The organism is Geodermatophilus sp. SYSU D00696 (assembly GCF_054050235.1).
In genome coordinates this window covers 56,178-113,848 of sequence record NZ_JBJGYY010000007.1, presented here as the reverse complement: position 1 = coordinate 113,848, position 57,671 = coordinate 56,178, and the positions used below count along the sequence as shown (strand labels likewise).

Genomic DNA, 57,671 nt, shown 5'->3' with positions numbered 1-57,671 from the left:
CGCCTCCCGGGCGACATCCGGTCGGCCATCTCCAACTGCGCGGCCCCGCACTGATCCGGTGCGGGTCGCGGCCGTGGCAGGCCGCGACCCGCATCGCCGCGGCGGCCGGCAGGGGTTAGCGTCCCGACCGTGCGCGCCGTCTTCGTCTCCTCGCCCTCGCCCGACGACCCGCTGTCCGTGCTGGAGGTCGGCGAGCGCCCGGAGCCGGAGGTCCCCGACGGCTGGACGACGGTGCAGGTCCGGGCCGTCTCACTCAACCACCACGACCTGTTCAGCCTGCGCGGGGTCGGCCTGCCGCAGGAGCGGATGCCGATGGTCCTGGGCACCGACGCGGCCGGGCTCGACGAGGAGGGCAACGAGGTCGTCGTCCACGGCGTCGTGGCCAGCCCCGGCTGGACCGGCGACGAGACCCTCGACCCCAAGCGCTCGCTGTTCTCCGAGCTGCACCAGGGCACGATGGCCGAGCGGGTCGCGGTCCCCCGCCGCAACCTGCTGCCCAAGCCGGCCGAGCTGTCCTTCGCCGAGGCCGCCTGCCTCCCCACCGCCTGGCTGACCGCCTACCGGATGCTGTTCGTCCGCTCCGGCCTGCGGCCCGGGCAGACGGTGCTCGTGCAGGGGGCCAGCGGCGGCGTGGCCACCGCGCTCGTCGTCCTCGGGCGGGCCGCCGGCTACCGGATGTGGGTGACCGGCCGCAGCGAGGAGAAGCGGGCGGCGGCGCTCGCGCTCGGCGCCGAGCAGGCGTTCGAGACCGGCGCCCGGCTGCCCGAGCGGGTCGACGGCGTCATGGAGACCGTCGGCAAGGCGACCTGGTCGCACAGCATCCGGTCGCTCAAGCCGGGCGGCGTCGTCGTCATCTCCGGCGCCACCACCGGCTTCGACCCCGGCGCCGAGCTCAACCGGGTCTACTTCACCCAGCTGTCGGTGGTCGGCTCGACGATGGGCACCCGCGACGAGCTCGAGTCGCTGGTGCAGCTGTGCCGGGTCACCGGTGTGCGGCCGGTCGTCGACGTCGAGCTGCCCCTCGAGCAGGCGCGCGAGGGGTTCGCGCGCATGCTCGAGGGCCGCACCGCCGGGAAGATCGTCTTCACCGTCTGAGCGGGCGCTCCAGGTCCCGGAGCGCCCGGGAGTCGGTGCTAGCGCTCGTCCTGGGAGACGCGCTTGCCCGACTCCGGGGAGAACACGTGCGCCTCGCCGGGGCGGATGGCCACGTGCACCACCTCGCCCTTGGCCGGCGGCTTGCGCGCGTCCACCCGCAGGGTCAGCAGCTTGTCACTCGCGCCGGCGGTGTCGGCGGCGTGCAGCGTGCCGTAGGCGTAGGCATCACTGCCCAGCTCCTCGACCACCGCCACCTCCACCGGCACCCCCTCCCCGGCGCCGACCAGCTCCACCGATTCGGGCCGGAAGCCCAGCGTGGCCGTCGCCGCGCCCTCGGCGGCCAGCGCACCCACCGCGGTCCGCGGCAGCGGCACGGTGTGCCCGCCCAGCACCGCCCCGCCCTCGGCCAGCTGCACCGTCACCAGGTTCATCGCCGGCGAGCCGATGAACCCGGCGACGAACTCGTTGACCGGCTTGTCGTACAGGTTGCGCGGGGTGTCGACCTGCTGCAGCAGCCCGTCCTTGAGCACCGCCACCCGGTCGCCCATGGTCATCGCCTCGACCTGGTCGTGGGTGACGTAGACGGTGGTGATGCCCAGCCGCCGCTGCAACGCCGCGATCTCCGTCCGCGTCTGCACCCGCAGCTTGGCATCCAGGTTGGACAGCGGCTCGTCCATCAGGAACGCCTGCGGCTGGCGCACGATCGCCCGGCCCATCGCCACCCGCTGCCGCTGCCCACCCGAGAGCGCCTTGGGCTTGCGGTCCAGATACGGGGTCAGGTCGAGCACCTTGGCCGCCTCGGTGACCCGCTCGCGGATCTGGTCCTTCTTCATCCCGGCGATCTTGAGCGCGAAGCCCATGTTGTCGGCCACCGTCATGTGCGGATACAGCGCGTAGTTCTGGAACACCATCGCGATGTCGCGTTCCTTGGGCGGCAGATGGGTGACATCGCGGTCGCCGATCCGGATCGCCCCCTCGGTCACCTCCTCCAGCCCGGCCAGCATCCGCAGCGCGGTGGACTTGCCACTGCCCGAGGGGCCGACCAGGACCAGGAACTCCCCGTCGGCGACGTCCAGGTCCAGCCCGCTCACCGACGGTGCGGTGGCACCGGGATAGGTCAGCGTCGCGTGGTCGTAGGTGATGGCGGCCATGAGAGTTCCTTCCTGCGCCGGGGGATCCGGCGAACTGTGACACGCGTCGCTTCCCGGCACCACAGGCGGGTCCGACCTGCCGCCGATCCGTGACCGGCGGCCGGCACGGCGGGAGCCCGGAGGCCGTCGCCCCCCGGGCTCCCGGGCGGTCGGGGGTCAGGCTCCCGCCCGCGTGTAGTGGCCGGCCTGCAGGACGCCCTGCGGGTCGTAGGTGGCGACGACGTCGCGCAGCCGGGCCAGGGTCGCCGGGTCGTAGCACCGCCGGGCCGACGTCGCGTCGTGTGGGATGCCGAAGTTCGGCCACACCCCGCCGGTGTCCCAGTCGGCCAGCGCGGCGAAGACCTCCGCCGCGTGCGCCAGCGTGGTCGCCTCGGCCACCGGGTCGGGCGCCACGCCGACGGTCAGCACGCTGAAGCGCGCCGACCGGTGCGCGAAGGCGTCCGGGTACCGCGGCGGGCGGGCGTACGCGCCGCCCAGGTGCCGGACCTCCACCATGGCCTGCACCGAGCCCGAGCCGGGGCCGGCCACCGCGAGCAGCCGCTCGGCCGCCGCGGCCGGGAAGTCGTGCAGCAGGATCGCCGGGTCGGTGACCGGCATCGGGTCGACCGGGTCGGCGTGCACGTGGTCGATCTCGGGATAGGGCCGCAGCATGGCGTCGTCGAGGAGCACGGGCGCGACGGCGCGGATCTCGTCGAGCAGCCGCTCCCCCTCGGCCGGGTCGCCGGTCCAGGCCAGCCGGACGCCGAGCGTCATCCTCCCGGCCAGCGGCGGCGGGACCTCCGGCGCCTCGGGCAGCTGGAAGACCACGAACGACGTCGTCCCCTGCTCGGGCAGCGCGTCCGCCCAGTCCCGCCACCGGTCGACCACCGCCGGGATGTCCGGGCCGTCGAAGTACACCGCGCCGCCGTAGAAGGTCGGCAGGTGGACCAGGTCGAACTCGACGGCGGTGACGATGCCCGCGGCGCCCTTCCCGCCCCGCAGCGCGGCGAACAGGTCGGGGTGCTCGGTCGGGGTCACCCGGCGGGACACGCCGTCGCCGGTGACGACGTCGAAGGCGCGCACCCGGTCGGCGGCCAGGCCGAACGTCCGGGCCAGCGGGCCGACGCCGCCGCCGGTGGTGTAGCCGACGATGCCGACGTCGGTGGTCGAGCCGTTGAGCCCGGCCAGGCCGTGCGGCGCCGCGGCCTCGACCAGCCGCGCCCACTTCACGCCGGCGCCCACCCGGGCCCAGCCCTCGGGGTGGACGGTGCACTCGTCGAGGCCGCGGGTGACGACCAGCAGGTGGCCGGCCAGCGAGCTCTCGGCGCCGTGGCCGGTGGCCTGCACGCCCGCGGTCAGGCCGTGCTCGCCGGCGAAGCGGACCGCGGCCGCGACGTCCTCCGCGGTGCGGGCGTCGACCACGGCGGCCGGCCGCATCGGGACGGCGAGGTTCCACGGGGAGACGAGCGCGTCGTAGCCGGGCTCGCCGGCCGCGTGGACCGAGCCGGTCAGCCGGTCGCGCAGCGCGTCGAGGCAGACGTCCGGGTCGACGTCGACGATGGTGTCGACGGGGGCGTCGAGGATGCTGGTCACGGGGTCCTCCAGGTCGGGTGTCGCTGACGGGAGGAACCGTGGCGCCGGGCGCCTGAGGCGGAGTTGGGACGGCCCTGAGACCCGGTCTCAAGCGGCGGGGTGCGCCGCGACGAAGAGCGCGCCGGGGTCGACCGCCCGGCGGACGGCCGACAGCCGCGCGTGCACCCCGGGCGGGAACACCTTCCGGGTGTCGGTGCGCTCGTCGAGCATCGGCAGGTAGTGCCGGCCGGTCGCCCAGGGCTCGAGAGCGGACAGGAACCGCGCGGCGTCGGCCCGCTGCTGCGCCCAGTGCGCGGCGCCGTCGTCGGGCCCCTGTCCCAGGCCGAGGCCCAGGGCGAGGAACCGGCCCTCCAGCAGCGACAGCGCCCCGCCGTCGGACGCGGGCCGGCCGAGCGCGCCGCCGAGCTGGCGCAGCTCGGCGGCGGCCAGCCGGTTCCCCGACCGCGGCCCCGCGGCGTCGACGACGGCCGCGACCGCCGCGTCGGGCAGGTCGGAGACCAGCATGCTGCTCGCGTACGCCGGCGTGGGCCCCTCGGGGTCGAGGTGCAGCCGCACCAGAGAGGACGCCGGGACGCGGGTGACCGTGTCGATCTCCGGGCGGAGCGCGCGCAGCGGGGCGAGCACGTCCGCGGCGGTGGCGTCGTCACCGAGCACCGCGCCGTCGACCATGGCCAGCCGGCGCCCGCGCAGCTCGGCCGGGATCTCGGGGCCGGTCGGCACCTCGAGCAGCCGGAACGCCGTGGTGGCCTCCTCCGGCGCGGTCGCGCACCAGGCCACCCAGCCGGGCAGGACCTCCTCGACGGCGGCCGCGTCCCACGCGAGGAAGCCGGCCACGACGGTGTCGAGCGGGAACAGGTCGAACTCCAGGGCGGTGACCACCCCGAGCGGCGCGGCGCCGCCGCGCAGCGCCCAGAACAGGTCCGCCTCCCGGTCGGCGGTGGCCCGGACGGCGCTGCCGTCGGCCAGCACGAGCTCCGCCGCGGTCACCGCGTTGCACTGCAGGCCCAGCCGGCGGGCGTACCAGCCGATGCCACCGCCCAGGGAGTACCCGACGACGCCGACGTCCGGCGACGACGGGTGCCGCGCGGCCAGCCCGTACCGGCCGGCCACCTCGGTCAGGTCGCCCCACAGCACGCCCGCGCCGGCCCGGGCGGTCCGCCGGACGGGGTCGACGTCGAGCTCGCGCATGGCCGAGGTGCGCAGCAGCACGGCGTCGGCGAGCCGGCCCTCCAGCGGCGGCGCCCCGTGCCCGGTGCCCTGCGGGGCCACCGACAGGCCGGCGGCCGCCGCGGCGCGCAGCACGTCGGCGACCTCGTCGGGGAAGGCCGGGTAGACCACGGCGGCCGGCCGGTCGTCGACCTGCACGTTCCACGCGGCGCGGGCCAGGTCGTAGGAGGGGTCGCCCGGCAGGTGGACGGCGCCGCCGCACAGGCCGCGGAACAGGTCCGCGCGGGAGCGCGGGGTCGTCGTCACCTGGTGCTGGGTCACGGCGGTCCTCCCGTCGGTGTCCCCACACGCTGCCGGTCGGCACTTGAGGAGAACCTGAGACCGCCGTCGGTGGCCGCCGACTCGAGCACGGCGCGCACGGTGCCCGGGGTCAGGAACAGCCGCTGCGCCACCTCGCGGGTCCCGTACCCGTCCCCGGCCAGCTGCAGGATCCGGCGCTCGGTCGGCGAGGGCCGGCGGACGGCGTCCCGGGCCGGGTCGTCGGTGCAGCCGCGGGCCCGCAGCGCCGCGCACGCCTCCTCGGCCAGCGCCGCGGCGCCGTGCTCGCGCGCGGCCCGCAGCGCGTCGCGCAGCAACGGGACCGCCTCCCGGTCGGGCAGCCGCGCGACGCCGCCCAGGGCGCAGCGGGCGCGGGCCAGCTCCACGGCCGCGGTGGTGCCCTCCAGCAGCGCGACGCCCTCGCGGAGGAGGTCGACCCCGTTGTCCCCGCGGAGGCGGCCGAGCCGGACCAGCGCCGGGCCCAGGGCGCTCGGCGCGCCCCACCGGCGGAGGAGGTCGGCCTCGGTCTCGAGGAGGTCGGCCGCCTCGCCGGTGCGGCCGAGGCCGGCCAGCGCGGCGGCGGTGATCCCGCGCCACGGGTTCCACACCGGGTTGGGGATGGGGATCGGCGCGGGGATCGCGGCCAGTGCGTCCAGCGCGTCGGCGCAGCGGCCCTCGGCCACGAGCAGCCGGGCTCCGGCCAGCCGCAGCAGCCGGTCGCCGTCGCCGGCGGCCGGGACCGCCGCGGCCGCGTCCGCGGCGGCGCGGGCTCCGGCGACGTCGCCCCGGTCCAGCCGGACGCCGATGCGGAAGGCAGCGGCGAAGGGCGCGCCCACCGCCGCGCCGCCCCACATGGCGACCTGCTCGAGCGCCTCGGTGAGGCAGGACTCCGCCTCGTCGAACTCGCCCCGCCGGCCATGCCAGAACCCCTGCCAGATGTTGGTGGACATGGCGGCGAACAGCGATCCCCGGGCGTGCGCGTGGGCGCGGGCGCGGTCCCAGAAGTCGCCGACGTCGTCGTCGGCCAGCATCCGGATGATCGCGGCCACCACCCAGAACAGGCCGCTGTCGACCTCCCACAGCCGGTCACCGGCGAGGGCGGCGCGGGCCAGCCGCACCGCGCGGGCGCGGTCGGTGCCCTGGATGGTGACGTCGTAGGCCAGCGCCGCCGCGAGCATCTGCGCGCCGTGCCCCTCGCCGCTGGGGTCGGGCACGTCCCGCCGCCAGACCGCCGGGTCGAGGGCGTGCATGTAGCCGCTGGTCATCTCGATGGCCTGCAGCGCCTGGCGGTGGTCGGCGAGCTCGTCGGGGAGCACGCTCGCCGCCTCCCGGGCGAACGCGGTGGCCACCCCCCGCTCGCCGGCGAAGACGAGGGTGCGGGCCACCGCGGTGGCGATGTCGGCGCGCGCCCGGGGGTCCTCGTGCAGCGCGTGGGCCTCCAGCAGGTGCCCCACGCCGGCCGCGCCGTCGAGCAGCGCCTCGAGCAGGCCGAGGTCGGTGAGCACGTCGCGGCGCCGGGCGTCGGAGGGCGGCTCGTCCAGCGCCCGCCGCAGGTGGGTGACGGCGCTGTCGGAGGCGCCGCGCTCGGCGGCCGTCCGCGCGGCCCGCTGCAGCACCGCCACGGTGGCGTCGTCGTGGCGCCGCGGGGCGAGCAGCAGGTGGGCGGCGACCTGCTCGTCGCTGGCGCCGGCCGCCCGCAGCAGCGCGGCGGCCCGCTCGTGGTGCAGCGCCCGCTCGGCCGCCGGCAGGTCGCGGTGGATCGCCTCGCGGACCAGCGGGTGGACGAAGGCGACCGGCTGCTCGTCGCGCACCACCTCGGCGCGGGCCAGCGCGGCGAGCGCGGCCGCCGCCGTGGCCTCGCCACAGCCGGCCAGCGCGGCGACGGCCGGCAGCGAGGCGCCGTCGCCGAGCACCGCGGCGGCGCGGGCGACGTCGGCCACCTCCGGCGGCATCCGCCTCAGCCGCACCAGCACCATGCTCGACACCGCCCGCGAGCCGACGGCGACGACGGTGTCGGCGTGCGCGGCGTCCGGCCGGACCCGGTCGGCCTCCAGCCCGCGCAGCAGCTGGCGCAGCAGCAGGGGGATCCCCGAGGTCGTCCGGTGGCACGCCTGGGCGAACAGCGGGGAGACCGGCTCGCCGAGCCGGCGGCCGACCATGCGCTCGGTGGCCGGCAGCGACAGCGGCGCCGGCCGGAGGACGACGGCGGCCGGGTCGAGGGCCAGCTCGCCGACCAGCGCCTCGTCGTCGTCGGCCTCCCCCGTGCGGACCGTGGCCACCACCAGCACGGGCAGGGACTCGAGCCGGCGGACGAGGTAGGCGAGGAAGCGCAGCGAGGCGCCGTCGGACCACTGCAGGTCGTCGACGGCGAGGACGAGGGGTCCCTCGGCGGTCAGGTCGACCACCAGCCAGTACAGCCCGTGCAGGGCGGCGAAGGAGCCGTCGGCGGGTTCGGCGGGCGCCAGGTCGAAGACCCCGCGGGCGCTGGCCGCCGCGCCCGACAGCAACGCCTCGCCCCGCTCGCCGGCGAGCAGGGGCTCGAACAGCTGCCGGGCGATGCCGAACCCGAAGGACCGCTCCAGCTGGCTGCCGCGGGCGGCGAGGACCCGCACCGACCGCTCCGCCGCCAGCCGGCGGGTCTCGGCCAGCAGCCGCGACTTGCCGATGCCGGCCGGCCCCTCGACCAGCAGCACGCCGTGCTCCCCGGCGGTGAGGTCGTCCAGGGCGGCGTGCACGGCGGCGACCTCGCGGTCGCGGTCGAGCAGCTCGTCGCCGGCGCCGGCCCCGGAGCCGGGCACGGAGGCGTGCGCGGCGGGCGGGGCCGGCCGGCGGCCGGCCGGCCCCGGCGGGCCGTGCAGGGCGGGCGCCTGGGCAAGCACCTGCTGCTCGAGCTCGCGCAGGGCCGGGCCGGGGTCGACGCCGAGCTCCTCGGCGAGCGCGGTCCGGGCCCGGCGGAGGGCGGCCAGCGCGTCGGCCTGCCGGTGGGCGCGGTACAGCGCCAGCGCCAGCAGCCGCCAGCGCTCCTCGCGCAGCGGCTCCTCGGCGACCATCGCCTCGAGGTCGGGGACGAGCAGCGCGGCCTCGCCGCAGCGCAGCCGGGCGTCGGCCCGCCGCTCCCGGGCCACGGCGCGCAGCTCCGCCAGCCGGCCGGTCGCGGCCTCCGCCCACGGCTCGTCGGCGTACTCGGCCAGCGCCGGCCCGCGCCACAGCGCCAGCGCCTGGTCCAGCAGCGCGACCGCGGCCACCGGGTCCTCCGTGGCGCCGGCCTGCTGCACCAGCGCCTCGAAGCGCCACGCGTCGACCGCGTCGGGCGGCAGGCGGACGGCGTAGCCGCGGCCCTCGCGGACGATGACCGCCGAGCGGGTCCGGGCGGCGCTGCCGGGCTGCAGCCGGCGGCGCAGGTGCGAGACGTAGGCCTGCAGCGCGCCGACGTCGTCCTCCGGCGGGTCGTCGCCCCAGACCGCCTGCACCAGGCTGCCGACCGGCACCACCTCGCCGCGGGCCAGGACGAGGACCACCAGGACGGCGCGCTGGCGGGGACCGCCCAGGTCGAGGGGGACCCCGGCGGACGAGGCGGTCACCGGGCCCAGCAGGCCGATCCGCAGCTGCTGCGTGTCGTCCACCGGCGTCCCTCCCCCGCGCACGGTAGAGCAGACGCCGACCCGGGGGTATCGGTCAGCGCGCGGCGCGGTCCTCCCGCAGCAGCACCAGCGCCGCCACCGCGGCCAGCCCGGCCGCCACCGCGGCGCCGGCGAACACGGTGTGCAGCTGGGTGAGCACGGCGGCGTCGGTGGCCGCCTCGTACACCGGGCAGTCGGCCGGGGTCACCGGGCACAGTGTCAGCGGCGAGCCGATGGCCTCGACCTCGGCGGTGAACCGGCGCAGCGCGACGGCGGTCAGCAGCGAGAGCCCGACGAGCATGCCGACGGTGCGGGCGACGACGGCGAGCGCGCTGGCGCTGCCGTGCACCGCCGCGCCGGTCACCGCCAGGAGCACCGCGTTGACCGGCGCGATCGCCAGGCCGAAGCCCAGGCCCGCGGCGAGCAGCACGACGGTGGAGGGCCACTCGTCCAGCGAGGTCTCGCCCCAGCCGGTCATCGCCCACAGCGCCAGCCCGGCCAGCGCCGTGCCGGCGGCCGCGACCAGCCGGGGAGCCACCCGGCGGCACAGCCACCCGCCGGCCACCGCACCGACCGGGACGGCGACGAGCAGCCGCAGCAGCACCAGCGCCGCGCCGAGCTGGTCGCCGGGGGTCGTCGTCGCCCGGGCGAACAGCGGGACGTCGACCAGCGCGGCCACCAGCGCGACGCCGACGAGCAGGTTGACCAGCAGGGCGCCCCACGCCCCGGCCGGGCGCAGCTCGGCCAGCGGCAGCACCGGGTCGGGCGTGCGCCGCTCGTGCAGCCAGAACGCGACCGCGGCCGCCGCGGCGACCGGCAGCAGCACCGGGCCGTGCGCGACGACCTCGGTGGCCGGGTCGGCCGCGGCGAAGGCCCACACCAGCGCCCCGAGCGCGACCACCACGAGCAGCGAGCCGGTGACGTCGACCTCGCGCAGCAGCCGCGGCACCCCGCGCAGCGGCAGCACCGCGCCGCCGGGAGCGGTGAGGCTGCGGGCGACCAGCGCGGCCCCCGCGACGACGGCGGCGAGCACCAGCGGCGTCGCGGGCGGGACGCCGTCGAGCAGCGGCACCCAGGCCAGGCCGAGCGTGACGTCCTCGGCCAGCGCGGGCGGCTCGGCCAGCTGCAGGCCCGCCGCGACGCCGGTGACCGCGAGCAGCAGGAGCCCCAGCGGGTCCGGCCGCCGCCCGCCGGTGACGACCACCCCGGCGGCGAGGGCCAGCCCGAGCAGCAGGTTCAGCCAGAACACCGCGCGCCAGTCGGCGACGGCGAGCACCGCGGCGCCGGCCAGCGGCCCGAGCACCGCGCCGGCCTCCTGCACCGCGCCGACGACGCCCAGCGGCACCGCGCGGCGCTCGGGCGGCCAGCGGTCGGCCACCAGCGCCAGCGTGGCCGGCACCAGCCCGCCGGCGCCCACCCCCTGCAGGCCGCGGCCGGCGACGGCGGGGCCCAGTCCGGCCGCCGTCGCGGTCAGCAGCGAGCCGAGGGCGAACAGCAGCAGGCAGCCGGCCAGCACCGGCACCCGCCCGCGCAGGTCGGCCAGCCGGCCCAGCAGCGGCAGCGTGGCGGTGTAGCCGAGCAGGAAGCCGCCGATGATCGGCGTCGCCCGCTGCAGCTCGTCGATGCCGACGCCGACCCCGGTGAGGATGTCGGGCAGGGCCAGGACGACGACGTAGGTGTCGGCCGCGGTGACCAGCACCGCCATCGTCGCCAGGGCGACCAGCGGCAGCCCCGGCACGGTGCGGGTCGCCGGGTCAGCCGGCAGGTGGTGCGGTGATCTCGACATCGGCGCCGAAGTCGGAGAGCTCGATGGTGAAGGTGGCGTCCTGGTCGGCGGCGTAGAAGGGGCCGGTGAGCTCGGCGCGGCGCAGCTGGCCGCTGTCGGTGGCCACCGAGAAGCGGGCGTCCACCGGCTGGGCGGGGTCGGCGCTGGTGAGCACCTGCTCGACCAGGTCCCCGGGCAGCTGGGCGGTCACCTCGCGCACCACCTCGCCGTCGACCCGCCGCTCCTCCCCCAGCTCGGCGGCGTCGGCCTCGGCCAGCAGCTGCGAGATGCCGGTGTCGGGGTCGAGCAGCGCGCCGGGGTCGCCGAAGCCGAACTGCGCGGGGTCGACGACGCTGAACCCGCTGGTGAAGGGCAGCTGCGCGTAGACGGTGCCGTCGACCGAGACGACGGCGAGGTCGAGCGACGCCCCCGCCGCGAGGACCTGCAGGGTGCCCTCGAACGACGCCGGGCGCAGCACGTCGCCCTCCCCGCCGGTGAGCGCGGTGCCGGTGGTCGGGGCGCCCTCGCTGGTGAGCACGAAGTGCAGGCTGCTGGTCTCGTCGAGCGTCGTCTTCGCCCGGGTCAGCAGCTCGCCGGCGGACTCCTCGGGCTCCCCTCCCCCGCAGCCGGCCAGCGCGACCACCAGCCCGGCGGCCAGTGCGGCGGTGCGCAGCAGCGGCATCGACGTCCCTCCCCGTCCGTGCCGGCGGGCCCGGCGCGGGCACGGTAGCGCGCCGGGAGCCGCGCCAGCGGGAGCGTCCGGTCCTGTCGGCGGCCGGGGGCAGGGTGTGCGCATGGAGATCCTGTTCATCGCCAGCGTCAGCGTGATCGCCCCGGACCCGGTGGGGAGCCGCTCGCTCTACGTCGACGCCCTCGGCCTGCCCCTGGAGCGGCTGGACGGCGACTACTTCGCCAGCGAGCGCATCGAGGGCAGCAGGCACTTCGGCGTCTGGCCGCTGCGCGAGGCCGCGCAGGCCTGCTTCGGCACCCCGGACTGGCCGGCCGGGCGGCCGGTGCCGCAGGCGAGCGTCGAGTTCGAGCTCGCCGGCACCGACGCGGTGGCCGCCGGCGCGGCCGAGCTGGAGGGCCGGGGCGTCGAGCTGCTGCACGGGGCGCGCACGGAGCCGTGGGGGCAGACCGTGGCCCGGCTGCAGAGCGCCGAGGGACTCGTGGTGGGGCTGTCCTACGCGCCCTGGCTGCACTGAGCGCCGGGTGCGCTCTCCGCGCGGGCGCGGGCGCGGGCGATGCGTCCGGCGAGCTTGGCCTGCGCCTTCACCGGGAAGGCGGCCAACGCCGGCTCGAGCTGGGCGATCCGGTACGGCTGGGTGGTCAGCGCGCGGAACGCCAGGCCGGTGGTGACGCCGTGACCGGGGCGCTCGACGACGGTGACCTCGTCGCCCGCCCCGAGGTCGCCGGTCTCCAGCACCCGCAGGTAGGCACCGGTGGCGCCGCGCGCGGTGAACCGCTTGACCAGGTCTGGGACGTCCCAGAACCGGGCGAAGGTGGCGCACGGGGTCCGCGGCGCGGTCACCTCGACCAGCGCCGTCCCCACCCGCCAGCGCTCGCCGATCTCGGCGGCGGTGAGGTCGATCCCCGCCGTCCGCAGGTTCTCCCCGAACCGGCCCGGCGGCAGGTCGCGGTCGAGCTCGGCGGCCCAGCCGTCGGCGTCCTCCTGGGCGAAGGCGTAGACCGCCTGCCCCTCGCCGCCGTGGTGCTTGCGGTTGGCCTGGACGTCGCCGGCGAGGCCGAGCGCCCCGACCGCGACCCGCCCGCCGACCGGCCGCTTGTCGATGCCGCTGCGGTCGGGCCGGCGCCCGGGCAGGGGCAGCAGATCGGGGCCGGACACGCAGACGGCCAGCAGCCGCGCGGTCACTTCCTGGCGGAGGAGGGCTCGCTGGTGGACAGCGCGGCGACGAAGGCCTCCTGGGGGACCTCGACCCGGCCGACCATCTTCATCCGCTTCTTGCCCTCCTTCTGCTTCTCCAGCAGCTTGCGCTTGCGGGTGATGTCACCGCCGTAGCACTTGGCCAGGACGTCCTTGCGGATGGCGCGCACGGTCTCGCGGGCGATCACCCGCGAGCCGACGGCGGCCTGGATCGGCACCTCGAACTGCTGCCGCGGGATGAGCTCGCGCAGCTTGCCGGCCATCATCACGCCGTAGCTGTACGCCTTGTCCTTGTGCACGATCGCGCTGAACGCGTCGACGGCCTCGCCCTGCAGCAGGATGTCCACCTTGACCAGCGCCGACTCCTGCTCACCGGCCTCGGCGTAGTCCAGCGACGCGTAGCCGCGGGTGCGCGACTTCAGCGCGTCGAAGAAGTCGAAGATGATCTCGCCGAGGGGCAGCGTGTAGCGCAGTTCGACGCGGGACTCGCTGAGGTAGTCCATGCCGCCGAGCTGGCCGCGCCGGCTCTGGCAGAGCTCCATGATGGTGCCGGTGTAGTCGCTGGGCGCGATGATCGTGGCGTTGACGACCGGCTCGAAGACCGTGTCGATCTTGCCCTCGGGCCAGTCGCTGGGGTTGGTCACCGTGTGCTCGGTGCCGTCCTCCATGACCACGCGGTAGACGACGTTGGGCGCGGTGGAGATCAGGCTGATGCCGGCCTCGCGCTCGAGGCGCTCGCGGACGATCTCCAGGTGCAGCAGGCCGAGGAACCCGACGCGGAAGCCGAAGCCCAGCGCCGCGGAGGTCTCCGGCTCGTAGGTCAGCGCGGCGTCGTTGAGCAGCAGCTTGTCCAGCGCCTCGCGCAGCAGCGGGTACTCGCTGCCGTCGATCGGGTAGAGGCCGGAGTAGACCATCGGCCGGGGGTCGCTGTACCCGCCGATCGGCTCGGCGGCCGGGCGGTGCTGCAGCGTGACGGTGTCGCCGACGCGGGACTGGCGGACGTCCTTCACCCCGGTGATGAAGTAGCCGACCTCCCCGACGCCGAGACCGTCGACCGGCTTGGGTTCCGGTGAGATGACGCCGATCTCGAGCAGCTCGTGGGTGGCGCCGGTCGACATCATCTTGATCCGCTCGCGGCTGGCGATCCGCCCGTCGACCACCCGGACGTAGGTGATGACGCCGCGGTAGATGTCGTAGACGCTGTCGAAGATCATCGCCCGGGCCGGGGCGTCGGCGTCGCCCTCGGGCGGCGGGATCTGGGCGACGATCGCGTCGAGCAGCTCGGGCACGCCCTCGCCGGTCTTGCCGCTGACCCGCAGGACGTCGTCGGGGTCGCAGCCGATGATGTGCGCGATCTCGGCGGCGTACTTCTCCGGCTGGGCGGCCGGCAGGTCGATCTTGTTGAGGACCGGGATGATCGTGAGGTCGTTCTCCAGGGCCAGGTAGAGGTTGGCCAGGGTCTGCGCCTCGATGCCCTGCGCGGCGTCGACCAGCAGCACCGCGCCCTCGCAGGCGGCCAGCGACCGGGACACCTCGTAGGTGAAGTCGACGTGGCCCGGGGTGTCAATCATGTCGAGGACGTACTCGTCGCCGCCGACCGTCCAGGGCAGGCGCACGTTCTGCGCCTTGATGGTGATGCCCCGCTCGCGCTCGATGTCCATGCGGTCGAGGTACTGGGCGCGCATCTGCCGTGCCTCGATGATCCCGGTGACCTCGAGCATCCGGTCGGCCAGCGTCGACTTGCCGTGGTCGATGTGGGCGATGATGCAGAAGTTCCGGATCCGGGCGGGATCGGTGGCAGCGGGAGTCGTCACAGTGCCGCCATCGTCCCACGGCCGGGCGCGACGGTGCGGAGCACCGTGCCGGGGCACACCCGCGGCCGGGGTGGGACGGCCCCCGGGACGCTGGTAACCTGGCAGGCCGGTCCGCTGACGCCTGCCGTCCGGACGTACCGACAGACCTGCACCCTTCCTGCGAGACACCGAGGCTCACGCGTGGCGAACATCAAGTCCCAGATCAAGCGGAACAAGACGAACGAGAAGGCGCGGCAGCGCAACGTCGCCGTCAAGTCCGCCCTGAAGACGGCCGTCCGCCGCTTCCGCGAGGCCGCTGCCGCCGGCGACACCGACGCCGCGACCACCGCCCTGCAGCGGGCCAGCAAGGCCCTCGACAAGGCCGCCAGCAAGGGCATCATTCACAAGAACCAGGCCGCCAACCGCAAGTCGGGCATGGCCAAGCAGCTGACCAGCCTCTGAGCTGCGTCCCGCGCTCCCGGGCCCCCGTCCTCCTCGCCGGAGGACGGGGGCCCGTCGCTTCTCCGGCTCAGTACCGGGCGCGGGCGCGGGGGTCGCGGCCGGTGGTGGCGCGGATGTCCACGATGCGGCGGATCGCGCGCTCGAGCGCGTAGTCGGCGCTGGCCGCCACGCCCTTGACGTCGGCGTTGAGCTCGGCGGCCACGCCGATCGCCTGCTGGAGGCCCTCGATGCTCCAGCCCCGCGCCTGGGACTGCGCCTTCTTCACCTTCCACGGCGGCAGCTTGAGCGCCCGCGCGAGCTCGCCGGTGTTCGACGTGTTCAGCGAGGTGACCCGGGCCGCGGTGCGGATGCCGTCGGCGATCGCGTCGGCGACGAGCACGTGTGCGACGCCGCGCTCCAGCGCCCAGCGCAGCGTCTCGATGGACCCCTGCCGGTCCCCCACCAGCACCCGCTCCGCGACGGTGAAGCCGCTGACCTCGGCCTGACCGCGGTGGAAGCGGGCGACCGCGTCGGCGTCGATGGCGCCGCCGACGTCGGCGACCAGCTGCGTGGCCGCCGAGGAGAGGGCCCGCAGGTCGCCACCGACGGCGTCGACCAGCGCGGTGACCGCGTCCGGGGTGATCCGCCCGCCGGCTCCGCGCACCTCGTTGCGCACGAACGCCGCCCGGTCGCCGGGTGAGGAGATCTTGGCGCACTCGTCGACGGCCGCGCCGGCGGCGCTCAGGGCCTTGAGCAATGCCTCGTTGCGCTTGCCGCCGTGGTGCACGACCACGAGCGTGAGGTCGGGGTCGGGGTCCTTGCAGTAGCCGGTCAGCGCGTCGACCAGCGCGCTCGCCGCCTCGTGCACCCCGCTGACGACGACGAGGCGGTGCTCGCCGAACAGCGAGGGGGCCAGCACGTCGGCCAGCTGCCCGACCGGGAGGCCGAGGGCGGTCAGCTCGTGCAGCTCCGCCTGCGGGTGCCGCTCGAGGACGGCGGCCCGCACCGCGGCCACCGCGCGCGAGCGCAGCAGCTCCTCCTCGCCGACGACGGCCCGCAGGCGGGAGGTCGGCGGGGGCGGTGCGGCGGTCACCCCGGCATGGTGTCACGCGCCGCCGACAGCCCCGCGGTCCTCCGCCGGGTGGCGGGTCAGGCGTCCTCGCGGACCACGGCGGCTCCCCGCGCCGGCACGACCACCTCGCCGTCGACCTCCCGGCCGGTGAGCAGCTCGGTCCCGCGGGCCGGGACGCGCTGCTCCCGGCCGGTGTGGTCGAGGCAGAACAGGTAGGAGCGCGCGCCGTCGTCGGACACCCGGCGGACCACCTCCACGCCCGGCGGCACGGCCGCGACCGGCCCCACGTCGGCCTCCTCGAGCACCCGGCGCAGCAACGCGTCCCAGGAGGCGTCGTCGAGCTGGGTGGCGACGTACCAGGCGACGCCCCCGCCGGGCAGCGGGCGACGGGTGACCGCGGGCTGGCCGGGCACCGGCCCGGCGAGCACCCGGGCGACGACCTCGACGTCGTCGCCGACCGTGCCCTCCTCGGACCAGACCGTCCCCCGCCAGCCGTGCTCGAGCTCGAGCACCTCACCGGGCAGCAGGGGCAGCACCTCGGTCATCCGCACCCCGAGCAGGTCGCGGAAGGCGCCCGGGTAGCCGCCGAGGCGGACGTGCTCGTGCTCGTCGACGACGCCCGACGAGCACGTGACGACGACGTGGGCTCCCGCGGCGCCCGCGGCGGCGATCGCCTCGGCGGTGGCGTCGGTGCACAGGTGCAGGGTCGGGACGACGACGACGCGGTGGGCGGCCAGCCGCTCGGCCAGGTCGTCGGCTGCCACGGGGACGACATCGCTGGTGACCCCGGCCGCGCGCAGCACACGGTGCACCGCGCGGCCGGCGTCGAGGTAGCGCAGCAGCTCGGTGGGCCGGGAGGGGGCGTCGTTCGCCCACCAGGCCTGGTGGTCGAACACCTGTGCCACGTCGGCCTGCACCCGCGTGCCGCGGACCTCGTCGAGGCTGCGCAGCGCCCGGCCGAGCTCCGTGACCTCCCGCCAGGTGCGCGACTCGGTGCCGGCGTGCGGCAGCAGGCCCGAGTGGTGCTTCTCCGCGCCGGCCCGGCTGGCCCGCCACTGGAAGAAGCAGATGCCCTCGGCGCCGCGGGCGACGTGCACGAGGCTGTCGCGGACCGCCTCTCCGGGCCGCTTGGCGACGTTGACCGGCTGCCAGTTGACCGCGGAGGTCGAGTGCTCCATCAGCAGCCAGCGCCCGCCCCCGGCCAGGCCGCGGGTGAGGTCGGCGCAGAAGGACATCTCGGCGTGCGGGTCGGGCAGCCGGTGGTCGAGGTAGTGGTCGTTGGAGACCACGTCCTGGGTGGGCGCCCAGACGCCGTAGTCCATGGCCCACTGGTGGCTGGTGACCATGAAGTTGGTCGTGACAGGGACGTCCGGGGTGATCCGGCGCAGCACCTCGGCCTCGGCGAGGTACTGGTCGAGCAGCTCGTCGGAGGAGAAGCGCAGGTAGTCCAGCCGCTGCGTGGGGTTGCCGGTGGCCGTCGTCCGCCGCGGCACGCCGACCTCGGCCCAGTCGCCGTAGCGCTGGCTCCAGAACGCGGTGCCCCAGGCCTCGTTGAGCGCCGCCAGCCCGTCGGTGCCGGTGCCGTAGCGGCGCTGCAGCCACCTGCGGAACGCCTCGGCCGACACGTCGCAGTAGCAGTGCACGTTGTGGCAGCCGAGTTCGTTGTTGACGTGCCACATGGCCAGCGCGGGGTGCTCGGCGTAGTGCCGGGCCAGGTGCTCGACCAGCGCCAGGGAGCGCTGCCGGAACACCGGCGAGGACGGGCACCAGGTCTGTCGCCCGCCGATGGCGAAGCGGGTGCCGTCCTCGGCGACGGGCAACACCTCCGGGTGCAGCCGGGCCAGCCACGGCGGCGCGGACGCCGTCGCGGTGGCCAGGTCGACCCGGATGCCGCCCTCGTGCAGCAGGTCCACGACCTCGTCGAGCCAGCCGGTCTCGAAGCGCCCCGGCTCGGGCTCGAGGAGGGCCCAGCTGAACACCCCGACGGTGACCAGGTCGACGCCGGCCTCCCGCATGAGGGCGACGTCCTCGGCCCACACTTCGCGCGGCCACTGCTCGGGGTTGTAGTCCCCGCCGAAGGAGATGGAGTCGGTGGGCCAGCGGCTCACCTGTCCGACCCCGCCGACAGCCCGGCCCGCCAGTACCGCTGCAGGACCAGGAAGGTGATGATCAGCGGGATCACCGAGACCAGCGAGCCGACGACGGTGAGGATCTGCAGCTGCGGGTCGCGCGACACCTGGGACTGCCAGGAGTACAGGCCGAAGGTGATCGGCCAGAGGTCGTTGTTGCGCAGCATGATCAGGGGCAGCAGGAAGTTGTTCCAGATGACGACGAACTGGAAGAGGAAGATCGTCACCAGCGCCGGGCTCATCAGCCGGACGGCGATGGTGGAGAAGATCCGCCACTCGCTCGCACCGTCGAGCCGGGCGGCGTCGATCAGCTCGTCGGGGACCGAGGCGGCCGCGAAGATGCGCGACAGGTACACCCCGAACGGGCTGACGATGCTCGGCAGGAACACCGCCCAGAAGGTGTTGGTGAGCTCCACCCGCGCGAAGAGAAGGAACAGCGGCAGGGCCAGCGCGGTCGCCGGCACCAGGACCCCGCCGAGGACGATGGAGAACAGCAGCTCCCGGCCGCGGAACTCGTACTTGGCCATGGCGTAGCCGGCCATGGCTGCCAGCAGCGTGCCCACCGCGGCGCCGAGCCCCGCGTAGAGGAGGCTGTTGAGCGCCCAGCGCAGGAAGATGCCGTCCTCGCGGGCGAAGAGCGCCGCCAGGTTGGCCCCGAGGTTCCAGTCGGCGAACCAGAAGCCGTTGCTGTTGATCAGGTCCGGCTGGGACTTGGTCGAGTTGACGACCAGCCAGTAGACCGGCAGCAGGAAGTACACGGCCGCGGCGACCAGGACGAGCATCGCCGCGGTCACCGAGACCGGGGACTCCTGGGTGGCCCCCCTGCGCGCCAGCCGCGACCGCGGCGGGCTGGTGCTCTGCTTCCCGCCCTGGACGGGCGCCGCGGTGCTCACAGTCCCGACCGCCTCGAGGTCGCCCGCAGGAACGCGAAGGAGAGGATGAAGGTCGCAAGGGCCAGGACCACCGACATGGCGGCGGCCAGCGGGTAGTTGTTGGCACTCGCCGCCGTGTAGGCGAGCAGGTTCGGGGTGTAGCTCGACGTCACGTTGGTCGAGATCAGCCGGAACACGACCGGCTCGGTGAACAGCTGCAGCGTGCCGATGATCGAGAACACCCCGGTGAGGACGAGCGCGGGCAGCACGAGCGGGATCTTGATCGACCAGGCGGTGCGGATGCCGCCGGCGCCGTCGACCTTGGCGGCCTCGTAGACCGACTGCGGGATCGCCTGCATCGCCGCGAAGATGATCAGCATGTTGTACCCGGTGTAGGTCCAGGTCACGACGTTGGCGATCGACCACAGGATGCTGCCCGAGCCGAGGAAGTCGACCTCGACCCCGACGTCCTCCAGCAGACCCACGATCGGGCTCAGCTGCGGGCTGTAGAGGAACGCCCACATCAGCGCCGCGATGACCCCGGGGATGCCGTAGGGCAGGAAGAAGGCGATCCGGAAGGTGCGCTTGAGACGGGCCACCGCCGAGTCCAGCAGCAGGGCGAGCAACAGGGCGAACCCGAGCATGATCGGCACCTGCACGACGCCGAACAGCAGGACCCGCCCGACCCCCTCGAGGAAGGCCGGGTCGGTGACCACCCGGGAGTACTGCTCCAGCCCGGCGAAGGTGGTGGTCGTCTCGCCGAAGATCCCGCCGGTGCGCTCGGTCTTGGTCAGGCTCTGACCGATCGCGTAGCCGATGGGCAGCAGGTAGAAGAGGACGAACGGGACCAGGAACGGCAGGGTGAACCAGATCCAGGCCCGGGACCGGACCGCCGTCCTCCCCTGCCGCCGCGGTGCGGCGGCAGGGGAGGAGGGGCTGGTCGGCGGGGCGACGACGGTCATGACCGGTGCGAGGTCAGTCCGCGACCTGGACGCCCTGGCTCTCCAGCGACTCCACCGACGCGGCCTGGGCATCGGTCAGCGCGTCCGAGAGCGTGCCCTGGCCGTTGAGGGCGGCGGTGAAGCCGTCGCTCATGGCCGTGTAGGTGTCGGTCATGGTCGGGCCCCAGGTGAAGTCGGTGTCGACCTGACCCGACGCCTCGGTGAAGATCGAGAAGATCTCCTGGCCGCCGTAGAAGTCGACCCCCTCCTGCAGGGCGGGCAGCTCCGAGCCGGCGTTGGCCGCGGGGAAGAGGCCACCGAGCTCGTTGGCCATGGCCAGCGCCTCGGGGTCGGTGTTCAGCCACAGCGCGAAGCGCGCCGCCTCGGCAGGGTGCTCCGTACCGGAGAGGACGGCGGTGGTCGACCCACCCCAGTTGCCCGCGGCCTGGTCGCCCTCGCTCCACTGCGGCATGGGGGCGACCCGCCACAGCCCGGCGGTGTTGGCCGCGTTGTCCCGGATGGTCGAGTAGCCCCAGGCCGCGGACGGCCAGCTGGCCACCTGGCCGGAGTTCCACGCGGCGTAGAGATCGGGCGAGAAGCCCTGCAGGTTGGTGGCGACGAGGTCCTCGTCGATCATCCGCTGCCAGTAGTCCGCCACCTCCTGCGCCTCCGGGCTGTCGACGTTGACCTGGACCTGGTCGCCGTCGAGCTCGAACAGGCTCGCGCCGCGCTGCCACAGCAGGCCGGTGAACCAGTTCGCGTCGCCCTGCGGGAAGTGGGTGATGTAGGCGCCGGTGGCCTGCTTGAGCTGCTGCGCGGCCTGGTAGTACTCCTCCCAGGTGGCCGGCGGCTCGGTGATGCCGGCCTGCTGGAAGAGGTCCTCGCGGTAGAAGAGCGCCATCGGGCCGGTGTCCTGCGGGATCGCGTAGACGCCCTCGTCACCCAGCTGCACCTGCGACCACGTCCAGTCGACGAAGTCGCCGGAGGCGTCCTCGACGCCCTCGCAGGCGCTGATGTCCTGCAGCCCGTCCTGGAGCCGGAAACTCGACAGCGAGTCGTACTCGATCTGGCTGAGGTCCGGCGCCGTCCCGGCCTCCAGGCCGTTGAACAGGTTGCTGTAGGTGCCGGCGTTGCCGGCCGGGGTGGTCTCCACCTCGACCTGGACGTCGGGGTTCTCCTCGTTCCACATGGCCACGACCTCGTCCATGCCGGGCACCCACGTCACGAAGTTGAGCGTGACCTCGCCGTCGGACGCGGCACAGTCGGTGGAGCCACCGCCTCCGCCGCCGCCCGCGGCCGTGTCGTCGTCCCCGCCGCCGCAGGCTGCCAGGGCGAGCATGGGAAGGGTCATGGCGGCCACCATCAGGCGGCGCTGGTGCTTCACAGAGAACTCCTCGTCATTGGGGGGTCCGGCAGAGGGTGACTGTTGCGCCGAGGCGGAGTCAAGGAGCCGGGCCGTGGCTCGCGACACCCCACTCCTCGGCGCTGCCGACGACGGCGAGATCCCCCTCGAGGTCGGTCCGGTGCACCCTCGTTCCGGCCCTGGCCAGGGCCGATACGAGACGCGGCGCCGGGTGGCCGTAGGTGTTGTGCGCCCCCACCGAGACGATCGCGACCCGGGCGCCGACCGCTGCCAGGAACGCCGGGTCGGCGTCGGCGCTGCCGTGGTGGGGGACCTTGAGGACGTCGGCGGTGAGGTCCACCCCGCGGTCGAGCAGCCGCGCCTCGGCGGAGGCGCCGAGGTCCCCGGTGAGCAGCACCCGCAGGCCCCGGTGGGTGACCCGGACGACCAGGGACAGGTCGTTGGGCTCGGCGGCCGCCGTGGCGATCTCGGGAGGCGGCGCGAGGACCTCCAACCGTGCGCCGCCGACCGTCCGCACGTCGCCCGGCTCGAGCACCTCCCGGCGTGCCCCGGCGCGGGCGGCCTGCGCGTCCAGCGCTGCCCCGCGGTCGTCGGCCGGGGACAGCGTGCCGGTGGCGATCGTCCCGACCTCCCGCCCGGCCAGCGCGCCGGCCAGGCCCCCGGCGTGGTCGGCGTCGAGGTGGGAGAGCAACACGAGCGGGAGGGTGTCGACCCCCAGCCGGTGCAGGCACGCGTCGACCGGGCCGACCTCCGGTCCGGCGTCGACGAGCACGGCCTCCCCGGGGCCGGTGGGCACGACGAGGGCGTCCCCCTGGCCGACGTCGCAGGCGACCAGCACGGCGCCGGACGGCGGCCAGCCGCCGGCCACCTGGCGCAGCGGCCAGCCGAGCAGGACCAGCCCGAGGAGGACCGCGAGGGCCAGGGCGCGCAGCCGCCGCGAGCGCCACAGCACCAGCCCGGCGGCCACGAGCAGCGCGGTGAGCAGCAGCGCGCCTCGCGTGCCGGCCGGCCACCCGGTGGCCGCGTCGGGGAGGCCGGCGGCGGTCCGGGCGACGGCCACCAGCCACCGCACCGGCCAGCCGGCCACCCAGACGAGGGCGTCGCCGGCCGGCGGCGCGACCGGGCCGACGAGCGCGGCGAGCAACCCGAATACCGTCGCCGGCGCCACGGCCGGGGCCGCGAGCAGGTTGGCCGGCAACGACACGGGGCTGACCAGGCCCGACAGCCCGGCGACCAGCGGCGCGGTGGCCAGGCCGGCGGCCGCGGCCACCGCCACCGCGTCGGCGAGCACGAGGGGCCACCTGCGCCGCTGCAGCGCGCGGGACCACCCGGGCGAGAGCAGCACGATGGCCGCCGTCGCGGTCACCGACAGGGCGAAGCCGGCGTCCCACGCGAGCCGCGGGTCGAGCAGCAGCAGGACCGTCACCGCGGCCGCGAGTGCGGGCACCGCCACCCGGGAGCGGCCGGAGGCCAGGGCCAGGAGGCCGACGCCGCCCATGGCGGCCGCCCGGACGACACTGGCGGTCGGCCGGGCCAGCACCACGAACCCGGCGAGCGCGACGAGGGCGACCAGCGCCTGCACGCGGCGGTCGACGGCCCGGCGGCGCAGCGGTGCGAGCACCCCGGCGAGGACGATCGCCACGTTGGCGCCGGACACCGCGGTGAGGTGGGACAGCCCGGCGCGACGGAAGTCCTCGGTGAGCACCGGGTCCATGGCGCGGGTGTCCCCGACGACCAGGCCGGGCAGCAGGCCGGCCGCGGAGGGGTCCAGGACGCGGGCCGCCGAGCCGGCGAGCCCGTCGCGCACCCCGCCGGCCAGGCGCTGCACCCACGGCGGCTCGCCGACCGGGTGCGGGGGTCCACGCGCCGAGAGCCGGGCCACGATCCCCTCGGAGGCGGGCGCCGCGCGCACGGCGACCCGCGCCCGCACCCGCTGACCGGGCAGCAGGTCGGTCCAGCCGTCCACGGGCGCGAAGACCACGACGGGCGCGGTCAGGTCGACCGTCGAGCGGCCGTCGTCGAACGCGGTGACCGTGGCGTCGAGGGCCAGGCGCGGCGCGGCCGCGCTCCCGACCCGCCGGGGGTCCCCGTCCACCTCGAGGACCACGGCCACCGTGCCGTCCGCGCCGACCCCGGCCAGCGGGGAGGCGGCGTGGGCGGCCCCCCGCACGGCCGCGATCCCGGACGCGGTCGCCACCGCGCCGAGCACGGCGAGGACGACGAGCGCACCGGCCCGGTCCCGCCTGCGGGCCACGACGGCGGCGCCGACCACCGCCCCGGCCGCGACGGCGGCCGATGCGGCCGGGGGGACGTGGACCGCGCCGAGGGTGACGGTCCAGACGGCGACGGCGACGGGAACTAGCCGCAGGTCGAGCCAGGTCCGGCGGACCGGTGGCGGGACCGTCACACCCGCACCAGGTCGGCCAGCTCGGCGTAGATGGTCGGACCGATGCCGGGGACGTCGTCGAGCTGCTCGACGCTGGTGAAGCGGCCGTTCCGGTCGCGGTGGTCGACGATCCGCTCGGCCAGGACCGGGCCGATGCCGGGCAGGGCGTCGAGGTCGGCGGCCGTGGCGGTGTTGAGGTCCAACGGCCCGCCCGGGGGTCCGATCCCGGCCGGCGCGGCCGCCGGTGCGGCGCCGGGCACGCCGACGGCGATCTGCTGGCCGTCGGTCACGACCGCGGCCAGGTTGACCGACGCGGGGTCGGCCTCGGGCAGCAGCCCGCCGGCCGCGGCGACCGCGTCGGCCACCCGGGCGCCCTCGGGCAGGGTCACCAGGCCGGGCCGCACCACCAGGCCGACGACCGAGACGACGACGGTCGCCTGCGTCCCGGCGGGCTCCCCCACCGCGGGCGCATCCGGTGCCGCCGGGGCGGAGGTCACGGCCGGCGGCGCGGGCTGCACGCTGGGCCGGTCGAGCCAGGTCCAGCCGGCCACCGCCAGGGCGGCGAGGAGGCCGGCCGCCCACAGCGCCCAGGTGCCGCGCCGGCCCGGGTCGACGCGCACCGCCCGCGCCGCCGCCCGGTGCCGTCCCGGGTCGTGCGGTCCCTCGTCCGCGGCCTCGTCGGGCCCGCCGTCGGCGTGGTCGTCAGGCGTGTGGTCGTCGGCGTCGTCGCGGGGGTCGTCGGGCAGCCAGCCGGACCGGCGGCCCTCGTCGAGGAGTACCCGGAGCCGGGCGCGGATGACGTCGGCGTCGTCGCGGCGGGAGGTCAGGCGCACCCGGCGGACGCTAGAGACGACGTCGGCCGCCGCGGGCCCTCCGGCGGGCGCCTGTGGACGGCCTCCCCGCCTGTGGACGGGCCGGAGCCGGATCCGGGCACCCGGGTGCACCCTGCGCCGGTGACCCACCTCCTCCGGTCAGTCCCCGCGCCGCTCCGCGCCGGTGCCGGGCTCCTCGCCCTGATCGGGTTCCTGCTCCGCCGGTGCCACCACGACGCCGACCGCACCGGGTCCGACGTGCGCGCCGATGACCGCGCCCAGTTCGCTGACGTGCAGCTCCCGGATGCCGGGGATCGCCTCGCGCAACTGGGCGGCCAGCTTCTCCGCGCGCTCGGCGGCGGCCAGGTGGTGCACCGCCACGGAGGCGCCCGGCCCGCCCGCGGCCTCCGCCGCCCGCTGCACCAGACGGGTGATGGCGCGGGCGGTGGTCCGCACCCGCTCGAGGGGCACCACCCGCCCGTCGACCACGTGCAGCACCGGCTTGATCGACAACGCGGTGCCCAGCAGCGAGGCGGCGGAGCCGATGCGGCCACCGCGGCGCAGGTGCTCGAGTGTGTCGACGACGAACAGCGTGCGGGTGCGCGCCGCGGTGCCGTTGGCCGCGGCGGCGACCGTGGCGGCGTCCGCGCCCTCCGCGGCGGCGCGCGCGGCGGCCAGGACCGCGAAGCCGGTGCCCATCGCCGTCGACCGGGTGTCGACGACGGTGACCACGTGCTCCCCGACCTGGGCGGCGGCCAGCCGGGCGGCGTCCCAGGTGCCGGAGAGGTCGGCCGACAGGTGGACGGAGACGACCCGGTCGGCGCCGGCGGCCAGTCGCCGGCGGTAGGCCGCGACGAAGTCACCGGGCGTGGGCCGGGAGGTCGACACCCGCTGCCCGCGGACACTGAGCGCCCGGGCGACGTCCCCGGGGGTGATCTCCTCGCCCTCGCGTCCCGACCGGCCGGCGAGCACCACGTAGCAGGGCACCACCTCGATGCCGTACCGGGCGACGACCTCGGGAGGCAGGTAGGCCGTGGAGTCGGTGACCACGGCGACGGGCATCCGGCGAGGTTAGTCCGCGTCCGGCCGGACGACCGCTGGGGTGCCGACCGGCCGAGGCGCCGGCCTCAGGTCAGCGCGTCGGCGTCCTGGGCCGGCGGGGCGCCCTCCGGGGTGGCACCGGCGTCGAGCCCGGAGCGTCCGGCCCGCCCGTCCCCTTCCGCCCCGGGGACGACGGCGACGGAGCAGTTGTGCCGCAGCAGCCGCCACCGCTCCCCCTGCCGGGCGATCTCGCTCCAGCCGCAGTTGGCCAGCGGCCCGAACACCCGCCGGTGCTGCGGGCCGAGCCCGAGCAGGGCCTCGATCAGCCGTCCGGCGGTGCCGCCGTGGGTGACGACGACGGCGGTGTCCACCGCCGGCAGGTCGGCCAGCGCGGCCAGGGCGCGGGCCACGACGGCCGCGTTCTCCTCACCGCCGCGGCCCTGGACCGGCCTGCCGGCGAGCCAGTCGGCGTACTGGCCCGGGAACCGCTCGGCCACCTCCTCGCGGGTCAGCCCCTCCCAGCAGCCCAGCCCGTGCTCGCGCAGGCGCTCGTCGAGGTGCAGCGGGACGCCGAGCAGGGCGGTCAGCACCGCGGCCGTGTCGGCGGCACGGACGAGGTCGCTCGAGACGACGGCGGTCGACCCGCGACCCAGCCCGCCCGCGACCAGGTGGGGTGCGGTGCGCACCGCCTGCGCCCGGCCCTCGGCGTCCAGCGGCGGGTCCAGCTGGCCCTGGAACCGGCCGGTGGCGTTCCACTCGGTCCGCCCGTGCCGCCAGACGACCAGCCGCGGCACCGGGAGGTCGGGCAGGACGGCGGCCGTCACCGGCCCGTCGCGTCCCCGGGCTCCCCCGCCGTCCCGTCGAGCAGGGGGTCCCCCTCGAGCAGGTCGTCGTCGAGCAGGTCCTCGTCGGTGGTCCCGCCGGTCGCGTCCGCCGCCGGCTCGTCCGGGTCGGGCGCCAGCAGCGCCGGACCGGAGCCGGCCGGGTCCACGTCGTCCGCGGACAGGGTGCCGGCGGAGGCGCCGTCGCCGGCCGGGGCCGCGCGGTCGACGAACGGGATGGTCGGGCAGTCCTTCCACAGCCGCTCGAGGGCGTAGTAGGCGCGTTCCTCGGCGTGCTGGACGTGCACGACGACGTCGACGAAGTCGAGCAGCACCCAGCGGGCCTCGGCGACGCCCTCGCGCCGCACGGGCTTGATGCCCCGCCCGCGCAGCCGCTCCTCGACCTCGTCGACGATCGACTGCACCTGGCGCTCGTTGGGCGCGGAGGCCAGCACGAACGCGTCGGTGATCGCGAGCCGGTCGCTGACGTCGACGATCGACACGTCGGTCGCGAGCTTGTCGGCCGCGGCCTGGGCCGCGAGCAGTGCGGTCTCCCGCGCCTCGGCCGAGGCGGTCATCGGGGCACCTCCTGGAGGGGGGTCGAGGGTGGGTCGGACGGACCGGCGTCCGGCCGGTCGGCGCGTGGGGCGCCGGGCCGCCGCGGGCCCGCGTCTGATCGGTAGAGGCGGCGCTTCTCGATGTACTGGACCACCCCGTCGGGCACGAGGTACCAGACCGGCATGCCGCGGGCCACGCGGTCGCGGCAGTCGGTGGAGCTGATCGCCAGCGCCGGGACCTCCACCAGGCTGACCGCGCCCTCGGGCAGGTGCCCGTCGGCCAGGGTGAACCCGGGGCGGGTGACCCCGACGAAGTGCGCCAGCCGCAGGAACCGCTCGCTGTCGCGCCAGGTGAGGATCTGCGCGAGGGCGTCGGCGCCGGTGATGAAGAACAGCTCCGCGTCGGGCCGCTCCCGGTGCAGGTCGGTGAGCGTGTCGATGGTGTAGGTCGGGCCCTCGCGGTCGACGTCGACGCGGCTGACGGTGAAGCGCGGGTTGGAGGCGGTGGCGATGACGGTCATGAGGTAGCGGTCCTCGGCGGGACTCACCACCCGGTCGGTCTTCTGCCAGGGCTGACCGGTGGGCACGAAGACGACCTCGTCGAGCCCGAACAGGCCGGCCACCTCGCTCGCCGCCACCAGGTGGCCGTTGTGGACGGGGTCGAACGTCCCGCCCATCACGCCGATCCGGGTGCCGGTCACCGATCGAGCCTAGCCGGGCGGGACTGCCCGGGCCGGGCCGGACCGGTCACGCCGGGGCCCGCGGTCACGCCAGCGGTCGGGCCCGGCGGTCGCGGGACACCCGGTCCCGGCCGGCCACCGCACCCGGCCACCGGGACCGGGCGCGTCGGTCCCGGGCCGGGCGCTCCCCCGGGGTGGCTCAGAGGGTGGTGACGAAGTCGGCCAGCTGGGTGGCGTTGCGGCACTCGACCATGTCGACGACCTCGCCGTAGCGGTCGGCCGCCGAGTCGCCGCTGCCCCACAGCCGCCGCGGCTCGGGGTTGAGCCAGTGCGCCGAGCGGGCGCGGCGCACCAGGTCGGCCAGCACCGGCAGCCCCGGCTGGCGGTAGTTGGTCCGCCCGTCCCCGAGCACCAGCAGGGAGGTCTTCGGCCCGACGGCGGTCGGCCAGCGGTCGGCGAACACCTCGAGGGCGTTGCCGTAGTCGCTGTGCCCGTCGAAGGCCACGACGTCGGCCTCGCGCCCGATCCGCGCGATCGCGCCGGCGACGTCGGCGCCCGGGCGGAAGAACCGGGTCACCTCGTCGGTGGAGTCGACGAACGCGAACGCCCGCACGCCGGAGAAGTGCTCGCGCAGCGCCTGGGTGAGCATCAGCGTGAAGTGGCTGAACCCGGCCACCGAGCCGCTGACGTCGCAGAGCACCACCAGCTCGGGCTTGTGCACCACGCGCGGCCGGTGGTGGGTCACCACCGGCACCCCGCCGGTGCCCAGCGAGGCGCGCACCGTCCGGCGGAAGTCCAGCCGGCCCTCGCGGCCCATCCGCCGCCGCGCCGACAGCCGCGCCGCCAGCCGCCTCGCCAGCGGGGCCACCGCGCGGCGCAGCTCGGCGAGGTCGGACTGCTGCGCCCGCAGGAAGTCGACCTGCTCGGCCAGCGGCCGCACCGCGCTCCGCGCCACCCGCTCGCGGCCGCGCTCGGCGGCGCTGCGCCGGCGGACCTCGGCCTCCACCGCGGCCCGGAAGGCGGCCAGCCGCTCCCGCACGGTCTGCCGGGCCACCTGCTCGGCCAGCCCACCCCGGCCGCCCTCGCCGGGACCCCCGCCGAGCAGCCCGGCCAGCAGCTGGGCGACCAGCGTGTCCGGCGACAGCGCCCGCATCACCCGGTAGCCGAAGTAGGACTGCCCCGACGGCGAGGCCGGCGCCCGGCCGAGCTGCTCGACCGCCTGCCGGGCGAAGCGGCGCAGCGCCTCGTCGTCGCCCTCCAGCAGCAGCCGGGCCAGCTCCTCGCGCATCCGGTCGGCCAGGTCCCGCGGGTCGCCGTCGCCGTGCCCGTCGGGCAGGTCCAGCGTCAGGCCGTCGTCCCCGGACTCGTCGTCAGAGGAGGGGTCGCCGGGGTCGGCGGGACGGTCCGACAGCGGCCACCACAGGTCGAACAGCACGTCGTAGGCCGGCCGCTGCGACGCCCGCTGCAGCAGCACCGCCGCCAGCCCGTGACGCAGCTGCTCGCGCTCGAGCAGGTCGACCACCGTGAGGATCTCCGCGGCGTCGACGGCCTGGCTGATCCCCACCGGGATGCCGGCCTCGCGGACCGCGCGCACGAAGCCGTCCAGGTGACCGGCCAGGCCTCCCGGGGCCGCCGACGGCGCGGACATCAGTTGAGCCGCAACTCGGCGGCGGCGCGGTCCTGGTCGCTGGCGTGCTTGAGCACCACGCCCAGCGTCGAGCGGACCGCGGTCTCGTCGAGGGTGTCCAGGCCCAGCTCCAGCAGGGTCTGCGCCCAGTCGAGGGTCTCGGAGATCGACGGCGACTTCTTCAGCTCCATCGCCCGCAGCGCGCGGATGGTGCGCACCAGCTGCTCGGCCAGGCCCGGCGCCAGGTCGGGCACCCGCGAGAGCACGATCTCCCGCTCGCGCTCGGCCGACGGGTAGTCCAGCGAGAGGTACAGGCAGCGCCGCTTGAGCGCCTCGGACAGCTCGCGGGTGGCGTTGGAGGTCAGCACGACCGTGGGCCGGCGGGTGGCGGTCACCGTGCCGAGCTCGGGGATGGTCACCTGGAAGTCGCTGAGCACCTCCAGCAGCAGGCCCTCGACCTCGACGTCGGCCTTGTCGGTCTCGTCGATGAGCAGGACCGTCGGGTCGCTGCGCCGGATCGCGGTCAGCAGCGGCCGGGAGAGCAGGAACTCCTCGCCGAAGATGTCGTCGTGCACGGTGTCCCAGTCGGCGCCGTCCCCGCCCTGCGCGGCCTGGATGCGCAGCAGCTGCTTCTTGTAGTTCCACTCGTAGAGCGCCCGCGCCTCGTCGAGGCCCTCGTAGCACTGCAGCCGGATCAACTCCGCGCCCGTCGCCGTCGCCAGGGCCTTGGCCAGCTCGGTCTTGCCGGTGCCCGCGGGCCCCTCGACCAGCAGCGGCTTGCCGAGGCGGTCGGCGAGGAAGACCGTCGTCGCGATCCGCTCGTCGGGCAGGTAGCCGGCGGTCGACAGCCGCTTGCCGACGTCGGCGACGGAGGAGAACTGCGGCGACTGCGTCGGCGGGCGGGGCATGCGGCTCCTCGGGGGGCGGCCCGGGCGGCCCGGGCGCGGGCGGGTCAGCGGGTGTGGCCGTTCCCGGTGACGACGTAGGTGGTGCTGGTCAGCTCGGGCAGCCCCAGCGGCCCGCGCGCGTGCAGCTTCTGGGTGGAGATGCCGATCTCGGCGCCGAAGCCGAACTCGCCGCCGTCGGTGAACCGGGTGGAGGCGTTGACCAGGACGGCGGCCGCGTCGACCCCGGCGGTGAACGCCGCGATCGCGGTCGCGGAGTCGGCCACGATCGCCTCGCTGTGCCCGCTCCCCCACCGCGCGATGTGATCGAGCGCCGCGGGCAGGTCGTCGACGACGCGCACCGCCATGTCCATCGACAGGTACTCGGTGGCCCAGTCCTCGTCGGTGGCCGGGACGACGGCGTCGTGCGCGGCGCGGGCGCCGTCGTCGCCGTGCAGCGTCACGCCGGCGTCGGCCAGGGCGGTGAGCAGCCGCGGCAGGAACGGCACGTCGCGGTGCACGAGCAGGGTCTCCGCGGCGTTGCAGACGCTCACCCGGTGGGTCTTGGAGTTGAGCACGACCGCCTCGGCGACGGCGGCGTCGGCGGAGGCGTCGACGTAGACGTGGCAGTTGCCGACGCCGGTCTCGATCACCGGCACCTGCGCCTCGCGGACCACTCGCTGGATGAGCGAGGCCCCGCCGCGCGGGATGACCAGGTCGACGTGCCCGCGCGCGGACAGCAGCTCGCCCACCGAGGCGCGGTCGGCCGGGAGCAGCTCGACGGCGCCCTCCGGGAGACCGGCCTTCTGCCCCGCCTCGGCCAGCACCGCGACCAGCGCGGTGTTGGTGCGGTACGCCGACGCCGAGCCGCGCAACAGCGCCGCGTTGCCGCTCTTGAGGCACAGGCCCGCCGCGTCGACGGTCACGTTGGGCCGCGCCTCGTAGACGATGCCGACCACGCCGAAGGGCACCCGCACCTGCCGCAGCTCCAGCCCGTTGGGCAGCCGGGACCCGCGGACGACGTCACCGACGGGGTCGGGCAGGGCGACCAGCTCGCGCAGCGCCCCGGCGACCCCGGCCACCCGCCCGGCGTCCAGCCGCAGCCGGTCGAGCACCGACGCCGGGGTCCCGTCGGCCGCCGCGGCCTCGACGTCGAGCGCGTTGGCCGCCAGCACCTCGTCGGTGCGCTCGACCAGCGCGTCGGCCATGGCGGCGAGCGCGGCGTCCTTCACATCGGTGGGCAGCGTGCGCAGCACGCGGGCGGCGGCGCGGGCGCGCAGGACGGCGGCCCCGATCAGCGGCAGCTCGACGGCGTCGGACACGTCCCGGAGGGTACGCGCCGCCCCTCCTCCCCGGGCACGTCCCGACTCGTGTGAGAATGGTTCTCATGACCAGGACCGCGGTGCGAGTCGCCGCCGCTGCCGCGACCGCTCTCCTGCTCGCCGCCTGCGGCTCCTCCGACGGTGACGAGGCTGCCGCCGCCGAGGACGGCGTCCGGGTGCAGGCCGCCTTCTACCCCCTGCAGTGGGCGGCCGAGCGGGTCGGCGGCGACCGGGTGGACGTCGCCTCGCTCACCCCGCCCGGCGCCGAGCCGCACGACCTGGAGCTCACCCCGCAGGACGTCGCCGCGCTGACCGAGGCCGACCTGGTCGTCTACCTGGAGGGCTTCCAGCCCGCCCTCGACGACGCGGTCACCGAGGCCGGCGACGCCGCCTGGGACGCCGGACAGGCCGCCGACCTCTCGCTGACGACCGAGGCGCACGAGCACGAGGGCGAGAGCGAGGAGGAGCACGCCGAGCACGCCGACGAGGAGCACACCGGCGATGAGGTCACCGACCCGCACTTCTGGCTCGACCCCACCCGCCTGGCCGACGTCGGCGACGCACTGGCCGACCGGCTCGCCGAGGTCGACCCCGACGGCGCGGACACCTACAGGGCGAACGCCGAGGCGCTGCGCGGCGACCTCGAGGCCCTCGACGCCGAGATGCAGGAGGGGCTCGCCGACTGCGCGGTCACCACGCTGGTCACCGGCCACGACGCCTTCGGCTACCTCGCCGACCGCTACGGCCTGGAGGTGGTCGGCGTCAGCGGGCTGAGCCCCTCGGCCGAGCCCACCGCCGAGCAGCTGGCCGAGATCTCTACGCTGGTCCGGGAGCGCGGCGTGACGACCGTCTACACCGAGACCCTCGCCGACCCCGCCGTCGCCGAGACCGTCGCCGAGGAGGCCGGTGTGCAGACCGCCGTCCTCGACCCGATCGAGGGCCTGACCGACGAGTCGGCCGGCGACGACTACCTCGAGGTCATGCGGGCCGACCTGGCCACGCTGCAGGAGGGGCAGGGCTGCGCGTGACCGACCTCGCGCTCCGGCTGGCCGGCGCCACCATCGGCTACGGCGACGTCGCGATCGTCCGCGACGCCGACCTGACGGTGCGGCGCGGCGAGGCGGTCGCGGTGCTCGGCTCCAACGGCTCGGGCAAGACGACGCTCTCCCGCGGCCTGCTCGGCCTGGCCACCGTCCTCGGCGGCACCGTCGAGGTGCTCGGCGCCCCGGTCGGCCGCCAGCGCGAGCACGGCCGCATCGGCTACGTCCCCCAGCGGCACACCGTCAGCGGCGCGATGCCGGCCACCGTGCGCGAGGTGGTGGGCGTGGGCCGGCTGCCCCGGCTGGGCCTGTTCCGGCGGCCCGGCCCGCGCGACCGGGCCGCGGTCGCCGAGGCGGTCGACGCCGTGGGCCTCGCCGACCGGCTCGAGGACCCGGTGGCCGCCCTGTCGGGCGGCCAGCAGCGGCGGGTGCTCGTGGCCCGCGCGCTGGCCGCCGAGCCGGAGCTGCTGGTCATGGACGAGCCCACCGCCGGGGTCGACGCGGCCAGCCAGGCCGCGCTGGCCGCCGTGCTGGCGCGGGTGTCGGCGGCGGGCACGACCCTGCTCGTCGTGACCCACGAGACCGGGCCGCTGTCGGGCGTGCTCACCCGCGCGGTCGTCGTCGACTCCGGGCGCCTGACCCACGACGGCCCGCTCGCCGCCGTCGGCCCGGTGGCCGGCGCCGACTGCCACCACCCCGACGAGGCCGCGGCCCCGCCGGTGCGCGGGTACCGGCTCGACCAGCCGCGGCCTGCCCCCGACGCGGTCCGCGTGCGTGACGGGAGCCGCTGAGGTGGAGCTGCTCGAGTACGGGTTCATGCAGCGGGCGCTGCTGGCTTCGCTGATGGTCGGCCTGGCCGCGCCCGCCGTCGGGGTCTTCCTGGTGCAGCGGCGGCTGTCACTGCTCGGTGACGGGCTGGGCCACGTCGCGCTCACCGGCGTCGCCGTCGGCGTGCTCACCTCCACCGCGCCGGTGGGGACGGCGCTGGTCGCCGCCGTGCTCGGCGCGGTGCTCATCGAGCTCGTCCGCGCCCGCGGCCGCACCAGCGGCGACGTCGCGCTCGCCGTCCTGTTCTACGGCGGCATCGCCGGCGGCGTCGTGCTGCTCTCGCTGGCCCCGCGCGGGCAGGCGACCAACCTCGACGCCTACCTCTTCGGCGCCATCACCACGACGACCGGCGCCGACGTCGCCGTCTTCGCCGTCATCACCGTGGTGGTGCTGGCCGTCGTGTGGCTGCTCGGGCAGCGGCTGTACGCGGTGAGCGACGACGAGGAGTACGCCCGCGCCGTCGGCCTGCCGGTGCTGGCGCTCAACGTCGTCCTGGCCGTGCTGGTCGCCTCGACGGTCGTGCTCTCGATGCGGGTGGTCGGCCTGCTGCTGATCAGCGCGCTGATGATCCTGCCCAGCGCCATCGCCCAGCTCGTCGGGCGCAGCTTCCGCAGCACGCTGTACCTGGCCTGCGCGATCGGCGTCGTCGTCAGCGTCTCGGGCACCGCCGGCTCCTACTACACCGGCACCCCCTCGGGCGGCACGATAGTGCTGCTGGCCATCGCGCTGTTCCTCGTGGTCACCGCCGGGGCCGCGCTGCGCGAGGCGACGGCGCGGCGGCGGCACGTCCGCCGGGTCGAGGTGCACGCCGCCCACCCCCACGAGCACGGCGAGGGCTGCGGCCACCGGGCGGTACCGCACGGCGACCACCTCGACTACGACCACGACGGGCACCTGCACGCGCCGCACCGGACCGGCACCGGCACGCACTACGACGAGCACAGCGGCCACGACCACAGGGACCACGACCACGCGGCGACGCCCCCGGTGGGGACGGAGCGGCCGTGAGCGCCCCCGAGGTCCCGGTCCGCCGGCAGACACGGCAGCGGACGGCGGTGCTGACCCTGCTCGACGAGCTCGACGGCTTCCGCACCGCGCAGGACCTGCACGCCCTGCTCCGCGAGCGCGGCGACGCCGTCGGCCTGGCCACCGTGTACCGCGCGCTGCAGGCACTGGTCGACGACGGCCTGGTCGACGTGCTGCGCGGCGAGGACGGCGAGGCGGCCTACCGGCGGTGCTCGCCGGTGCACCACCACCACCTGGTGTGCCGGTCCTGCGGGCTCACCGTGGAGGTCGCCGACCCGCCGGTGGAGCGCTGGGCCGCCCGGGTGGCCGCCGAGCACGGCTTCGCCGACGTGCAGCACCAGCTGGAGGTGTTCGGCACCTGCGGCCGGTGCACTCCCGCTCAGCGGTAGGGGTCGGTCACCTCGCGCAGCCGGACGAGTGCCGCGCGCAGCTCGGCCGTGGTCTCCTCGCCGAGGTGGGCGGTCCACTCCGCCTCGACCTCGATCTCCACCCGGCGGGCGATCGCCACCAGTTCCCGGCCCCGCTCGGCGATCTGCACCAGCCGGGCGCGGGCGTCGGTCGGGTCGGGCACGCGACGCACGTAGCCGGCGCGCTGGAGCTGGTCGACGAGGTGGCCGGCGGTCTGCTTGGTGACCAGCGCCTGCGCGGCGAGGTCGGTCAGCCGGGTGCCGGCGGGGCCGATCCGGGCGGCGATGCGCGCCTGGGCCAGGGTGAGGTCGTCATGCCCCTCCGCCGCCAGGGCCGCGAGCACCCGGGCCTCCATCGCCCGGGTCGGGTAGAAGCACAGCAGGGCCAGGTTCTGGTGGTCGCTCTCCTGCCGGATCTCGTCGCGCAGGCTCACGGTCCCCCTTGACGGTAGTCAGATGTTCTGACTGAATGGTCAGACCATCTTACCAACACCGAGGGGGCCGTCGTGGACCTCGACGACGTGTGGCGCACCATCGACGCCCAGCGCTCGAGCCTGGCCGACCTGCTCGACGACCTGTCGCCGGCCGAGTGGGAGACACCGTCCCTGTGCGACGCCTGGCGGGTGCGCGACGTCGCCGCACACCTGACGCTGGCGCAGATGCGCCTGCGGGACGGGATCGTCCCCGCGATCCGCGCGGGCGGCAGCTTCAACCGGATCATCCGCGACACGGCGCTGCGCGTCGGCCCGCTACCCGCCGACGAGTACGGCCGGCGGATCCGGGCGATGGTCGGCTCGCGGAAGCGGGCGCCGTTCATCTCCCCCATCGAGCCGCTCACCGACGTGCTCGTGCACGGGCAGGACATCACGATCCCGTTGGGTCGCGAGCGGCCCGTCCCGCCGGTCCCCGCGGCCGTGTCGGCCAGGCGGGCCTGGGACATGAGCTTCCCCTTCGGCGTGCGGAGGCGGCTGGCCGGCCTGCAGCTGCGGGCCACCGACAGCGACCTCGTGCTGGGCGAGGGCGCACCGGTCGAGGGGACGACCGGTGACCTGCTGCTGGTGGTCACCGGACGCACCGCCACGCTGCACCGGCTCTCCGGCGAGGGCCTGCACCGGCTGCCGGCGGCAGAGGGCCGCCGGGAGGACTCGAGGAGGACGACATGACCCTGGGCGTGATGACGGACGTGTCCGCACCCGTGGAGGCCTACGACGCGGTGCACGCGGTGATGCTCCAGCGGAGCGGCCCGGCCGTCGACGGCCTGCTCGTGCACCTGGCCCGGCCCACCGCGGGCGGCTTCCAGGTGATCGACGTGTGGGAGTCCCGGGAGGCCTACGAGCGCGGGATCCGGGAGATCGTCGGCCCGGCGTCCGTGGAGGCGCTGGGCGGCCAGGCACCGCCGCCCAGGGTGGTCACCGAGTTCGAGGTCCGCGGCCTCGTGCTGCCGCGGGCCGGCGTCGCCGTCTGACGTCGCGCTCTCGTCGGAGAGGGGGACGAGGTGATGTGGGCGGTGATCGAGGACGCGTCCGCACCGGTGGAGCAGCCGTACGACGTGGTGGAGCTCTACGACACCGTGCACCGGCTGGTGCTGGAGCGCACCGGCGGGGTCGTCGACGGCCGGCTGGTCCAGCTGGCCTGGGCGACCGCGGACGGGTTGCGGGAGGTCGCGGTGTGGGAGTCCCGCGAGCAGTACGACCGCTACGGCCGCGAGGGCATCGGGCCGCTGGTCGCGGAGGTCCTCGCGGGGCGGCCGTGGCCGACCGTGGTGGTCACCCCGTTCGACGTCCGCGGCCTGGTGGTCCCGGCGGGCGTGGCGGCCCGCTGAGGCCCGGCGTCAGTTGAGGGCGCGGGTGCCGGGCGGCAGGACGCCGCCGCCGACCATGTCGACGACGGCGTCCTGCAGCGCGGTCAGCGCGACCCGCTGGGTGAACGGGCCGGTGGAGACGCGGGCGACGCCGAGCTCCTGCATCTCGCGGGCCGGGAGCGACGCGCCGGGGACGCTGATGAGCGACAGCCGGTTGCGCCCCAGGCCCTCGACCACCTCGGCGATCTCGTCGCGGTCGACCAGCCGCGGCACGAAGACCACCGGTGCGCCTGCCTCGAGGAACGCCTTCCCGCGGCGGATCGCCTCGGCGACCAGCTGGCCGCGGTCGGCCTCCTCCGGCGCGCGGACGAAGGCGTCGGTGCGCGCGTTGAGCACGAAGTCGATGCCGGCGTCGCGCCCGGCCCGCAGCACGGCCTCGACGGCGGCCACGGCCTCGTCCAGCGGCTTCATCTGGTCCTCGAGGTTGCCGCCGACGACGCCCTTCTCGATGGCCCGCCGCGCCGTCTCGCCGGCGTCGCCGTAGCCGGCCTCCATGTCCATGCTCACCGGCAGGTCCACGGCGGCAGCGATCCGGCCGACCATGTCCAGGTGCAGGTCGAGCGGGATGTTCTCGCCGTCCTCGTAGCCGAACGTGGCGGCGATGCCGTGGCTGGCGGTGGCCAGCGCCCGCACGCCGTCGGTGGCGGCCACCACCTGCGCCGAGACCACGTCCCACACGTTGGTGAGGACCAGGATCTCGGGGGCGGTGTGCAGGTCGAGCAGGGTCCGGGCGCGGGTCGCGAGGTCGGTCACGGCTCCCGACCGTACGGCTGGCGTCTAGCGGGACCGCAGTGAGCGCAGGGCGCTCTTGCGGGGCTCGCCGGTGAGCCGGTCGAGGAAGACCTTCCCGTCGAGGTGGTCGACCTCGTGCTGCAGACAGCGCGCCATCAGCCCCGAGCCCGACAGCTGCAGCGGCTCGCCGTGCACGTCGAAGCCCTCGACGACGGCGTGCATCGCCCGCACGGTCGGCGCCCAGATGCCGGGGATGGACAGGCACCCCTCGTCGCCGTCCTGGGTCTCCTCGGACAGCTCCACGATCCGCGGGTTGACCAGGTGGCCGATCTCGCCGTCGACGTTGTAGCTGAACACCCGGGCGCTCACCCCGATCTGCGGGGCGGCCAGCCCGGCGCGGCCGGGGTGGTCGACGGTCTCCACGAGGTCCCGCACCAGGGCGGCGAGCTCCTTGTCGAAGGCCCGCACCTCGTCGGCGGGCGTGCGGAGCACGGGGTCACCGAGCTCGCGGATGGGGCGGATCGTCACCCGGGCAGTCTCCCAGCCGCCCGCGGGCGCCCGACCAGCACCATCTCGTCGCGGTGCACGACCTCGCGCCGGTACTCCGGGTCCAGGTCGGGGGTGCGCCGGCCGAGCAGCCCGGGCAGCTCGCGGGCGTCGTAGGCGACCAGCCCGCGGGCGACGACGGCGCCGTCGGGCCCGACCAGCTCCACCGGGTCGTCGGCCAGGAAGTCGCCGTCCACGCCGGTGATGCCGGCGGCCAGCAGCGACGCCGACCGCTCGCGGACCGCGCGCACCGCGCCCTCGTCGAGCAGCAGCCGCCCGCGCGGCCGGCTGGCGTAGCGCAGCCAGAACTGCCGGCCCGAGGGACGGCGGCCGGTCGGCGCGAACAGCGTGCCCACCCGCTCCCCCGCCAGAGCCGCGGCCGCCTGCTGCGTCGAGGTGACGACGACGGGCACGCCGGCGCCCGAGGCGATGAACGCCGCCTCGACCTTGGTCGCCATGCCGCCGGTGCCCACCCCGTTGCGCCGGGCGGTGCCGAGCGTGACCGCCGCGAGGTCGCCCGGGCCGCCGACCCGGTCGACCAGCCGCGCCGGGCCGGTGCGCGGGTCGCCGTCGTAGACGCCGTCGACGTCGGAGAGCAGGACCAGCGCGTCGGCGGCGGCCACGTGCGCCACCAGCGCCGCGAGCCGGTCGTTGTCGCCGAAGCGGATCTCCTCGGTGGCGACGGTGTCGTTCTCGTTGACGATCGGCAGGACGCCGAGGGTGAGCAGCCGCTCCACGGTCTGGCGGGCGTTGCGGTAGTGGCCGCGGCGGGTGAGGTCGTCGGCGGTGAGCAGCACCTGCCCGACGACGATGCCGTGCCGGTCGAAGGCGTCGGCGTAGGTCTGTACCAGGCGCAGCTGCCCCACGCTGGCGGCCGCCTGCGCGGTGGCGAGGTCACGCGGGCGGCCCTCGACGCCGAGCGGCGCGAGGCCGGCGGCGATCGCGCCGGAGGACACCAGGACCACCTCGCGGCCCGCCGCCCGCACGGCGGCGAGGACGTCGACCAGCGCGCTCAGCCGCGCGGGGTCCAGCCCACCGGGCAGCGTGGTCAGCGACGAGGACCCGACCTTGACCACGACCCGGGCGGCGCCGGCGATCTCCGGGCGCACGGTCACGCGCCGTCCCCGGGCAGGTCGTCGTCGGGCAGGTCCTCGTCGGTCCAGGTCTCGGTGAGCTCGTAGGGCGTCCGGCGGGCCTTCTTGGCCGCCAGCCGCTCGGCGGCCCGCACGCGGTGCGGGGCGTCGATGCGGCTGTCGGTGCCCCGGCCGCCGAGGCCGGCGGTCTCCTCGGCGAGCGGGGTGCCGGCGGGCAGGCTGGGCTGGAAGTCGAAGGCGACGTCGCCGATGACGACCGTGTCGCCCTCCTGCGCGCCGAGCCGGGCGAGCTCGTCCTCCACGCCCAGGCGGTTGAGCCGGTCGGCGAGGAAGCCGACGGCCTCGTCGTTCGTGAAGTCGGTCTGCCGCACCCACCGCTCGGGCTTGACGCCGCGGACGACGAACGTGGTCGCGTCGTCGGGGTCGGGGGTGACGGTGAACCCGGAGTCGTCGACCGCGCGCGGCACGACGGTCACCCGGGCGGGCTCGGGCGCCGGCAGCGTGGCCCGGTACCGCTCGACGGCGGCGGCCAGCGCGTAGCCGAGCTCGGGCAGCCCCTCGCCGGTGGCGGCGCTGACGGGGAACACCTGCAGCCCGCGGGCCTCCAGCGCCGGGCGGACCAGGTCGACGAGCTCCCGCCCGTCGGGCACGTCGATCTTGTTGAGGACGGCGAACCGCAGCCGGCCGACGAGGTCCTCGCGGTACTGCGCCAGCTCGTGCTGCAGCGCGTCGATGTCGCTCTCCGGGTCACGGCCGGGCTCCAGGGTGGCCATGTCGACCACGTGCACCAGCACCGCGCAGCGCTCGACGTGCCGGAGGAACTCCAGGCCCAGCCCGCGGCCCTCGGACGCGCCGGGGATGAGCCCGGGGACGTCGGCCATCGTGAACACGGTGTCGCCGGCCCGGACCACGCCGAGGTTGGGCACCAGCGTGGTGAACGGGTAGTCGGCGATCTTCGGCCGGGCCGCGGACATCGCCGCGATCAGCGAGGACTTGCCCGCCGAGGGGAACCCGACCAGGCCGACGTCGGCGATGCTCTTGAGCTCGAGGACGGCGTCGAGGGCCTCCCCGGGCTCACCGAGCAGCGCGAAGCCCGGCGCCTTGCGGCGGGGGTTGGCCAGCGCGGCGTTGCCCAGGCCGCCCTTCCCGCCCTGGGCGAGCACGACCCGGGTGCCGGCACCGACGAGGTCGGCGATCACCTCGCCGTCGGGGGTGCTGACGACGGTGCCCTCGGGGACCCGCAGCACCCGGTCCTCGCCGTTGGCGCCGTTGCGGTGGCTGCCGGCGCCGGGGCGGCCGTTGCCGGCCTTCTGGTGCGGGCGGTGGTGGAAGTCCAGGAGGGTGTGGACGTTGGGGTCCACCTCGAGGACGACGTCCCCGCCGTTGCCGCCGTTGCCGCCGTCGGGGCCGCCGAGCGGCTTGTACTTCTCGCGGTGCACGGACGCGACGCCGTGACCGCCGTTGCCCGCGGCGACGTGCACGACGACGCGGTCGACGAACGCGGCCATGTCTGCTCTACCTGCTCACTGCCTCGGGAACGCCACGAGCGCACGGGCCGGCCGGCCCGTGCGCTCGTAGGTGACGTACTGGAACGGCCCCCTTGCAGGGGCCCGCGCCGAGCCTGCGAGGCGCGGGGGGGTCCTTAGACCGTCGTGATCGAGACGGTCTTGCGGCCGCGGCTGGTGCCGAAGGTGACCGCACCGGGCTGCAGCGCGAACAGCGTGTCGTCGCCGCCACGGCCGACGCCCAGGCCCGGGTGGAAGTGGGTGCCGCGCTGGCGCACGATGATCTCGCCGGCCTTGACGACCTGGCCGCCGAAGCGCTTCACGCCGAGGCGCTGGGCGTTCGAGTCGCGGCCGTTGCGGGAGGACGAGGCGCCCTTCTTGTGTGCCATGTCGTCGTCAGCCCTTCGTGATGTCGCGGATGACCACGTCGGTCAGCGGCTGACGGTGGCCCTGACGCTTGTGGTAGCCCGTCTTGTTCTTGAACTTGTGGATGCGGATCTTCGGGCCCTTGCCGTGGCCGACGATCTCGCCGGTCACGGTCACGCCGGCCAGCGCCTGCGCGTCACTGGTGACGGTCTCGCCGTCGACCAGGAGCAGGGCCGGGAGGGTGACGGTGTCGCCCGCCTCACCCGCGAGACGGTTGACCGTGAACCGGTCGCCCACGGCCACCTTGTGCTGCCGGCCACCGGCCTTCACGACTGCGTACACCACTGAACTCCTCGATCGCTGCTGTCAGTCCCGCGAATCGTCCCCGAGCGCACCCCGGCGCGGGCGCCGGGTGCTGGACGGGCCGCACCGCCTCCTCGACCCCGGGGCGGAGCCCGGTCGGGGCGGTGCAACCCGACCAGCGTACCCGAGCGGCCGGGACGGGGTCGAACGCGGCCCCGGCCGCTCCGGGTGCTGCTAGCTCGCCGGCGGGCCGGCCGGGCGGCTGGCGGCGCGGCGGCGCCGCGGGCGCACGGCGCCGGCGACCGCACCGGCACCGTTGCCGGCGGGCCCGCCGTCGGCGGGGTCCTCGTCGACCGGGCCGGGGTCGTCGACGCCGGCCCCCGGGGGCAGCGCCCCGTCGTCGTCCCCGGGGACGGGACCGGCGGCCGGCTCGTCGGCGGCCGGCTCGTCGGCGACCGGCTCGTCGGCGACCGGCTCGGTGACCTCTCCGCCGGGCACCTCGGCGCCGATCTGCACCGTCACCTCGACCTCGGGGGCCTCGGCGGCCGTCACGGCCGGCTCGGTGGCGGGCGCCTCGGCGGCATCGGCCCCGGCCGGTGCGTCGTCGGCGGGCTCCGCGGTGGTGTCCTCCGCGGCCGGGTCGGCACCGGAGGCGACGGCGAGCACGGCGGCGTCCTCGGCGGCCCGCTCCTCCCCCGACTGCCCGCGGTTGCGCCGGCCACGGTTGCGCCGGCCGCCGGAGCGCTGCCCGTCACCGGGGGTCGCGTCGGCGTCGGGGCCGGACGACTCGGTCGCGGCGGCCTCGACCGGCTCGCGCTCGGCCTCCTTGCGCTCGGCCTCCTTGCGTTCGGAGTCCGGCTTGCGCTCGTCCCGGCGGCCCGCGTCCCGGCGGCCGCCGTTGCCGCCGCCGGAGCCGTTCCCGCCGGAGCTCCCGCGGCGCTTCTCGTCCACCGGGTCGGTGTGCACGAGGACGCCCCGGCCGCGGCAGTGCTCGCACGGCTCGGAGAACACCTCGAGCAGGCCCTGCCCGACCCGCTTGCGGGTCATCTGCACCAGGCCCAGCGAGGTCACCTCGGCCACCTGGTGCTTCGTGCGGTCGCGGCCCAGGCACTCGGTGAGCCGGCGCAGCACCAGGTCGCGGTTGCTCTCGAGCACCATGTCGATGAAGTCGATGACGATGATGCCGCCGATGTCGCGCAGCCGGAGCTGGCGGACGATCTCCTCCGCCGCCTCCATGTTGTTGCGCGTGACGGTCTGCTCGAGGTTGCCGCCGGACCCGGTGAACTTGCCGGTGTTGACGTCGACGACGGTCATGGCCTCGGTGCGGTCGATGACCAGCGAGCCACCCGAGGGCAGCCACACCTTGCGGTCGAGCGCCTTGGCCAGCTGCTCGTCGATGCGCAGGTCGCGGAAGACGTCGCCCTCGCCGGTGTGCCGGGTCAGCCGGCCGGTGAGCTCCGGGGAGACGTGCGCGACGTAGGCCTCGACGGTGTCCCACGCGTCGTCGCCCTGGACGACGAGCTCGGTGAAGTCCTCGTTGAAGACGTCGCGGATGACCCGGATGGCGAGGTCGGGCTCGCCGTAGAGCAGCGAGGGGGCGTTGTTCGACGACGACGCCTTGGTCTGGATGACCTCCCACTGCGCCTTGAGCCGGGCGACGTCGCGGGTGAGCTCCTCCTCCGAGGCGCCCTCCGCGGCGGTCCGGATGATGACGCCGGCGTCCTCCGGGACGATCGTGCGGAGGATGTCCTTGAGCCGCTGCCGCTCGGTGTCGGGCAGCTTGCGGCTGATCCCGGTCATCGAGCCGCCGGGCACGTAGACCAGGAACCGGCCGGGCAGGTTGACCTGCTGGGTGAGCCGGGCGCCCTTGTGGCCGATCGGGTCCTTGGTGACCTGGACGAGGACCTTGTCGCCGGACTTGAGCGCCTGCTCGATCGAGCGCTGCTTGCCGGTGAGGCCGGCGGCCTCCCAGTTGACCTCGCCGGCGTAGAGGACGGCGTTGCGACCCTTGCCGATGTCGATGAACGCCGCCTCCATGCTGGGCAGCACGTTCTGCACCCGGCCGAGGTAGACGTTGCCGGCGAAGGACGTCGCCTGCGCCTGCGTGACGTAGTGCTCGACCAGGACGCCGTCCTCGAGGACCGCGATCTGGGTGCGCTCACCGCGCTGGCGGATGACCATCCGGCGCTCCACCGACTCGCGGCGGGCGAGGAACTCGGCCTCGGTGAGGATCGGCGCGCGGCGGCGCCCGGTGTCGCGGCCCTCCCGGCGGCGCTGGCGCTTGGCCTCCAGCCGGGTGGAGCCGGTGACGCCCCGGACGTCGTCATCGCTGGTCGCGCGGCCGTTGCGGCCGGCCCGCTCCGGGCGGTCGTCGTCGTCCTCGGCGCCGGACTCGGCGGTGGCCTCACCGCCACGGCGGCGGCGACGGCGCCGGCGGCGGGTGCCCGACCCGGCCTCGGCGTCGGCGCCCTCGTCCTCGGTGTCGGTGCCGTCCTCGCCCTCGGTGTCGGCGTCCTCGGTGGCGTCGGCGTCCTCGTCGTCGGTGTCCTCGTCGGAGGCCCGGTCGCCGGACTCCTCGTCGGCGTCGTCGCCGGTGCGGCCCCGGCCGCGGCCCCGGCGGCCGCGGCGGCGACGCCGGCTGCCGCCGCCGGCCTCGTCGCGGTCGGCGTCGTCGCGGTCGGTCTCGTCGGCGTCGGTCTCGGTGTCGTCGACGGCGTCCTCGGCGAGCCCGTCCTCGGGGGCGACGGTCTCGTCGGCCGGGCCGTCGGCGTCCGCGGACCCGCCGCGGCGGCGGGACCGGCCGCGGCGCGAGCGGGGCGCGGGCGCCTGCTCCTCGTCCTCCGCCGGCGGGCCGGCGTCCTCGACCTCGGGGGACTCGGGCAGCGGCCGGCGGCTGCGCCGGCGGGGTGCGGGCGCGACCTCGGCCTCGGGGGGCGCCACGAAGCTCACGAACGCCGGGGCCACCGGCGCGACCGGCAGCGGGGGCGGGGCGGCCACGGGGTCGGCCGACCCGGCGGGGCGGGTGGCCCGGCGGCGGGGCCGGGCGATCACGGCGGTGGGCTCGGGTGAGCTGAACTGCGCGCCGAACGGCGCCGGCAGCGTCTCCTCGGGCTCCTCCTCGGCCTCGGGTCCGGCGGGAGCCTCGGGCTCGGCGGGAGCCTCGGCCTGCTCGTCCACCTCGGGGAGCGGCTCGCCGGCGTTCTCGCCGTCCGCCGCCTCTCCGGTGAGCACTTCCGCGACGGCGGCGGAGTCGCCGGCGGAGGTGTCCGGGGCGGGGGTGCCGTCCGTGGTGGTCGGGTCGCTGGTCGTCTCGCTGGTGGTGTCGTTGTCCTGGTCGGCCACGAGGGCTCGCCTCCTGTGTGGTGCTCCCGGGCGCCGGTCCCCTCGGGGACAGGCGGCCGCGCAGGAGCACGGGTTGGGCGGGCCGGGCGGCCGCTCGGGGTGCGGCGGCGTGCTCGGCTCGCGAAGTCTGTGTGGTCGGTCCCGGTCGGCGGTGGCCGCGGTCGGGACCGGACTGCAGGTGGTGCGGTGGTGCGGTGGTCCGGGGTGGTGCCGGTGGTCTGGGCTCGTGCCGGGCGGGGCGCGTCACGTCTGGCAGCCGTGCCGCTCGACGGCGCGGTGGCGCCCGGGGTCGCCGGTCAGACCGCGGCGTGCTCCCCCTGGCAGCGGGTGCGCGCCGCTCGGTCGGGACCGAGCGGATCGGCCACGGTCCCGTTGTCGTCGAGCCGGCCCTGCGCCTCACGCACGGCCCGTGGGGGCGACGGCGGGCGCAGGTCGGCGACGGCAGCGAGAGCGGCCACCACGTCGTCGGGTCGAACGGCGGGCGTCACCTGCCGGACGACCATGTGCAGTATGGCACGTCCTGCCGCACCGCCCGCGGACGCCGAGGCCACGGGACCCCGCGCATCGACGTCCCGCAGGCCGTTCTTGGTGCGCTTGGCCACCGTGACCTCGTCCCGCGCGAGGAACGCGGCGAGCGCCGCGGACAGCTCGGCGGGCTCGATCCCGGGCAGCTCGACGCTCCACCGGGCGGCGTCGATCCGGTCGGCCAGCGACCCGCCGCCCTCGGCGGCCTCGACGCACTCGAGGACGTCGATGCCCGGCGGCAGCGAGTCGTCGAGGGCCGCCCGGACCTGCTCGGGGTCACGCCGCTCGGCCAGGCCGATCTCGAGGTACTCCGCCTCGCTGGCCGCCCCGGTCGGCGCCGCCCCGACGTAGCTGATCTTCGGGTGCGGGGTGAAGCCGGCGGAGTAGGCCATGGGCACCCGCGCCCGGCGCAGCGCCCGCTCCAGCGCGCGGGCGAGGTCGCGGTGGGAGGCGAAGCGCAGCGGGCCGCGCTTGGCGTAGCGCAGCCGCAGCCGCTGCACGGTCGGCGGCGGAGGCGGGCCCTCCGGGGAGCGGGCCACCGGTCAGCGCCCGACGACGGTGAGCGGCAGCAGGCTGCGCCCGGTGGGGCCGATCTGGATCTCGGTGCCCATGGTCGGGCACACGCCGCAGTCGTAGCAGGGGGTCCACCGGCAGTCGGCGACCTCCTCCTCTGCCAGCGCCTCCTGCCAGTCGTCCCAGAGCCACTCCTTGTCCAGCCCGGAGTCCAGGTGGTCCCAGGGCAGCACCTCGTGCTGCGTGCGCTCGCGGGTGGTGAACCAGTCGAGGTCGACGCCGAGGGCGCCGAGCTCCTCGGCGGCCGCGGCGGTCCAGCGCTCGTAGGAGAAGTGCTCGCTCCAGCCGTCGAACCGGCCGCCGTCGCGCCACACCCGCTCGATGACCCGGCCCACGCGGCGGTCACCACGGGACAGCAGCCCCTCGATGACGCCGGGCTTGCCGTCGTGGTAGCGCAGGCCGATCGAGCGGCCGATCCGGCGGTCGGCGTTGATGGCCTGCCGCAGCACCCTCAACCGGTGGTCGATGGTCTCCGCGCTGGCCTGGCCGGCCCACTGGAAGGGCGTGTGGGGCTTGGGCACGAAGCCGCCGATGGAGACGGTGCAGCGGATGTCCTTGCGGCCGCTGGCCTCCCGGCCGGCGCGGATGACCTCGACGGCGAGCTCGGCGATCTCGAGCACGTCCTCGTCGGTCTCCGTGGGGAGCCCGCACATGAAGTAGAGCTTCACCTGCTGCCAGCCGTTGGCGTAGGCGGTGGTGACCGTGCGGACCAGGTCCTCCTTGGACACGGTCTTGTTGATCACCCGGCGGATCCGCTCGCTGCCACCCTCGGGCGCGAAGGTCAGCCCGGAGCGCCGGCCGTTGCGGGACAGCTCGTTGGCCAGCGTGACGTTGAAGGCGTCGACGCGGGTGCTGGGCAGGGACAGCCCGGTGTTGGTGCCCTCGTAGCGGTCGGCGAGCTCCTTGGCCACCTGGGCGATCTCGGAGTGGTCGGCGCTGGACAGCGAGAGCAGCCCCACCTCCTCGTAGCCGGTGGCGCGCAGGCCCTGGTCGACCATCGAGCCGATGCCGGTGATGGTCCGCTCGCGCACTGGACGGGTGATCATCCCGGCCTGGCAGAACCGGCAGCCCCGCGTGCAGCCGCGGAAGATCTCCACGCTCATCCGCTCGTGCACGCTCTCGGCCAGCGGCACCAGCGGCGTCTTCGGGTAGGGCCACTCGTCGAGGTCCATCACGGTGCGCTTGCCGACCCGCGCCGGGACGTCGTCGCGGGTGCGGGACACCGCCGCGATCGCGCCGTCGGGACCGTAGGAGACGGCGTAGAAGCGCGGGACGTAGACGCCGTCCACGCGGGCCAGCCGGGCCAGCAGCTCCTCGCGGCCGCCGGGGCGGCCCTGCTCCTTCCACGCCCTGACGACGTCGGTGATGTCTCCGACGGCCTGCTCGCCGTCGCCGAGGACCGCGCAGTCGACGAAGTCGGCGATCGGCTCGGGGTTGAAGGCGGCGTGCCCGCCGGCGACGACGACCGGGTGGGTCTCGTCGCGGTCGGCCGCGTGCAGCGGGATCCCGGCGAGGTCGAGGGCCTCGAGCAGGTTGGTGTAGCCGAGCTCGGTCGCGAAGCTCACCCCGAGCACGTCGAAGTCGCGCACGGCGCGGTGGGCGTCGACGGTGAACTGGCCGACGCCGTGCTCGCGCATGAGAGCGGCGAGGTCGGGCCAGACGGCGTAGGTGCGCTCGGCGAGGGCGTCGGGGCGCTCGTTGAGCACCTCGTAGAGGATCATGAGGCCCTGGTTGGGCAGCCCCACCTCGTAGGCGTCGGGGTACATCAGCGCCCAGTGGACGGCGACGTCGTCCCACGCCTTGACCTGCGCGTTCAGCTCGCCGCCGACGTACTGGATCGGCTTCTGCACCTGGGCCAGCAGCGGCTCGAGTCGGGGGTAGAGGCTCTGTCCGGTCATGACCGGTCCAGGGTAGACGCGCCGTCCCCCGGTGCCGGACCCGTTCGCCGAGCTGCAGCACTCCGTCACTGCACCTAAACTCGCCGTGACCGACGGGGGCGTCTGCGAGGGGGACCATGACCCAGCCGGCCGGGGCCACCGGTGTGCTGCGGGACGCCGACGGCGTCCTCCCCACCCGACCCGGCGGCGGGTCCTGGCTGACCCTCCCCCCGGGGCGCGTGATGCCCGCCGAGCAGTGGGCCGCCCACCACGCGTTCGTCCTGCGCACGCTCACCGTCCTGCTGGCCGCGGTGCCGGTGTACGCGCTGGTCCGGGGCGCCGGTCCGGTGTCGGCGGCCCTGCACACCGCTCCCCTGGCGGTGCTGGTCCTGCTCGCGGGGGCGCCGGCCCTGCGCCGCAGCACCCGGGCGGCCGCCGCGGCCCTCGCGCTCATGACCGCCGCCGCACTCGCCGTGCAGCTGTCCTCCGGCGCCACCGAGGCGCACTTCCTCTTCTTCGCGCTGCTGCCGCTGGCCGCCCTCTACGCCGCCCGGGCGCCGTTCCTGCTCGCGATCGCCTTCGTCGGCGCGCACCACCTCGTGCTGGGCACCCTGGTGCCGCACGCGGTGTTCGAGCACGACGTCGCGCCGCTGCCCATGGCCCTGCTGCACGCCGCCTTCGTGCTGGTGGAGAGCTGGGCGTGTCTGGTGGCCTGGCGGCGGTTCGACGACCGGCGCGAGGTCGTCGAGGCGCTGGTCGCCGAGCGCACCGCGGAGCTCGCCGCCCAGCGCGACGAGCTGGCCCGGCTGGCCGCCGTCGTGCAGACCACCGACGACGCCGTGGTCACCACCACCACCGACGGCACGATCACCAGCTGGAACCCCGGCGCCGAGCGGCTCTACGGCTGGTCGGCCGCCGAGATCGTCGGCCGGCACGTCTCGCTGCTGTCGGCCGGCCCGCCGCTGCCGGCGGACCTCACGAGGCTGCCTCCCGGCAGCCACGAGCGGCGGCACCGCCGGCGGGACGGCTCGGCCTTCGACGCGCTGGTCACGTTCTCGCTCATCCGGGACGACGACGGGCGGCCGACCGGCGTCGCGGGCATCGCGCGGGACATCACCGGGCGCAAGCGCAGCGAGGCCCAGGCGCACGCGGCGGCCCGCCAGCTCGAGCAGCAGGCCGGCGAGCTGGCCCGGCTGGCCCTGCACGACCCGCTCACCGGGCTGGCCAACCGCGCGCTGATGCAGGACCGCCTCGAGCACGCCCTCGCCGACCGCCGCGCCCGCCGGCACGCGGTGCTGCTGCTCGACCTCGACGACTTCAAGGCGGTCAACGACGACTGCGGGCACGAGGCCGGTGACGCGGTCCTGACCGCGGTCGCGCGGCGGCTGGAGTCCAGCGTGCGCCCGGCCGACACCGTCGCCCGCCTCGGCGGCGACGAGTTCGTCGTGCTGATGGAGGACGTCGAGGGCCGCCGCGACGTCGTCACGGTGGCCGAACGGCTGCTGCGGACGCTGCGCGAGCCCGTGGCGTGGGGCGACGAGCGGTTCACCGTGGGCGGCAGCGTCGGCGTCACGCTCACCGACGCCAACGACCGCCGCGGCATGGACGACCTGCTGCGCGACGCCGACCTCGCGATGTACGTGGCCAAGTCCGGCGGCAAGAACCGGGTGCGTGTGTTCGAGCGCGGGATGCGCGAGGAGGTCGCCGCGCAGGACGAGCTGGTGCGCGACCTCCGCGCCGCCGTCGACGCCGGCGAGCTGCGGGTGCTCTACCAGCCGCAGGTCGACCTGCGCACCGGCGCGGTCACCGGCGTCGAGGCGCTGGCCCGCTGGCAGTCGGGCAGCCGGGGGCTGGTCGAGCCGGCCGGCTTCATCCCGGTCGCGGAGGCCGCCGGGGTCATCGACGCCATCGACGACTGGGTCATCCGCGAGGCGTGCGGCCAGCTGCGGTCGTGGGACGCGGCGGGCCTGCCGGAGCTGCGCATGGCGGTCAACGTGTCCCCGCGCCGGCTGGCCACCGGCGACCTCGCCGTCTCGCTGGCCGGTGCCGCGCGCGCCGCCGGGGTCGACCCCGGCCGGCTGGAGATCGAGGTCCCCGAGGCGGTGGCGTCCGGGCCCGACACCGCGGCCGGCATCCGCGACGTGCACGCGCTGGGCGTGCACGTGGTGATCGACGACTTCGGCACCGGCTCGTCGTCGCTGGCCCGGCTGCGGGACCTGCCGCTGCACCGGCTGAAGATCGACCCGTCCTCGGTGGCGCGGCTGGCCGCCGGGGCGGCGGGCGGGTCGCTCGCCGACGCCGTCATCGCGCTGGGCAACAGCCTGGGCCTGGAGGTCGTCGCCGAGGGCGTCGAGCAGCCCGGCCAGCTCGCCGCGCTGCGCGCGCTGGGCTGCGGCGTGGCCCAGGGGCACCTGTTCGGCGCCCCGGTGCCGGCCGCGGCCGTCGAGCGGATGGTGCGCGCCGGCCGCCCGCTCATCGGCGCCGCCTGCTGAAGGACCCCCTCGCCCCCCACCACTCGCAGGCTCGTGGCGGGCCCCTACGAGGGGGCCGAAGGGCCTCGCGCCGGCTAGCCCAGGTCGGGGAAGAAGAGCCCGATCTCGCGCGCGGCGGACTCGTCGGAGTCCGAGCCGTGCACGATGTTGGACTGCACCTCGAGGGCGAAGTCGCCGCGGATGGTGCCCGGTGCGGCCTTCACCGGGTCGGTGGCGCCGGCCAGGGCGCGGAAGGCCTCGACGGCGCGCGGCCCCTCGACGACGAGGGCCAGCAGCGGGCCGCCGGTGATGAACTCGACCAGCGAGCCGAAGAACGGCTTCTCGCGGTGCTCGGCGTAGTGCTGCTCGGCGACCTCGCGGGGCAGCGTGCGCAGCTCGGCGGCGACCAGGCGCAGGCCCTTGGCCTCCAGCCGCGAGACGACCTCGCCGACCAGGCCGCGGGCGACGCCGTCGGGCTTGACGAGGACCAGGGTGCGATCAGTCACGGGGCGGCAGCCTACGGGACGCCGGTCAGGCGCCCCGCGACTCGGCGACACGCCGCATCCAGTAGCGGAACCAGTCGGAGCCGTAGGGGACGTAGACGCGCGTCGGGATCCCGCGGCGGGCCAGGTCGTCGAGGACGTCGGGCCGCACGCCCAGCAGCTGCTCCACGGTCACCGGCCGCCCCGCCAGCAGGAGCAGCGCCTCGCGCAGCCGCCCGTCGTGGGTGGCCATCGACCAGTCCGCCCCGCGCTCGGCGAGGCGGGCGCCCAGCCGGAGGTAGGCGACGTCGGTGGGCTCCCCGTAGCGGTGGACCCCCGCCCGCTCGACGTAGGCCCCCTTGACCAGCCGGACGTGGACGCCGGCGGTGACGAGGGCGTCGGCGTCCTCGGGTGAGCGCCGCAGGTTGGCCTGGACGGTGGCGCCGAGCCGGTCGGCCAGGCCGCGGCCGGCGACGGCGAGCACGCAGGACAGCACCGCGTCGGTGCGGGCGGCCTCCTCCGCGCCCACCTGGATCCGCCGCCCCGGCGGCAGGGTGCCCGCGACGGCGGCGAGCCGGTCGGCGGTGCCGGCCGGGTCCGTGTCGAGCGCGAGGTGGCTCAGGTCGACCGCGAGCCACGCGTCGGCCGGCGGGCCGGGCAGGGCCGCGGCCAGGGACAGGTACTCCTCGACGACCCGCTGGGCGACCGCGACGTCGGCGACGTGCTCACCGAAGAGGTCGACGCTCACTCCCCGGCCGTCGGCGAGCAGCCGCCCGGTGACCGCCAGCGCCTCCTCGCGGGTGCGGCCGGCCACGTAGCGGGACGCCGCCCGCCAGCCGAGCCGCTCGCCGGCCGGCAGCGCGCGGACGGCGCTCTCGAAGCGCGCGCTGGTCGCCAGCCGGAACAGCACCGCGCGGTCGAGACCCACCCGGTCACCCTGCCAGAGCGCGGGCGGCTCAGACCGGCGGCGGGGCGTCCTGGTCAGGCGGCGCGGCCGGCTCGCGGAACGGCGAGCCGAGCAGCTCCTTGCGGATCTGCAGCAGGTAGAGCCAGATGAGCACGAAGACGCCCCCGACGAACCACATGGCGCCGTCGATGAGGCCGGTGAGCAGCAGCGGGACCTGCAGCGCGGTGCCGATCTCCAGCCCGCGCGGCCGCCGCTGGATCCCGCTGGCCAGCACCAGGAGCACGGCGAGCACCAGCAGGACCGTCAGCCGGGCCCCGCCGAGACCGGCCTCGGTCTGGGCGATCGCCCGGGGCACGAACAGCACCGCGATGCCCTCGAGGAGCAGCACGGCCGCGGCGGCGCCGCGCAGCGCGCGCCCCGCCCGGACCGGGTCGGGCGCGGTCACGGCTTCCCGCCCAGCACGGTGCGGGCCTCGCCGGCGGTGACCACGCTGCCGGTGACGAGCACGCCCGAGCCGCCGAGCGCGTCGTCGGGACCGGCCTCGGCCAGCTCGACCGCCTCGGTGATCGCCTCGGGCAGCCGCGGGGAGACGCTGACCCGGTCGGCGCCGAAGACGTCGACGGCCAGCGCGCCCAGCTCGTCGGCCGGCATCGCCCGGGGCGAGCCGTTCTGGGTGACCACCAGCTCGGCGCAGACGGTCTCCAGCTCGCGCAGCATCCCCTCGACGTCCTTGCCGCGCACGCAGCCGACGACGCCGACCAGCCGGGTGAAGTCGAACGACTCCCGGATCGCCTCCACGGTGGCGGCCATGCCGGCGGGGTTGTGCGCGGCGTCGACGAGCACGGTGGGGCTGGTGCGCACCCGCTCGAGCCGGCCCGGGGAGCGCACGGCGGCGAGCGCGGCGCGCACGGTGTCGACGTCGATGGGGCCGGTGGCCGCCCCCGCGCCGAGGAACGCCTCGACGGCGGCCAGCGCGGTGACGGCGTTCTGCGCCTGGTGCGCGCCGAACAGCGGCAGGAAGAGCTCGTCGTACTCGCCGCCGAGGCCCTGCAGCCGCAGCTGCTGCCCGCCGACGGCGACCTTGCGCTCCAGCACCCCGAACTCGGTGCCCTCGCGGGCGACGACGGCCTCCACCTCGACGGCGCGGCGCACCAGCGCGTCGAGGGCGGCCGGCTGCTGGTGCGCCAGGACGGCGATCGCGTCGGCCGTGATGATCCCGGCCTTCTCCCCGGCGATCGTGCCGACGTCGGGGCCGAGGTACTCCGCGTGGTCGAGCGCGACCGGGGTGACGACGGCGACCCGCGCGTCGACGACGTTGGTGGCGTCCCAGGTGCCGCCCATGCCGACCTCGATCACGGCGACGTCGACCGGGGCCTCGGCGAAGGTCGCGTAGGCCATGCCCACCATGACCTCGAAGAAGCTCATCGGGTGCTCGCCGGCGGCGTCGACCATCTGCACGTAGGGCGCGATGTCGGCGTACGTCTCGACGAACCGCTCGGCGCCCACCGGCTCGCCGTCGAGCACGATCCGCTCGCGTACCGACTGCAGGTGCGGGCTGGTGAAGCGGCCCACGCGCAGGCCGAAGCCGCGCAGCAGCTCGTCGACGATCCGCGCCGTCGTCGTCTTGCCGTTGGTGCCGGCCACCTGGACCACCGGGTAGGCCCGGTGCGGGTTGCCCAGCAGGTCGACCAGGGCCGCGATCCGGGTGAGCGAGGGCTCCAGCCGGGTCTCCGGCCAGCGGGCCAGCAGCTCCTCCTCGACGCGGGTCAGGTCGCTGCTCATCCTCCCCAGGATGCCAGCCGGGCGGTTCCTAGGATGGAGCCCATGGTCGCCGACACCCGCACCCCGGTCAGCACCGCTCCGGGAGCCGGCGCGGGCGTACCCGACAAGCCGAGCCTCGACGGTCTCGAGGAGAAGTGGGCCGCCCGCTGGGCGGAGGCCGACACCTACGCCTTCGACCGCGCGGCGGCCCTGTCGGCACCCCGGGAGCAGACGTACTCCATCGACACCCCGCCGCCGACCGCGAGCGGGTCGCTGCACGTCGGGCACGTGTTCAGCTACACCCACACCGACGTCGTCGCCCGCTACCAGCGGATGCGCGGCCGGCACGTCTACTACCCGATGGGCTGGGACGACAACGGCCTGCCCACCGAGCGCCGGGTGCAGAACTTCTACGGGGTCCGCTGCGACCCCTCGCTCCCCTACGACCCGTCGTTCGAGCCCCCCGCGAAGCCGGGCAAGGACCAGCAGCCGATCTCGCGGCGCAACTTCGTCGAGCTGTGCATGCGGCTCACCGAGGAGGACGAGGCCGCCTACGAGCAGCTGTGGCGCCGCGTCGGGCTGTCCGTGGACTGGACCAACGTCTACCGGACGATCTCCGAGGCCTCCCGCGCCACCGCACAGCGCGCCTTCCTGCACAACCTCGCCCGCGGCGAGGCCTACGCGCAGGAGGCGCCGACCCTCTGGGACGTCACCTTCCGCACCGCGGTGGCGCAGGCCGAGCTGGAGGACCGCGAGCGCCCCGGCGCCTACCACCGGATCTCCTTCCACTCGGCCGACGGGCCGGTGTTCATCGAGACCACCCGGCCCGAGCTGCTGCCGGCCTGCGTGGCACTGGTGGCCCACCCCGACGACGAGCGCTACCAGGGGCTGTTCGGGTCGACCGTGCGGACACCGCTGTTCGGCGTCGAGGTGCCGGTGGTCGCCCACCGCCTGGCCGAGCCGGACAAGGGCTCGGGCATCGCGATGATCTGCACCTTCGGCGACCTCAACGACGTCACCTGGTGGCGGGAGCTGCAGCTGCCCACCCGCGCGGTGATCGGCTGGGACGGCCGGCTGGTGCCCGACGCGCCGGCCGACGTGCCCGCCGAGGTCTACGCCGAGCTGGCCGGGAAGACGGCGTACAGCGCGCAGCAGCGGATCGTGGAGATGCTGCGCGAGTCCGGCGACCTGCACGGCGAGCCGACCGCGATCACCCACCCGGTGAAGTTCTACGAGAAGGGCGAGCGCCCGCTCGAGATCGTCACCACGCGGCAGTGGTACATCCGCAACGGTGGCCGCGACGCCGAGCTGCGCGACGCCCTCGTCGCCCGCGGCCGGGAGATCCAGTGGGTGCCCGAGCACATGCGGTACCGCTACGAGAACTGGGTCGAGGGCCTCAACGGCGACTGGCTGATTAGCCGGCAGCGGTTCTTCGGTGTCCCGTTCCCGGTCTGGTACCGGCTCGACGCCTCCGGCGACCCCGTGCACGACGACCCGATCCTCGCCCCCGAGGAGTCGCTGCCGGTCGACCCGTCGTCCGACGTGCCGCCCGGGTTCGACGAGTCGCAGCGCGGCGTCCCCGGCGGGTTCGTCGCCGACCCCGACGTCATGGACACCTGGGCGACGTCGTCGCTGTCGCCGCAGGTGGCCTCGGGCTGGGACACCGACCCGGAGCTGTTCGCGCACGTCTTCCCGATGGATCAGCGGCCGCAGGCGCACGACATCATCCGCACCTGGCTGTTCTCCACCGTCGTCCGCTCGCACTTCGAGCACGGCACGGTGCCGTGGACGCACGCCACGATCTCCGGGTTCGTCGTCGACCCCGACCGCAAGAAGATGTCGAAGTCGAAGGGCAACGTCGTCACCCCGATCGACGTGCTCGAGCGCTACGGCACCGACGCCGTCCGGTGGCGGGCCGCCGGTGCCCGGCCGGGCGCGGACTCGCCGTTCGACGAGGCGCAGATGAAGGTCGGCCGGCGGCTGGCCATGAAGATCCTCAACGTCGGCAAGTTCGTGCTCGGGCTCGGGGTCACCGCCGGCCTCTCCGCCGAGCAGGTCACCGAGCCGATCGACCGGGGGCTGCTGCGCCGGCTGGCCGACGTCGTCGACGAGGCCACCGCGGCGATGGAGGCCTACAACTACACCCGCGCGCTCGAGGTGACCGAGACGTTCTTCTGGTCGTTCTGCGACGACTACGTGGAGCTGGTGAAGTCCCGCGCCTACGGCAGCGGGGCGGCGGCGGAGTCGGCGCAGGCCGCGCTGGCGCTGGCGCTGTCGGTGCAGCTGCGGCTGTTCGCGCCGGTGCTGCCGTTCGTCACCGAGGAGGTCTGGTCCTGGTGGCAGGGCGGCTCGGTGCACCGCGCGTCGTGGCCGGCCGCCGCCGAGCTGCCCGCCGGGGGCGACCCGGAGGTGCTGCCCGCGGTGGCCGCCGCGCTGGCCGGGGTCCGCAAGGCCAAGTCCGACGCCAAGGTGTCGATGCGGGCCGACGTCGAGTCCGCGACCGTGACCACGCCGGACGTCGCGCGGGTGGAGGCCGGCCGCGGTGACCTGACCGACGCCGGGCGGATCGCGTCGCTGACCGTCGTCGCCGGCGAGGGCCCGCTGTCGGTCGACGTCGTCCTGGCGCCACCCGCGGAGGGCTGAGCCCGGCTCCCTGGCTAGGCGGCGTCCTCGACCGCCCAGTCCGGTGCCGGGCCCAGGCCCAGCCGCCAGCGGGCGGCCTCCTCCGAGGGGCTGCGGTCCCCGAGCGCGAGCCGCAGCGCGGTCAGCTGCGTCCGGGCGACGGCGACCTGCGCGGCCCCGCCGCGGCCGCGGCCCGGGACACCGGCGCACCCGGCCAGCGAGGGCGAGACCAGCTGCGCGGCGGCGCCGGACAGGCCGCGGTAGAAGACCCGCTCGGGTGGGCTGAGCCCCGGCGGGGCGGCGAGGAAGGCGCGCAGCGAGTCGGGCACGGGCGCGAGCTGCGGGCGGTACGCGGCGAGGGCGTCGGCGAGCTCGGCGGCGCTGTGCGGCAGGTCGGTGGCGCCGAGCTCCTCGGCGCTGCGCGCCCAGTCGGCGACGTAGACGTCGGGCCAGCGGGGGCCGAAGCGGGCGGTGAGGTCGCGGCCGACCGCCTGCTGCGCGGCGAGGAACGCGTCGGTGAAGGCCAGGTGCACCCAGCGCAGCAGCTGCGGGTCCGACGCCGAGTAGGCCCGGCCCCGGACCCGGCCGCGGACGCTCTCGTGCATGCCGCGCACCCGGGCGGCCTCGCGCTCGGCGAGCGCGGCGGAGCCGAACGTGCTCACCACCAGCCAGCGGGCGGTGCCGGCCAGGCGCTTCCACGGGTCCTCGCGGTAGGCCGAGTGCTGCTGCACGCCGGCCAGCGCCAGCGGGTGCGCCGCCTGGCCCAGCAGCGCGGCCACGCCGCCGACGAGTGTCGAGAGGTCGCCGTGCACCCGCCAGACGACGCCGTCGGGCTCGAACCAGCCCGGCCCCGTGCCGACCCGGGCGATGTCGCGGACCCACTCCGGCGCCCCGGTGGGGTCCCCGGAGACCCGGGAGCGGAACGCCGCGCGCGCCGCATCGGGGAGGGCGGTGAGAACGCGCACGTCGTCGAGGGTGCCAGCCCGGCGCGCCCTCCGCCGGGTGGACCGGAGCGTGTGCGCTCACGCCGGGTTCCCGGCCTGCGGGTGCGGCGTCAGCGCACACGCTCCGGGCTCAGCAGGCGGCGGCGCGCGGCGTGTACGGCGCGGATCTCCGTCCGGCACGCGTCCGGCTCACCGGTCAGCCGGCGGTAGCCGAACCGCAGCGTCTGCCAGCCCGCCGTCGCCACCCGTGCGTCGCGCCGGATGTCCCGCTCGCGCTGTGCCTGCGAGCCGTGCCAGGCGGCGCCGTCCATCTCGACGGCGAGCAGTGCGTCCTCGTAGGCGGCGTCGAGGACGTAGACCTCGCCCGCGACTGCCAGCCGGCGCTGCAGGGTGAACGCCGGCATGCCGGGTTCGCGGAGCACGGTCAGGCAGCCCCAGACCTCCAGCTCGCTTCGACAGCCCTCGGCCAGCAACCGGACCAGCTCGACCAGGGCCGCCCGTCCGGGCAGGCAGGGTCGGCGCCTGACCTCTCGGACCAGGTCGTCGGGTCGGCACAGCCGGCGCCGGACGGCGTCGATCGCGGCGGCGCGGACCTCCGCCCGGGTCAGCCCGCCGGGCCTCCCCCACGCGTCCACCACCGCCCGCGCCGCGCAGGACACCGGCAGGCCCTCGACCCGGCGGATGCTGTCGTCGAGCTGGCGGGTGCGGTGCAGGACGACGCCCGGAGTCCCCCGTCCGCTGCGGGTGTGCCGCACCGTCAGGTGGACCGGCCCACCGGAGGGCGCGAGCCCCCACAGCGCCAGCGCGGACCGGTGGCTGACCACGCCACCGCAGGACCGCGCCGCTGCCTCGACGCGCGCCCGCCAGTCCTCGACGGCGTGCGGCAGGGCGTAGACGCCGGGCTGCACCCGTCGCAGCCGGCCGGAGGCCACCCAGCGGGTGAGCGTGCTGCGGTCCACGCGGGCCGTGAGCGACTCCCACGTCGTCCACCCGTCCGGGCCGACGACGGTGTCGAGGTCGTGTGCCATACCCGCGAGGCTCGCCGGGACGCGGGGTCGGCCAGCCGGGGCGGGCCGGACTGTGGAGATCCGGCCCCCGGTGGACAACCGAGTGCGTGCGCCGGCGCCGCGTTCCGGGCCGCCGAA

At 75.9% G+C, this 57,671-nt stretch carries 51 protein-coding genes (1 of these 51 only partly in view); 13 read left to right on the top strand and 38 right to left on the bottom strand.

The window, feature by feature from the left end; all coding sequences use genetic code 11:
• Both ACI79O_RS06830 and ACI79O_RS06825 read left to right on the top strand, forming a co-directional pair.
• Positions 1 to 54, top strand: the final stretch of a protein-coding gene (locus ACI79O_RS06830) for a hypothetical protein (RefSeq protein ID WP_456913646.1). It extends 519 nt beyond the left edge of the window; the window shows 54 of its 573 coding nt (coding positions 520-573); its start codon lies beyond the left edge, outside the window; the stop codon is at positions 52 to 54.
• A gap of 75 nt (positions 55 to 129) precedes the next feature.
• Positions 130 to 1,095, top strand: coding sequence for a zinc-binding dehydrogenase (locus ACI79O_RS06825; protein WP_456913645.1), 966 nt, complete (start codon positions 130 to 132; stop codon positions 1,093 to 1,095).
• Between the two features lie 38 nt (positions 1,096 to 1,133).
• Here ACI79O_RS06825 and ACI79O_RS06820 read toward each other — a convergent pair whose 3' ends face one another.
• The 6 genes from ACI79O_RS06820 to ACI79O_RS06795 form a co-directional block, all read right to left on the bottom strand.
• The gene (locus ACI79O_RS06820) at positions 1,134 to 2,246 is read right to left on the bottom strand and encodes an ABC transporter ATP-binding protein (protein WP_456913644.1); all 1,113 of its coding nucleotides are present in this window, start codon (positions 2,244 to 2,246) and stop codon (positions 1,134 to 1,136) included.
• A 156-nt stretch (positions 2,247 to 2,402) separates the two neighbouring features.
• Positions 2,403 to 3,818, bottom strand: a complete 1,416-nt coding sequence (locus tag ACI79O_RS06815) for an FAD-binding oxidoreductase (RefSeq protein ID WP_456889008.1) — start codon at positions 3,816 to 3,818, stop codon at positions 2,403 to 2,405.
• 87 nt (positions 3,819 to 3,905) lie between these two features.
• Complete coding sequence (locus ACI79O_RS06810; RefSeq protein ID WP_456913643.1) at positions 3,906 to 5,306, bottom strand: FAD-binding oxidoreductase; 1,401 nt, start codon at positions 5,304 to 5,306, stop codon at positions 3,906 to 3,908.
• Positions 5,303 to 8,926 carry a BTAD domain-containing putative transcriptional regulator gene (locus ACI79O_RS06805; RefSeq protein ID WP_456913642.1) on the bottom strand — a complete coding sequence of 1,208 codons (3,624 nt, stop codon included), beginning with the start codon at positions 8,924 to 8,926 and terminating at the stop codon, positions 5,303 to 5,305. The genes ACI79O_RS06810 and ACI79O_RS06805 overlap by 4 nt, the downstream gene beginning before the upstream one ends.
• 52 nt (positions 8,927 to 8,978) lie before the next feature.
• Positions 8,979 to 10,661 carry an MFS transporter gene (locus tag ACI79O_RS06800; protein ID WP_456913641.1) on the bottom strand — a complete coding sequence of 561 codons (1,683 nt, stop codon included), beginning with the start codon at positions 10,659 to 10,661 and terminating at the stop codon, positions 8,979 to 8,981.
• Between the two features lie 16 nt (positions 10,662 to 10,677).
• Entirely contained in the window at positions 10,678 to 11,370 is a 693-nt protein-coding gene (locus tag ACI79O_RS06795; RefSeq protein WP_456889012.1) for an LppX_LprAFG lipoprotein, read from the bottom strand.
• A 112-nt stretch (positions 11,371 to 11,482) separates the two neighbouring features.
• On the opposite strand from ACI79O_RS06795, the gene ACI79O_RS06790 reads away from it, so the two are divergent.
• Positions 11,483 to 11,893: a hypothetical protein gene (locus ACI79O_RS06790; protein ID WP_456889013.1), complete on the top strand. Its 411-nt coding sequence runs from the start codon at positions 11,483 to 11,485 to the stop codon at positions 11,891 to 11,893.
• Here ACI79O_RS06790 and ACI79O_RS06785 read toward each other — a convergent pair.
• Positions 11,872 to 12,561, bottom strand: a complete 690-nt coding sequence (locus ACI79O_RS06785) for an MOSC domain-containing protein (protein ID WP_456889015.1) — start codon at positions 12,559 to 12,561, stop codon at positions 11,872 to 11,874. The two genes, ACI79O_RS06790 and ACI79O_RS06785, sit on opposite strands and share 22 nt — an antisense overlap.
• A complete protein-coding gene (gene lepA, locus ACI79O_RS06780) occupies positions 12,558 to 14,387 on the bottom strand; it encodes a translation elongation factor 4 (protein ID WP_456913640.1) in 1,830 nt (609 codons plus the stop codon). Before lepA ends, ACI79O_RS06785 begins: the two co-directional genes overlap by 4 nt.
• A gap of 180 nt (positions 14,388 to 14,567) precedes the next feature.
• Here lepA and rpsT point away from each other — a divergent pair, with 180 nt between their 5' ends.
• Positions 14,568 to 14,828, top strand: a complete 261-nt coding sequence (gene rpsT, locus ACI79O_RS06775) for a 30S ribosomal protein S20 (protein ID WP_456889019.1) — start codon at positions 14,568 to 14,570, stop codon at positions 14,826 to 14,828.
• A gap of 67 nt (positions 14,829 to 14,895) precedes the next feature.
• Here the strand turns inward: rpsT and holA are convergent, their stop codons facing one another.
• The 14 genes from holA to ACI79O_RS06705 form a co-directional block, all read right to left on the bottom strand.
• Positions 14,896 to 15,900, bottom strand: a complete 1,005-nt coding sequence (gene holA, locus ACI79O_RS06770) for a DNA polymerase III subunit delta (protein ID WP_456889020.1) — start codon at positions 15,898 to 15,900, stop codon at positions 14,896 to 14,898.
• Positions 15,901 to 15,956: 56 nt separating this feature from the next.
• Positions 15,957 to 17,987 (bottom strand): beta-galactosidase, encoded by a 2,031-nt coding sequence (locus ACI79O_RS06765; protein ID WP_456913639.1) that lies wholly within the window; start codon positions 17,985 to 17,987, stop codon positions 15,957 to 15,959.
• Positions 17,984 to 18,901, bottom strand: a complete 918-nt coding sequence (locus tag ACI79O_RS06760; protein ID WP_456913638.1) for a carbohydrate ABC transporter permease — start codon at positions 18,899 to 18,901, stop codon at positions 17,984 to 17,986. Before ACI79O_RS06760 ends, ACI79O_RS06765 begins: the two co-directional genes overlap by 4 nt.
• Positions 18,898 to 19,842, bottom strand: coding sequence for a carbohydrate ABC transporter permease (locus ACI79O_RS06755; RefSeq protein ID WP_456913637.1), 945 nt, complete (start codon positions 19,840 to 19,842; stop codon positions 18,898 to 18,900). Before ACI79O_RS06755 ends, ACI79O_RS06760 begins: the two co-directional genes overlap by 4 nt.
• 13 nt (positions 19,843 to 19,855) lie before the next feature.
• Positions 19,856 to 21,205 carry an ABC transporter substrate-binding protein gene (locus tag ACI79O_RS06750; RefSeq protein ID WP_456913636.1) on the bottom strand — a complete coding sequence of 450 codons (1,350 nt, stop codon included), beginning with the start codon at positions 21,203 to 21,205 and terminating at the stop codon, positions 19,856 to 19,858.
• 58 nt (positions 21,206 to 21,263) lie between these two features.
• Positions 21,264 to 23,591: a ComEC/Rec2 family competence protein gene (locus ACI79O_RS06745; protein ID WP_456913635.1), complete on the bottom strand. Its 2,328-nt coding sequence runs from the start codon at positions 23,589 to 23,591 to the stop codon at positions 21,264 to 21,266.
• On the bottom strand, positions 23,588 to 24,403 hold the full coding sequence (locus ACI79O_RS06740; RefSeq protein WP_456913634.1) for a ComEA family DNA-binding protein: 816 nt from the start codon (positions 24,401 to 24,403) through the stop codon (positions 23,588 to 23,590). The genes ACI79O_RS06745 and ACI79O_RS06740 overlap by 4 nt, the downstream gene beginning before the upstream one ends.
• 138 nt (positions 24,404 to 24,541) lie before the next feature.
• Complete coding sequence (locus ACI79O_RS06735) at positions 24,542 to 25,444, bottom strand: DegV family protein (RefSeq protein WP_456913633.1); 903 nt, start codon at positions 25,442 to 25,444, stop codon at positions 24,542 to 24,544.
• Between the two features lie 65 nt (positions 25,445 to 25,509).
• Positions 25,510 to 26,247, bottom strand: coding sequence for a histidine phosphatase family protein (locus ACI79O_RS06730; protein WP_456889036.1), 738 nt, complete (start codon positions 26,245 to 26,247; stop codon positions 25,510 to 25,512).
• Complete coding sequence (gene rsfS / locus ACI79O_RS06725) at positions 26,244 to 26,822, bottom strand: ribosome silencing factor (RefSeq protein WP_456889037.1); 579 nt, start codon at positions 26,820 to 26,822, stop codon at positions 26,244 to 26,246. Before rsfS ends, ACI79O_RS06730 begins: the two co-directional genes overlap by 4 nt.
• Positions 26,819 to 27,502, bottom strand: coding sequence for a nicotinate-nucleotide adenylyltransferase (gene nadD, locus ACI79O_RS06720; RefSeq protein WP_456889039.1), 684 nt, complete (start codon positions 27,500 to 27,502; stop codon positions 26,819 to 26,821). Before nadD ends, rsfS begins: the two co-directional genes overlap by 4 nt.
• 178 nt (positions 27,503 to 27,680) lie before the next feature.
• Complete coding sequence (locus ACI79O_RS06715) at positions 27,681 to 29,129, bottom strand: vWA domain-containing protein (RefSeq protein WP_456889040.1); 1,449 nt, start codon at positions 29,127 to 29,129, stop codon at positions 27,681 to 27,683.
• Positions 29,129 to 30,016, bottom strand: a complete 888-nt coding sequence (locus ACI79O_RS06710) for an AAA family ATPase (RefSeq protein WP_456875588.1) — start codon at positions 30,014 to 30,016, stop codon at positions 29,129 to 29,131. The genes ACI79O_RS06715 and ACI79O_RS06710 overlap by 1 nt, the downstream gene beginning before the upstream one ends.
• Before the next feature lie 44 nt (positions 30,017 to 30,060).
• On the bottom strand, positions 30,061 to 31,314 hold the full coding sequence (locus ACI79O_RS06705) for a glutamate-5-semialdehyde dehydrogenase (RefSeq protein WP_456889043.1): 1,254 nt from the start codon (positions 31,312 to 31,314) through the stop codon (positions 30,061 to 30,063).
• A gap of 65 nt (positions 31,315 to 31,379) precedes the next feature.
• Between ACI79O_RS06705 and ACI79O_RS06700 the strand changes: the two genes are divergently transcribed.
• From ACI79O_RS06700 to ACI79O_RS06685, 4 genes are read left to right on the top strand one after another with little or no spacing between them, the layout of a single operon-like run.
• Complete coding sequence (locus tag ACI79O_RS06700) at positions 31,380 to 32,342, top strand: metal ABC transporter substrate-binding protein (RefSeq protein WP_456889044.1); 963 nt, start codon at positions 31,380 to 31,382, stop codon at positions 32,340 to 32,342.
• Positions 32,339 to 33,145: a metal ABC transporter ATP-binding protein gene (locus ACI79O_RS06695; RefSeq protein WP_456889046.1), complete on the top strand. Its 807-nt coding sequence runs from the start codon at positions 32,339 to 32,341 to the stop codon at positions 33,143 to 33,145. The genes ACI79O_RS06700 and ACI79O_RS06695 overlap by 4 nt, the downstream gene beginning before the upstream one ends.
• On the top strand, positions 33,129 to 34,190 hold the full coding sequence (locus tag ACI79O_RS06690) for a metal ABC transporter permease (RefSeq protein WP_456913632.1): 1,062 nt from the start codon (positions 33,129 to 33,131) through the stop codon (positions 34,188 to 34,190). The genes ACI79O_RS06695 and ACI79O_RS06690 overlap by 17 nt, the downstream gene beginning before the upstream one ends.
• Entirely contained in the window at positions 34,187 to 34,597 is a 411-nt protein-coding gene (locus ACI79O_RS06685) for a Fur family transcriptional regulator (RefSeq protein WP_456889048.1), read from the top strand. Before ACI79O_RS06690 ends, ACI79O_RS06685 begins: the two co-directional genes overlap by 4 nt.
• On the opposite strand, the gene ACI79O_RS06680 is transcribed toward ACI79O_RS06685, so the two are convergent.
• Positions 34,588 to 35,049 (bottom strand): MarR family winged helix-turn-helix transcriptional regulator, encoded by a 462-nt coding sequence (locus ACI79O_RS06680; protein WP_456913631.1) that lies wholly within the window; start codon positions 35,047 to 35,049, stop codon positions 34,588 to 34,590. The two genes, ACI79O_RS06685 and ACI79O_RS06680, sit on opposite strands and share 10 nt — an antisense overlap.
• A gap of 72 nt (positions 35,050 to 35,121) precedes the next feature.
• Here ACI79O_RS06680 and ACI79O_RS06675 point away from each other — a divergent pair, with 72 nt between their 5' ends.
• From ACI79O_RS06675 to ACI79O_RS06665, 3 genes are read left to right on the top strand one after another with little or no spacing between them, the layout of a single operon-like run.
• A complete protein-coding gene (locus tag ACI79O_RS06675; protein ID WP_456913630.1) occupies positions 35,122 to 35,778 on the top strand; it encodes a maleylpyruvate isomerase family mycothiol-dependent enzyme in 657 nt (218 codons plus the stop codon).
• Positions 35,775 to 36,080 carry a hypothetical protein gene (locus ACI79O_RS06670; protein ID WP_456913629.1) on the top strand — a complete coding sequence of 102 codons (306 nt, stop codon included), beginning with the start codon at positions 35,775 to 35,777 and terminating at the stop codon, positions 36,078 to 36,080. The genes ACI79O_RS06675 and ACI79O_RS06670 overlap by 4 nt, the downstream gene beginning before the upstream one ends.
• Positions 36,081 to 36,122: 42 nt before the next feature.
• The gene (locus tag ACI79O_RS06665) at positions 36,123 to 36,437 is read left to right on the top strand and encodes a hypothetical protein (protein WP_456913628.1); all 315 of its coding nucleotides are present in this window, start codon (positions 36,123 to 36,125) and stop codon (positions 36,435 to 36,437) included.
• A gap of 9 nt (positions 36,438 to 36,446) precedes the next feature.
• Here the strand turns inward: ACI79O_RS06665 and ACI79O_RS06660 are convergent, their stop codons facing one another.
• From ACI79O_RS06660 to ACI79O_RS06620, 9 genes are all read right to left on the bottom strand, one after another.
• Entirely contained in the window at positions 36,447 to 37,229 is a 783-nt protein-coding gene (locus tag ACI79O_RS06660) for an isocitrate lyase/PEP mutase family protein (protein WP_456913627.1), read from the bottom strand.
• A 24-nt stretch (positions 37,230 to 37,253) separates the two neighbouring features.
• On the bottom strand, positions 37,254 to 37,736 hold the full coding sequence (gene def / locus ACI79O_RS06655; protein WP_456913626.1) for a peptide deformylase: 483 nt from the start codon (positions 37,734 to 37,736) through the stop codon (positions 37,254 to 37,256).
• The gene (gene proB / locus ACI79O_RS06650; protein WP_456889061.1) at positions 37,733 to 38,869 is read right to left on the bottom strand and encodes a glutamate 5-kinase; all 1,137 of its coding nucleotides are present in this window, start codon (positions 38,867 to 38,869) and stop codon (positions 37,733 to 37,735) included. Before proB ends, def begins: the two co-directional genes overlap by 4 nt.
• Complete coding sequence (gene obgE / locus ACI79O_RS06645; protein ID WP_456913625.1) at positions 38,866 to 40,356, bottom strand: GTPase ObgE; 1,491 nt, start codon at positions 40,354 to 40,356, stop codon at positions 38,866 to 38,868. Before obgE ends, proB begins: the two co-directional genes overlap by 4 nt.
• Positions 40,357 to 40,490: 134 nt before the next feature.
• Positions 40,491 to 40,742 carry a 50S ribosomal protein L27 gene (gene rpmA, locus ACI79O_RS06640; RefSeq protein ID WP_456875602.1) on the bottom strand — a complete coding sequence of 84 codons (252 nt, stop codon included), beginning with the start codon at positions 40,740 to 40,742 and terminating at the stop codon, positions 40,491 to 40,493.
• Between the two features lie 7 nt (positions 40,743 to 40,749).
• Positions 40,750 to 41,061 (bottom strand): 50S ribosomal protein L21, encoded by a 312-nt coding sequence (gene rplU / locus ACI79O_RS06635; RefSeq protein WP_456875603.1) that lies wholly within the window; start codon positions 41,059 to 41,061, stop codon positions 40,750 to 40,752.
• Positions 41,062 to 41,256: 195 nt separating this feature from the next.
• Positions 41,257 to 44,364 carry an Rne/Rng family ribonuclease gene (locus ACI79O_RS06630; RefSeq protein ID WP_456913624.1) on the bottom strand — a complete coding sequence of 1,036 codons (3,108 nt, stop codon included), beginning with the start codon at positions 44,362 to 44,364 and terminating at the stop codon, positions 41,257 to 41,259.
• 296 nt (positions 44,365 to 44,660) lie between these two features.
• Positions 44,661 to 45,428 carry a TIGR03936 family radical SAM-associated protein gene (locus tag ACI79O_RS06625; protein WP_456889067.1) on the bottom strand — a complete coding sequence of 256 codons (768 nt, stop codon included), beginning with the start codon at positions 45,426 to 45,428 and terminating at the stop codon, positions 44,661 to 44,663.
• A 3-nt stretch (positions 45,429 to 45,431) separates the two neighbouring features.
• Positions 45,432 to 47,360, bottom strand: coding sequence for a TIGR03960 family B12-binding radical SAM protein (locus tag ACI79O_RS06620; protein ID WP_456889068.1), 1,929 nt, complete (start codon positions 47,358 to 47,360; stop codon positions 45,432 to 45,434).
• A gap of 116 nt (positions 47,361 to 47,476) precedes the next feature.
• Between ACI79O_RS06620 and ACI79O_RS06615 the strand changes: the two genes are divergently transcribed.
• Entirely contained in the window at positions 47,477 to 49,831 is a 2,355-nt protein-coding gene (locus tag ACI79O_RS06615) for a putative bifunctional diguanylate cyclase/phosphodiesterase (RefSeq protein WP_456913623.1), read from the top strand.
• A 74-nt stretch (positions 49,832 to 49,905) separates the two neighbouring features.
• Here the strand turns inward: ACI79O_RS06615 and ndk are convergent, their stop codons facing one another.
• From ndk to ACI79O_RS06595, 4 genes are read right to left on the bottom strand one after another with little or no spacing between them, the layout of a single operon-like run.
• Positions 49,906 to 50,316 carry a nucleoside-diphosphate kinase gene (gene ndk, locus ACI79O_RS06610; RefSeq protein WP_456875608.1) on the bottom strand — a complete coding sequence of 137 codons (411 nt, stop codon included), beginning with the start codon at positions 50,314 to 50,316 and terminating at the stop codon, positions 49,906 to 49,908.
• A 25-nt stretch (positions 50,317 to 50,341) separates the two neighbouring features.
• Entirely contained in the window at positions 50,342 to 51,220 is an 879-nt protein-coding gene (locus ACI79O_RS06605; protein ID WP_456913622.1) for a proline dehydrogenase family protein, read from the bottom strand.
• 28 nt (positions 51,221 to 51,248) lie between these two features.
• A complete protein-coding gene (locus ACI79O_RS06600; RefSeq protein WP_456889072.1) occupies positions 51,249 to 51,644 on the bottom strand; it encodes a DUF4233 domain-containing protein in 396 nt (131 codons plus the stop codon).
• A complete protein-coding gene (locus ACI79O_RS06595) occupies positions 51,641 to 52,981 on the bottom strand; it encodes a bifunctional folylpolyglutamate synthase/dihydrofolate synthase (RefSeq protein ID WP_456889075.1) in 1,341 nt (446 codons plus the stop codon). Before ACI79O_RS06595 ends, ACI79O_RS06600 begins: the two co-directional genes overlap by 4 nt.
• Positions 52,982 to 53,023: 42 nt before the next feature.
• Here ACI79O_RS06595 and valS point away from each other — a divergent pair, with 42 nt between their 5' ends.
• A complete protein-coding gene (gene valS, locus ACI79O_RS06590; RefSeq protein WP_456913621.1) occupies positions 53,024 to 55,603 on the top strand; it encodes a valine--tRNA ligase in 2,580 nt (859 codons plus the stop codon).
• Between the two features lie 14 nt (positions 55,604 to 55,617).
• Here valS and ACI79O_RS06585 read toward each other — a convergent pair whose 3' ends face one another.
• Both ACI79O_RS06585 and ACI79O_RS06580 read right to left on the bottom strand, forming a co-directional pair.
• Positions 55,618 to 56,547 (bottom strand): oxygenase MpaB family protein, encoded by a 930-nt coding sequence (locus ACI79O_RS06585; RefSeq protein WP_456913620.1) that lies wholly within the window; start codon positions 56,545 to 56,547, stop codon positions 55,618 to 55,620.
• Positions 56,548 to 56,636: 89 nt separating this feature from the next.
• Positions 56,637 to 57,554 carry a DUF559 domain-containing protein gene (locus ACI79O_RS06580; protein ID WP_456913619.1) on the bottom strand — a complete coding sequence of 306 codons (918 nt, stop codon included), beginning with the start codon at positions 57,552 to 57,554 and terminating at the stop codon, positions 56,637 to 56,639.
• Positions 57,555 to 57,671: the final 117 nt, after the last annotated feature.

Bases quoted from the DNA above. Each gene is read 5' to 3' on its own strand.
- ACI79O_RS06710 (WP_456875588.1), bottom strand. From the start codon at position 30,016: ATGCCCCGCCCGCCGACGCAGTCGCCGCAGTTCTCCTCCGTCGCCGAC.
- ACI79O_RS06670 (WP_456913629.1), top strand. From the start codon at position 35,775: ATGACCCTGGGCGTGATGACGGACGTGTCCGCACCCGTGGAGGCCTAC.
- obgE (WP_456913625.1), bottom strand. From the start codon at position 40,356: ATGGCCGCGTTCGTCGACCGCGTCGTCGTGCACGTCGCCGCGGGCAAC.
- ACI79O_RS06735 (WP_456913633.1), bottom strand. From the start codon at position 25,444: ATGCCCGTCGCCGTGGTCACCGACTCCACGGCCTACCTGCCTCCCGAG.
- ACI79O_RS06615 (WP_456913623.1), top strand. From the start codon at position 47,477: ATGACCCAGCCGGCCGGGGCCACCGGTGTGCTGCGGGACGCCGACGGC.
- ACI79O_RS06795 (WP_456889012.1), bottom strand. From the start codon at position 11,370: ATGCCGCTGCTGCGCACCGCCGCACTGGCCGCCGGGCTGGTGGTCGCG.
- ACI79O_RS06790 (WP_456889013.1), top strand. From the start codon at position 11,483: ATGGAGATCCTGTTCATCGCCAGCGTCAGCGTGATCGCCCCGGACCCG.
- ACI79O_RS06755 (WP_456913637.1), bottom strand. From the start codon at position 19,842: ATGACCGTCGTCGCCCCGCCGACCAGCCCCTCCTCCCCTGCCGCCGCA.
- ACI79O_RS06715 (WP_456889040.1), bottom strand. From the start codon at position 29,129: ATGTCCGCGCCGTCGGCGGCCCCGGGAGGCCTGGCCGGTCACCTGGAC.
- ACI79O_RS06580 (WP_456913619.1), bottom strand. From the start codon at position 57,554: ATGGCACACGACCTCGACACCGTCGTCGGCCCGGACGGGTGGACGACG.
- ACI79O_RS06820 (WP_456913644.1), bottom strand. From the start codon at position 2,246: ATGGCCGCCATCACCTACGACCACGCGACGCTGACCTATCCCGGTGCC.
- ACI79O_RS06620 (WP_456889068.1), bottom strand. From the start codon at position 47,360: ATGACCGGACAGAGCCTCTACCCCCGACTCGAGCCGCTGCTGGCCCAG.
- ACI79O_RS06700 (WP_456889044.1), top strand. From the start codon at position 31,380: ATGACCAGGACCGCGGTGCGAGTCGCCGCCGCTGCCGCGACCGCTCTC.
- valS (WP_456913621.1), top strand. From the start codon at position 53,024: ATGGTCGCCGACACCCGCACCCCGGTCAGCACCGCTCCGGGAGCCGGC.
- ACI79O_RS06595 (WP_456889075.1), bottom strand. From the start codon at position 52,981: ATGAGCAGCGACCTGACCCGCGTCGAGGAGGAGCTGCTGGCCCGCTGG.
- rsfS (WP_456889037.1), bottom strand. From the start codon at position 26,822: ATGACCGCCTCGGCCGAGGCGCGGGAGACCGCACTGCTCGCGGCCCAG.
- rpmA (WP_456875602.1), bottom strand. From the start codon at position 40,742: ATGGCACACAAGAAGGGCGCCTCGTCCTCCCGCAACGGCCGCGACTCG.